Raw genomic sequence first — 57,671 nt, 5'->3', positions numbered from 1 at the left:
AACAATTGCTACTGATTTAGCCAGAATTTAATTTTCTCTCCTGTCTTGGGAGAGGAGAAAGAGGATTGATTTTTGACACTATCTCGTGGGGAAGTGTGTGAATAAATACTCTGCCCTTCTTTTTTTGTGGAAGGCTCGCCACCCGAAGTGTTTTTTTTTCTAAACAGTTTCTATGAGGGGATTTAATAAGATGATCTAACTGTACTAAAACGCATTTTAAGTAGCTTATTTAAAGGCTTTAAAAGAAAACAAGCAGCTATACCACTTTTGGAAAATAGACTTGTAGAGCAAACCTAAGAAGTTTTTTTTGTTTTTTTTGGTTCAAGACAACTTAACCCAGATTATTTATGATTATATTTCAATATTTGATATGAGGTGTTAATTTTAAAACCTGAGTTAGATTAATAATTTGTTTGGCAAAAATGCTTGTTAATTGCTCAAAAATGCGAAGAAGAAAATCCCTTTAACCTGGATTATTCACAGTCATATTAAAATAGATTAGACGTGATATTTTTTAATTAACTTTTTTGTCAATAGAAAAGAATCCTTCTTCTTTGTCGTTTTTTTGCACCATTTTTTAGCACGACAATGATCTTTTTTAGTGTTTTTTTAACGACAGAACGTAACTATCCCAAGGTTGTTCATTTCACAAATAAGCAACCGTTACTGAGTAATAATTTCCCGAAATAAACCCTTGTAAACAAAAGATTTAGATAGCTGGTAATAGATTCGTCTTTTGGTAATTTTTATCGTTGCTCCTACCTTGAGAAGATAGGTTCTAATCGAACTGATTAACCATTTTTTTGCTACTTCAAATCTTGTTTTCTTTATCTTCTGTTTCAGTAATAAAAACATTTCATAGGCAAGACTATTTATTATAAGTCGAAAAAAATTAGCAAAAAAAAAACTATGATTTGACAAACGATCAGAAAAACACATATTTTTAACTTTTTTAATTCTATTTTCACTTGAATCACCTCTTTTAACATAAAAGTCAAAGTAAATTTCTCCAGCATTCTTTTGAGGAATATTAATAGAAAAATGCCTTATGTTCATACCTAATCCAGTACTCTCAACTTTAGAATAGCACTGTTGAGGCTTATGCTAACTCTTAGCTTTGTACCTGAAACTGATAAAATGTTGGTGCTTCTCTCCCTGATCTAAATACATTTTTTTTTACAGCATTTTTTGACCGAGATACCTTTCTTTTTAAAACTTCATTGCTCGCTATGCCTGTCACATATAGTAAATCAAAATCATCTACTAATTGGTAAAAAGCAGCGCAACCAAAGCCGCTATCACTTCTAATAATTATTTCCATCTCTGGGTATCTCTCACGTATTTTCATAATTATTCGCTTTAAAATACTCACATACCATTTATTAGAATGACTGTTTCCTCGACGGAATACAGGAAGAATAATCTGTCTTGGTGTCTCCATCATGAAAAAATAGTTCATTGTACATGAATTTACCATAATAACCGTTAAACATTGACAATTGTTGACTGCCATGAGTTGGATCATCGGTTGAATCTACGTCAATAACTATTCTCTTGCGGCCAGATAAACTTAAAACATATTTGTATAACCACGCATAACAAAACTTAAAGACAGCCTGTTTATCCAAGCTATTCTCAAATCTTGATATAGTGGGTTGAGAGGCCAAATTACCTTGAAGAACATCTTTGAATAAAGGATCATTCTGTAAATGATTCACATCATTGGCGTCTTAATAGCCTAACATGATCATATAAACCCTTTGCTTTAACTGATGCCCTCTGCTATAAGTAATAAATCTAGAGTCTCGAGTATCAAGCAAAAACTTACTGTAATAATGAATCAATCTATGATCTGGTTCTAGTTTTTCAAGTATGATTAAAGATCCATCAGAACTAATTTCTGATGATGAAAAAGTTAACTCAACAGAAGTTTCCCCTCTATAAAATAATGTGTTTTTATTCCTCATTTTTGGGCTATATCTAAAGTGGTGAATTTTTTATTAAAACCTTTTAAAATTAACACTTTATGCCTAATATTAACAATATATCTATGAATAATCCAGGTTAAATCGTTTATTTTCGAGCAAATATATCTCGATCTGATTTTTTTTACTCAAACCGCTATTATTTACTACCATGTTAGTATAAGTGTAAAGTTTTAGTAATTTTGTTACCGTAAGTTAGTTATATGATAATATTTTTAGATCAGATGACAAAGAAGCTGGTGTTTTACTTTGGGTTTATATTTTTCTCATTTTTGAGTATAGATTCTGTTTCTAATAATTTTCCTGATAGGTTGAGTTATCAGTTAGTGATTAGGAAAGATGATAAATTATTAAAAGAATTTACAGTTAGTATTCGTATTTCTATATATTCTTTAAATGGAAAGATAGAAGATGTTGTATACTCTGAAGTTCATTGGAATGTTAAAACAGATAAGAATGGCTTAGCTACTCTAAAGATAGGAGAAGGTATTAGATCTCAAGGATTCTCAGGCTCAAAATTGTCTGATTTATCATGGTCTGAGTATTCATATTACATTAAATCAGAGATAGATCTGACTGGTAAAAATGATTATAGCAATGCTCTTATAAAAAAGAGTCAAATACTTAGTGTCCCTTATGCATTTTATTCTGCAAATAGCCCAAAAACAAATGTTATAGATAATTTGAGATCTAGAGTTGTATCAGCTGCTCTATCTGCTAGTCAAGGGAGGGTTTTAGAAGAGAAAAAATTAGACAAAATAAATATTGCTGATAATTTTCATGGAGGGATTGGTAAAGTTTTATCAGCTAATAAGGGGAAAGAACTTTATGAAAGGGTAAATAAATATGAGAAAGATTTTTCTGAAAGGTTAACTATTCATGATGAACAAATATCTCAACAAAAGGAAGATTTAATTAGTCAAAAGGGGAATATAGCCCAACAGAAGAAAGAGCTAGAAAGCAAAATGGCTGAGCAGGGTAAAGTTCTAGAAAGTCAGAAAAGGGAACAAGATAAAGCTATTTTTGAAATTGAAGAATTAAAAAAATCAAAATTAGAAGTCATAGATGACCTGAGTACTTCGAGTCATGATGCTAAAAAAGTTTTATCAGCGCATCAAGGGTATAAACTCAAGAAATTGATAGACGCAAAGGCAGAAAGAGGTCCTATAGGATTAACGGGTCTAGCAGGAAAACAAGGTGATCCAGGTCCAGCAGGTGAAGCAGGTCCTAAAGGAGACAAAGGAGACACAGGGGCAACAGGACCAAGAGGAGACACTGGTACTCAAGGTAATACAGGTCCTCAAGGGCTAAAAGGTGAAGATGGAGCACCAGGTAGAGATGGAGTAGCAGGGGAAACCGGCCCGGTAGGACCCCCAGGCGCTACAGGGGCAGTCGGTCCAGCTGGAGCAAGAGGCCCAGAAGGACCTGCAGGTAAAGATGGAGCAGATGGCAATCAAGGCCCAGAAGGACCAGCAGGAACACCTGGAGCTAAAGGAGAGCAAGGGGAAAAAGGAGACAGAGGAGAACAAGGACCAGCGGGTCCAACAGGAGAAAGAGGGCTTCAAGGTGAAACAGGTCCAGCAGGTCCAAGAGGAGACACTGGTGCTCAAGGTGTCAGAGGCGAAGATGGCAAACCAGGAGTCCAAGGCCCTGCTGGTAGAGATGGAGCAGATGGAGCAGCGGGTAAAGAAGGAAAACAAGGCCCTCCAGGGCCAACAGGGCTTCGGGGTGAAACAGGTCCAGCAGGAGAAAAAGGTGAAGCAGGGCCAGATGGCAAACAAGGTGACCCAGGACCAAAAGGAGACAGAGGAGAGCAAGGTCCAATAGGACCAGCAGGAACAGCAGGTCCTCAAGGTATTCAGGGTGATGTTGGCCCAATGGGACCAGCAGGTCCAGCAGGAGAAACAGGACCACAAGGTATAGCAGGTGACAGAGGTGAGCAAGGTATTCAAGGAGCAACAGGAAATCAAGGGCCAGCAGGAACGCCTGGAGTTAAAGGAGAGCAAGGGGAAAAAGGAGAAAGAGGAGAACAAGGACCAGCGGGTCCAACAGGAGAAAGAGGCGAGCGAGGCGAAACAGGTCCAAGAGGAGACACTGGTGCTCAAGGTGTCAGAGGCGAAGATGGCAAACCAGGAGTCCAAGGACCTGCTGGTAGAGATGGAGCAGATGGAGCAGCGGGTAAAGAAGGAAACAAGGCCCTCCAGGGCCAACAGGGCTTCGGGGTGAAACAGGTCCAGCAGGAGAAAAAGGTGAAGCAGGGCCAGATGGCAAACAAGGTGACCCAGGACCAAAAGGAGACAGAGGAGAGCAAGGTCCAATAGGACCAGCAGGACCAGCAGGTCCTCAAGGTATTCAGGGTGATGTTGGCCCAATGGGACCAGAAGGTCCTGCTGGTAGAGATGGAGCAGATGGAGCAGCAGGTAAAGATGGAGCAAGAGGCCCAGAAGGACCAGCAGGAACGCCTGGAGCTAAAGGAGAGCAAGGGAAAAAAGGTGACACAGGAGCCCCAGGGCCAGTAGGTCCTCAAGGTACCCCAGGTAAAGATGGTGTAGATGGCAAGCCAGGTCTAGCAGGTGATAAGGGAGATCCAGGACCAGCAGGTCCTACTGGTAAAGCTGGCATTAACGGGAAAGACGGCATCCAAGGTCTTCAAGGACCAACAGGACCCCCTGGAGCTAAAGGAGACCAAGGTGAAAGAGGAGCAGAAGGACCCGTCGGGCCTGCAGGTAAAGATGGTGTAAATGGGAAAAAAGGTGAAAGGGGGCCAGCAGGACCACAGGGTAAACGAGGCTTAACAGGGCCAGCAGGTGTAGCAGGGCCTAAAGGTGAAAAGGGAAAGCAAGGTCCTGCTGGTAAAAATGGCGCTCCAGGTCCTCCAGGGCCAGTGAAAATTATAGATGAGTTAACTTCTGCTGACAAGGCAAGTGCCTTATCAGCTAATCAAGGTAAGATTTTGGATCAAAAAATAAAAGAAGCACATACGCTTATAAAAACAGAGACTCACAGTAATATTATAACTAAGTGGTCTGGTGGAGGCAGTAATGGAACCACTGCAGGCAATGGAGATTATAATGTTTTTTTAGGTATAGGATCTGGTCACGCAATAACTAGAGGAGTAAGCAACACAGCTGTTGGTTATGAATCCCTAAAAAATATCACCTCTGGAAGCTATAACACTTCTGTTGGCTCATTGTCTCTTGAAAGTAATACTACTGGCACTAATAATACTTCTGTTGGTACTAATTCTCTCAAATGGAATACTACTGGAGAAAATAATATTTCAGTTGGCTATAATTCTCTCACAACAAATTCTACCGGAAAGAATAATACTTCTGTTGGTACTAATTCTCTCAAATGGAATACTACTGGAGAAAATAATATTTCAGTTGGCTATAATTCTCTATTTTTTAATACTTCTGGCGTTAATAATACCTCAGTTGGCACGTATTCTCTCACAACAAATTCTACTGGAAAGAATAATACTTCTGTTGGCACTAATTCTCTCAAATGGAATAATACTGGCGTTGATAATACTTCTGTTGGCTCAAATTCTCTAAGCAATAATAATACAGGTAATAAAAATATAGCTATAGGAAGTAATGCTGGCAGCGAATTTAATAATACTGGTTCAACAAGGACTCTCAATAAATCAAACAATTCTATTTTCATAGGGTATAATACCAAAGCGTTACTAGATAATAGTATTAACGAGATAGTTATAGGGACTAACGCGGTAGGGCGTGGAAATAATACTGTAACTATTGGAAATACAAGCACTACTAATATTTATTTAGAAGGCGATGTTCGTACAGAAGGATATTTTTATGCAAAAGGTACGCAAATCACTTCTGACAAACGTCTCAAGAACATAATAAGCATATCAGATAAAAAAGAAGATTTAAAGAAACTTTTAGATATAAAGATCACAGATTATACTATGAGAGATAGCATTAAAAATAGTGGCAGATTTTTTAAAAAAATAATAGCTCAACAAATAGAAACTATTATTCCAGATCTTGTACAAAAGAGTAATGGTGTAATTCCTAACGTCTACGAATCATCTAAATCAATAGATAATACAAATAATACTACATCAATTACTACAAAAAAAACACATGGTTTTTCTAAGGGAGACATGGTAAAATTAGTTTTGGATGATGACCGAGAGAGTTTTGTTAAAGTTAAAGAGATAAGAAATGCTAATACTTTTGTGGTAGAATTAGGAGATGAGGTGTCTCCAAATAAAATATTTGTATATGGTAAGGAGGTAGACGATTTACGATCAGTAGATTACGATGGTCTTACTACATTAAACATTTCAGCTACCCAAGCTATTTATGAAGAGCTTGTTTCTACTAAGAAAAAACTTTCTGCTACTGAGCAGAAGCTTTCTACTAATGAAAGAAAACTTTCTGTTGCTGAGCAAAAGCTTTCTACTAATGAAAAAGAACTTTCTGTTACTAAAGAAAAGCTTATACTGATGAAAAAGAATTTTCTCTTACTAAAGAGAAGCTATTCTAATACTGAAAATAAATTAGATATTTTAGTTAAGGTATTAAGTAAATCAGATGTCCTTAATAAGGAAGATATAAAAGTTTTGACAAAGTAAGTTCAAGATAAACTAAGATCCTAGGCTCGATGTATAGAACTACTACGTTAGCACATTAAAAAGAAAAAGTGTTATCTCTACTAGCTATGTATCTATAACAATTTGTATTAGTATAAAACTATGAGTAGAAGGATTTATTTTGGCTTTATATTTTTTTTCATTTTTAAGTATAGATTCTGTTTCTAATAATTTTCCTGGTAAGTTGAGTTATCATTTAGTGATTAGGAAGGATGATAAATTATTAAAGGAATTTACAATTAGTATTTGTATTTCTATATATTTTTTAAATAGAAAGATAGAAGATGTTGTATACTCTGAAGTTCATTTGAGTGTTAAACAGCTAAGAATGGCTTAGCTACTCTAAAGGTAGGAGAAGGTATTAGGTCTCAAGGATTTTCAGGTTCAAAATTGTCTGATTTATCATGGTCAAAAAACTCTTATTAACCTGAGTTCGAATAATAATCACTTAGGATAATTAAATAAAAACAATGGTTTTAGATTAATTTAACGCTCTAAAATTCAACGTTTTAATTCTAAAAAAAACAGGCATGATAACTTGCTCGAAAATCACAGAAATATTTTGTTTAGTTGATGAATTCTGTAAAAAATATTCTCAAGTTATTGATAAAGCACTTTTGGGGAATAAATCAAAACGCCCATTTTCAACACAGCAGCTGAGAAATTTCAAGCATTTTTATTTGAATTTTTCACAAAAACACATGATTAAAGAATTCCCTAAAACCTTATCATACAACAGATTTGTGGGATTAATGCAACAAAATTTATTACCTCTTACCTTGTTGTTAAAGACATTCTGTTTAGGAAAATGTACCAGAATTTCATTTGTATATTCCACTCCGATTCGTGTTTGTAACAATAAAAGAATAAGTAGAAATAAGGTATTTAAATACTCAGAAAGAGATCAATCATAGAAACCATCAATGATCAGCTTAAAAATATTTGTCAGATAGAACATTCTAGACATAGAAGTTTTGCTAATTTTCTAACCAATATTATTTCTGGACTTATCGCTCTTACAGCTTTTCGCCTAAAAAACCCTCTGTCAAATACCCAATCGTCGGTAATGCCTGTCTTAATTTGGTTTATTAATTAAATTCAGGTTTTAACTTAAAAAATATATATAGTCAGACTTATATTGTGAAAATATTTTTTAGTGTTTTAAAAATTAAAAATATATTTGTCCGTTTATGTTTTTCTGACTTTTTGCGGAAAAAAGTGTGTTTTTTCTCAAAAAAAAAATCAACTATCTTAATTTTGTTATGTCAAAAGTTTCCTACTACACAAAAAAGGGATTGGAAGAATTAAAAAAAGAGTTACACAGGTTAAAGAGTGTAGAGCGTCTTAAAATATCCAATCAAATATCAGAGGCGAGGGACAAGGGTGATCTCTCAGAAAACGCTGAATACGACGCGAGCAAAGAAGCACAAGGCTTGTTGGAGTTAAGAATATCTAAACTAGAACAGACTCTTTCGGAAGCTAGATTAATAGATGAATCCCAATTAGATAATTCTAAAGTATTGATACTTTCTAAAGTAAAAGTAAAAAATACAAATACCGATGCAGTGATGGACTACGTTTTAGTTACCGAAGGCGAAGCAGATATATCTTTAGGAAAGATATCTATAAGCTCTCCAATAGGCAAGAGCCTTCTTGGGAAACAAGTCGGAGATAAGGTAGATATAACAGTCCCAAATGGAATTATTACTCTTGAAATTATTCAAATAGATAGATAAATAAAATCAGTTTTCTTGTTTAGAAAAACCATCTGTAAGGGCACTATAGCGTAAAGTGTGTAAAGTTTACATTTAGGATATAAAAAAACCTAGATATTTTTTTTAAAAACCAATTAAAACTCTATACAGAAAAGGAAAAAAGAAGATTTTTTAAAAGATGAATTTTTAAAACATTTTAGACATATCTCTACCCTAAGCAATTATTAATTGAACTCAGGTTTTTTTTAATTTATTTTTGGAAATAGAGTCAAATTATGACTAACAAAAAACATGCAATTTTTTGTTTAGGCATTTTAAGGGGTAGCCCGTGTTGGATAGGATGATTAATATTGCTCAGTAAGATTCTTCTTCACTTGGAAAAACATCTTCTTTTACCTCTGTTACATAAGTTGATATTGTATTGCTCATCTCTTTCATACAGAGACAGGTATTTTTTTTAAAAATCTTGGATTGAATTTATTGTTTATTCCTAACATATCGTGGATTACCAAAATCCTGGCCATCTACGTGTTTGCCTGTTCCTATGCCTATTACAGGAATACTGATTTGCTCGGCTACTCTTTTTTGCCAGTTCCGATGGAATTTTTTCTAAAACTATTGCAAAACATCCAACTTTCTAGAGTTCTTTTGCATCTTCTATGAGCTGTTTGGCTTCCTCTAATTCTTTTTCCCTCACCTTTATATGTTCCTAATTTATATATAGATTGGGGAGTTAAACCTAGGTGTCCCATCACAGGAATCCCTGCGTTTACTATTCTATTGACAGATTCTAAAATGTCTTTGCTTCCTTCTAACTAATTTTATGGAATGTGCCCTGTCTCTTTCATAATTCTTATAGCTAAGGGCTTCTTGGGGATTTCCTTGATAAGATCCCAAAGGTAAATCCCCATCATTAAGGCTCTTTTACAGGCTCTCACCACAGAGCAAGCGTGATATATCATCTGATCTAGTGTAATAGGTAATGTAGTTTCGCCCAGCCATCACATTTTTTGAGAGGATAACCCTCTTTCCCTGAAGGAATTGTTATACATCTTGCCAGATATCAATATAGATAAGTACTGATCTGACGCTGTGATATTTAAAAACAGACAGGTCCCCGTCGTAGCAGCAAAAAGAGATGGAGTATTTTTAATTCTTCTTAAAATAGCATTAGTTATGGCATCCAATGCTCCTATGCTCTCCATCATTCCTCCAAATGATATAACCATTATTATTAACCATACTGCATTTAACACCCCCTTTCATTCCGCTAGTTGAAAGTAATCCGTTTAATAATTCATTATTAAATGCACTATCTAAAGCCTCTATAAAGTCTTCTGTATTTGCAGGCACGTAATAATCGCCATAACAATATCCGATTACCAAAAATAATACAATAGTAATTGCAATAGAGGGAACAGATGTATACATCATATATCTTATATGAGAAAATAGGTCTGTTTTAGTTACGACAGAAGCTAAATTTATAGTCTCTGGGAGGCGTCTTATCGCCAAAATAAGCTCCAGATATTACAGCTCCAGCGGTCATTTCTTCTGGGAAAATTAAGACTTTCCCTATTCCCAACATAGTCAACCCAATAGTGGAAATAGTAGTCCATGAGCTCCAACTCCCTACGAATACCGACACCAATGAACACATAATGACAGAGGTGACTAGAAACAATTGGGTGTTTATAATCCTTAGACTGTAATAAATCATAGTAGGAACTATTCCACTTATCATCCAAGTTGCAGAAAGAGAATCTATGATAAATAAAATTATGATGGTACTAGAGACAGAGGATATACTTTTTTCTATATCTGAAATTATCTTATCCAAACTTATCTCATGTCTGAATCCTATAGCTACCCTTACAGCTGTAGCCATGAGTAGTGAAAGTTGACTTGCCCCTCAAGAGATATCACCCTTGTAAGCTACGATATTGTAAAATAAAGAACCTATAAGTACTATTTAAAGGAATAAATGCTTCTAATTAAGTTGCATCTTTTATGATTATTCATCAGCTTTTACAATGAAATATAAGGATTTGAAACAGGGGAACTGAGGTATTAATATTTATACAACACTACAGAGCAGAGGAGAAACTCAAAAAATAATGTCAAATCACCTTGGAGATATATTTTTTTTACTTTTGTCGTTTTTCAGTATTTAAAGATTACTTCAACCTGTATTTTAATGGATTTAACAGCCCTTAATGCTATCTCCCCTATAGATGGTCGCTATGGATTAAAGACCCAAAAACTAAGAAAATATTTTTCCGAAGAAGCTCTAATAAAATATAGAGTGTATGTGGAAATAGAATATTTCATAGCTCTAACGGAGATACCTCTGCCTCAATTGAAGAGTTTTCCAAATGAAAAGACAGGCGATATAAGATCTATTTTGGATTCATTTTCTATTAAAGATTCAAAAAGGATAAAAGAGATAGAAGAGATTACTAATCACGATGTTAAAGCTGTAGAATATTTCTTAAAGGAAAAGTTCGATTTTTTAGGTCTGTCAGATTACAAGGAGTTTATACATTTTGGATTGACTTCTCAGGATATAAATAATACAGCTATTCCATTATCTATAAAGCGGGCTACAGAAGATGTGTACCTACCTCTTTTGAATGATTTGATAGAAACATTAAAAAAAATAAGTGTGGACTGGAAAAACGTTCCAATGTTAGCTCACACACATGGCCAACCAGCATCTCCTACTGTATTAGGTAAAGAGGTTTCGGTTTTTTACGTTCGTTTAGAAGAACAGTTAAAGTTATTAAGGCACATTCCCTATGCAGCTAAATTTGGTGGAGCTACTGGCAATATGAATGCTCATAGAGTAGCCTATCCAAATTACAACTGGGATAACTTTGCAGATGCCTTTATAAGCCAAACTCTAGGCTTGCACAGGTCTAAGCCGACTACTCAAATAGAACATTACGATCATCTAGCTGCCTTATTGGATAATTTAAAACGAATAAACAATATAATAATAGATTTAAACAGAGATATATGGACTTATATATCTATGGGTTATTTCGATCAAAAGGTCATTAAAAACGAAGTCGGTTCTTCTGCAATGCCTCATAAGATAAATCCTATTGACTTTGAAAATTCAGAAGGCAATTTAGGGATAGCAAATGCTATATTCGAACACTTATCAGCCAAATTGCCAATATCTAGATTGCAGAGAGATCTGACTGACTCTACTGTTCTTAGAAATGTGGGGGTCCCTTTTGCTCATACTATAATATCCATTTTATCTTCTATTAAAGGGTTAAACAAATTATTGTTAAACGAAAATAAAATACTTCTAGATTTAGAAAATAATTGGATGGTAATTACCGAAGCTATTCAAACTATTTTACGCAGAGAGAGATATCCTAATCCCTATGAAGAACTCAAAAAAATTAGTAGAGGACAAATTATAAGTAAAGAGAGTATAAATTCGTTCATAGAGAATTTAGATGTTTCAGATAAAGTAAAGGAGGAGCTAAAAAACATAAGTCCTATCAATTACACTGGCATCTATTAGAAATGATGTCTTTCAAAGACTAATAGTATAGAACTTGATTATTATTCTTTTGTTAAAGTTTTGATGTCTTTTTCGCTGAGAATATTTGTATTACTTAGTGCCTTTATTAGAATATCTAACTTCTTTTGAGAATTAGAAAGTTTTTCCTCAGTAGCGGAAAGTTTTTCCTCAGTAGCGGAAAGTTTTTCCTCAGTAGCGGAAAGTTTTTCCTTAGTAGAAAGAAACTCTTCATAAATAGCTTGAGTAGCTGAAATATTTAAAGTGGTAAGTCCATCGTAATCTACTGATCGCATGTCGTCTACTTCTTTACCATAAATAAAAACCTTATTTTCAGAATCTAAAACCTCTTCTGTTAAAAACGTATTAGAATCTATAACTCTCTTTACTTTTACAGATCTTTCTCCATCATTTTCTATAATGACCTTAACAAGATTTCCAACAGAAAAATTGTGAACCTTGTTTGTCGTGATAGTACTTCCTTCATTAGAAACGCTCATTGATTTAGCCAATTCATATACATTAGGGATAATACCTCTATTTATATTTATGACCTCTGGAACTATACTTTCTACCTGCTGAGCTATTACTTTTTTAAATGGTCTAACTCCATTTTCTATACTGTCTATCATAGTATAATCTGTGATCTCTATATCCAAGAGTTTCTTTAAATCTTCTCTTCTATCTGAGATACCCTTTATACTCTTGATACGTTTATCCGATACAGCTAAAAACTTTTGCTCTGTTGCAATACATTTCTTTGCATACAGAGAAACATCATAGTTTAAATTTTTATCGATATTATCATAGTTCAAATAATAACTAGCTATATTATAAAAATATACAGCTTTTAGAGCCTCTTGAAGAAATCCATCTAGATAAACTTGACCTTTTAAATAAGTTTTAGTAGTATTATTATTACCAATGGTTACAGTATTGTCTCCTTCTCCTTCCGCTTCAGTCCCTATAACTATCTCATTTATGCTGGGATTCTGTTTCGCTTTAGCACTATATCCTATGAAGATAGAATTATTTGATTCTATAGAATCTGAACTATTTTTAAATCCAGCATAAGATCCTATAGCTACATTTTTATTTCCTTTAAGTATATTATTTAAAGAATGTGACCCTACCGAAACATTATAGGAGCCAATAGTATTTTTTTCGAGAGAACCAGTGCCAACTGAAACATTAAAATTACCATCATTATTTTTAAGAGACGATGCGCCAACCGAAACATTATTGTAGCCAATAGTATTTTTTTCGAGAGAACTATCGCCAACTGAAACATTATGGGTGCCAGTAGTATTTTTTCCGAGAGAACTATCGCCAACTGAAACATTTTGTGTGCCAGTGGTATTCTCTCTGAGAGAATACTTGCCAACAGAAATATTATAGGAGCCAGTAGTATTTTTTTCGAGAGAACTATCGCCAACTGAAACATTTTGTTTGCCACTAGTATTATTTTTTAGAGAACTATTGCCAACTGAAGTATTATTATTGCCAGTAGTATTACTTTTAAGAGACAATGAGCCAACAGAAGTGTTATAGCTTCCAGAGGTGATATTTTTTAGGGATTCATAACCAACAGCTGTGTTGCTTGCTCCTCTAGTTATTGTGTTACCAGATCCTATGCTTAAAAAAACATTATTACTACCACTGCCTCCACTGGTTCCATTACCGTCTTTACCAGACCATTTAGTTATAATATTAGTTTCTCCCTCCGGTCTTATAAGCGTATGTGCTTTTTTTATTTTTTCATCTAGGATTTTCCCCTGATTAGCTGATAAGGCACTTGCATTTTCATTAGAATCTAAATTATCTATAATTTTGACTGGCCCTGGAATACCTTGTTTTCCTTGTGGCCCTGGAGGCCCTGGAGGCCCTGTTTCGCCAGGGTTACCTGGTTCACCTTTGTCACCTGGTTTGCCAGGAGGTCCTTGTTCTCCTTTTGGCCCTTCCGGGCCTATTTGACCAGGTATACCAGGTATACCTGCCTCACCTTGCTCTCCTCTAGGGCCTGTTAGACCTTGTGGACCTGGTAAACCTGGTTCGCCATTCTTGCCATCTACACCATCTTTACCTGGGGTACCTTTAGGACCTACTGGCCCTGTTGGTCCTGCTGCTCCTGCAGCACCATCTTTACCTGGAGGCCCGACGGGCCCTTCTGCTCCTCTTTCACCTTGAAGCCCTCTTTCTCCTACTGGGCCTTTTGGACCTGCTGGACCTGCCGCACCTGTCGCACCTTGTGGCCCTACTGGTCCTGGATCTCCTTTAGGACCTGCCGCACCTGTCACACCTGCTGGACCTTGTGGCCCTGCTGGTCCTGGATCTCCCTTATCACCTGCTAGACCAGGCTTGCCATCTACACCATCTTTACCAGCAGGACCTTCGGAACCCGCTGGACCTACTGGCCCTTGTGGTCCTACTTTCCCTTCTGGCCCTGGGGCTCCTGTTACCCCTTGAGGGCCTTGTGATCCTGTTGGACCTACTGGGCCTATTTGACCATTTTCTCCTTTTTCACCTGCAGGACCTTGAATACCTTGTTTTCCTGCTGGCCCTTTTTGACCTTGAAGCCCTATTGGTCCTATAGGACCTTCTTTCCCTGGAGCGCCATCAGCACCTTTTTCACCTGCTGGACCTTGTTGCCCAGGGACTCCTTGTGGGCCTGTATCACCTTTTGCACCTGGAGGGCCTTGGATACCTGTTGGACCTATTGGTCCTTGAGCGCCATCAGCACCTGGAGGGCCTGCTGGGCCTTGTTCTCCTTTAGGGCCTGTTAGACCTTGTAGACCTGGTTCACCATCCTTGCCATCTTTACCTGGGTTACCTTGAGCCCCTGCTGGCCCTGGAGGGCCTGTTGCTCCTTGGTCACCTTGACGCCCTGTAAGTCCTGGATCCCCCTTATCACCTTTTGGCCCTTGAGGGCCTTGTTTTCCTTCTGCCCCTGGGTTACCTGGAGGACCTTGTGGTCCCGCTGGACCTGTTGCTCCGTCTATCCCGTTTGTTCCTGCTTCGCCTTTTTCACCCCTAGGTCCTTCTGGTCCTGCTTTCCCTGTAGCGCCATCAGCACCTTTTGCGCCTGCTGGACCTTGAGGTCCTGTTAGACCAGTATCTCCCTTTAGCCCTTGTTCTCCTTGGTCACCTTTTTGACCATCTTTTCCTTTTAGCCCTACTGCTCCTGTTTCACCTCGTTCTCCTCTATCACCTGCTGGACCTCTGTCTCCTTTTTCCCCTCGAGGCCCTTGATCTCCTTGCGCTCCTGTTTCACCCTTTGCTCCTGCTGGTCCTATTGGACCTTGCTCTCCTTTAGCACCAGGAATGCCTTGGTTACCTTGAGGACCTGCTGCACCTGCTGCACCATCTTTACCAGCAGCACCTGCTGGCCCTACTGCCCCTGTGTTTCCTGTGTCTCCTTTTTCCCCTCGAGGACCTGCCGCACCTGTCGCACCTGCTGGACCTGTAGCGCCTGGGGGGCCCGCCGGGCCGGTTTCCCCTCCTACTCCATCTCTACCTGGTGCTCCATCTTCACCTTTTAGCCCTTGAGGACCTGTATTACCTTGAGCACCAGTGTCTCCTCTTGGTCCTGCTGGTCCCTTTTCTCCTGCAGGGCCTGGATTACCATCTTTACCAGGCTCGCCCTGTTTTCCTTCTGCCCCTGGGGCTCCTCTTTCACCTCTTTCACCTGTTTCACCTCTTTCACCTTGGGGACCTCTTTCTGCCTTTATGTCTATCATCTGCTTAAGCAGATATCCTTGATGCGCTGATAAAACTTTACCAACCCCTCCATCTAAATTATCAGCAATATCTATTTTGTCTAATTTTTTCTCTTCTAAAACCCTTCCTTGACTAGCAGATAGAGCAGCTGATACAACTCTAGATCTCAAATTATCTATAACATTTGTTTTTGGGCTATTTGCAGAATAAAATGCATAAGGGACACTAAGCATTTGACTCTTTTTTATAAGAGCATTGCTATAATCATTTTTACCAGTCAGATCTATCTCTGATTTAATATAATATGAATACTCAGACCATGACAAATCAGACAATTTTGAATCTGAAAATCCTTCAGATCTAATACCTTCTCCTATATTTAGAGTAGCTAAGCCATTCTTAGCTGTTTTAACATTCCAATGAACTTCAGAGTATACAACATCTTCTATCTTTCCATTTAAAAAATATATAGAAATACGAATACTAACTGTAGATTCTTTTAACAATTTATCATCTTTCCTAATCACTAACTGATAACTCAACTTATCAGGAAAATTTTTAGAAATAGAATCTATACTTAGAAATGAAAAAAGTATAAATCCAAAGTAAAACACCAGTCTTCTTTTCATATGATCTAAAAATATTGGCATATATATTAGCTAAAGCAACAAAATTAGATTTTTTTTTACATTTATACTAACGCGGCAGTAAATAATAGCGGTTTGAGTAAAAAAAAATCAGATCGAGATATATTTGCTCGAAAATAAACGATTTAACCTGGATTATTCATAGTTACCTTTCAACATTGGGTATAAAGTGTTAATTTTAAAAGGTTTTAATCAAAAAATCACCACTTTAGATATAGCCCAAAAATGAGGAATAAAAACACATTATTTTATAGAGGGAGAAAATCTGTTGAGTTAACTTTTTCATCATCAGAAATTAGCTCTGATGGATCCTTAATCATGCTTGAAAAACTAGAACGAGATCATAAGTTGATTGATTATTACAGTAAACTTTTGCCTGATGCCCGAGACTCTAGATTTGTTACTTATACCAGAAAGCAACAGTTAAAACAAAGGGTTTATATGATAATGTTAGGCTATCAAGACGCCAATGATGTTAATCATTTACAGAAAGATCCTTTATTAAAAGATGTTCTTCAAGGTGATTTGGCCTCTCAACCCACTATATCAAGATTTGAGAATAGCTTGGATAAACAGGCTGTTTTTAAGTTTTGTAATCCATGATTATACAAATATGTTTCAAATTTATCTGGTCGCAAGAGAATAGTTATTGATGTAGATTCAACCGATGATCCAACTCATGGCAGTCAACAATTGTCAATGTTTAACGGTTATTATGGTAAATTCATGTACAATGAACTATTTTTTTCATGATGGAGACACCAAGACAGATTATTCTTCCTGTATTCCGTCGAGGAAACAGTCATTCTAATAAATGGTATGTGAGTATTTTAAAGCGAATAATTATCAAAATACGTGAGAGATACCCAGAGATGGAAATAATTATTAGAAGTGATAGCGGCTTTAGTTGCGCTCCTTTTTACCAATTAGTAGATGATTTTGATTTACTATATATGACAGGCATAGTGAGTAATGAAGTTTTAAAAAGAAAGGTATTTCGGTCAAAAAATGTTGTAAAAAAAATGTATCTACATCATGGAGAAAAGCACCAACATTTTATGAATTTCATTTACAAAGCCAAGAGTTGGCACAAGCCTCAACAGTGCTATTCTAAAGTTGAGAGTACAGGATTAGGTATGAACATAAGGCATTTTTCTAGTGATCTTCCCCAAAAGGATGCTAGAGAAATTTACTTTGACTTTTATGTTAAAAGAGGTGATTCAAGTGAAAATAGAATAAAAGAAGTTAAAAATATGTGTTTTTCTGATCGTTTGTCAAATCATAGTTTTCTTGCTAATTTTTTTCGACTTATGATGAGTAGTCTTGCCTATGAAATGTTTTTATTACTGAAACAGAAGATAAAGAAAACAAGATTTGAAGTAGCAAAAAAATGGTTAATCAGTTCAATTAGAACTTATCTTTTGAAGGTAGGAGCAACGATTAAAATTACCAAAAGGCGAATCTATCACCAGTTATCTAAATCTTTTGTTTACAAGGTTTATTTCGGGAAATTATTACCCAGTAGCGGTTGTTTATTTGTGAAATGAATAACCTTGGGATAGTTGCGTTCTGTCGTTAAAAAACCACGTAAAAACACTAAAAAAGATCATTGTCGTGTTAAAAAATGGTGCAAAAAAAACTACAAAGAAGACGAGTTTTGTTTGATTAGTAAAAAAGTTAATGAAAAAAATATCAGGTTTAATCTATTTTAATATGACTGTGAATAATCCAGGTTAATTATTGGAACTTTTAAGTTTAAAAGAAAACATAAAAAGTTAGGTTCAAGACAACTTAAAGTAAATTTGCATACGTGTAAACCCTTATATTATCTATGAAAGATGAATGTATAATTCGTTTGAGAATTTCTGAGGCAAAATTTAGGTCTATTTTACAGTTATTTTGCCTGGATATCGAAACGAAAAAAAGTTAGTGAACTTACTAATGTAAGTTGTTATACTATCAACAAATTTTTTGACAAATTACGCTTGTCAATTGCTCAAAAATGCGAAGAAGAAAGTTTCTTTAATCAAGGGGAAATAGAATTAGATGAGAGTTACTTTGGAGCTAAACGAGCTAGAGGAAAAAAGATGACGCGAGGATCAGAATGAAAAGTTCCAGTGTTTGGTATGTTAAAGAAAGAGAGGGAAAAGTTTATACAAATTGTAAAAAACTGTTCATCATAAGTAATAATGCCTATTGTAGAGAGCAGAGCGAGTAAAGAAAGTACAATTTATACCGATGGGTTTAAGTCTTATGACGGCTTGGTAAACTTTGGTTATAAGGGGCATTATAGAGTAAAACATGGTGAAAATGAATTTGCAAAAGGACCAAATCACATTAATTAATTGATAATTTTTGGGAACTGTTTAAAGTCTGATTATTTAGGTTTATAGGAATTTATAAACACAAGTTTTTATTATCACCCAAAAAGAGTGTTAATAGAGATAATTACACTAACATAGTAGCGAAATGCTTTTTGTCAAACTAAAGCACCTCAAATCATTCTTTTAAAACTGATATTTATTACGTTCAAATTATGATAATATCACTTGAACAGGTTTAATCCAAAAAAATAAATGACAACTTAGATATATGTGGAAAATTCGAAAAAAAAGATATAGAAACCAAGACGTTTCTTTCTTGGATATCAGTAAGTGTTATGATATTTTTTAATAAGTCTTAACTAAAAAAACTAAATTTGCTCGCTTTGAGCAGCATTCTTAGGTTAAGAGTTAGTTTTGTTGTCCGAATTATTGATTGTATTTCGAATAAGGGGAGTTTTTTTTACAGCATAAAAAGGCTCTAATTTTTTGTGTCTAATCTTTTAGAAAATTCCTGAAGCTATACTTTGTTGAGCTCGATGTTTTTGTAAATGATTCTAATTTAATTTAGAAGGTGTCGGAACTAAGGTGCTCATGCAAAATATATGATGTTAAAATGAATTTGTTAACTGGGTTACGATAAGATTTAAAAGAAAACAATTACAATGAAGAAATATTTATTTATAGTTGCGTTTTGTTCTTGCTGCACTATTATCTGTTTAGGGCAACAGATACCTTTGTTTGGATCATACCAATACAATCAATTTGTATACAACCCTTCGCTATCGGGGATGACCTTCCCTACTATCAGTATAGCCCACAGGAATCAGTGGATAGGTATTACTGGAGCGCCCGAAACATCTTTAGTTTCATATGATGGAACCACTAATAGTAAGAGTATTGCCTATTCATTTTTTTTATATAGGGATCAGACAGGCGCTTTGTCTAGGTATTCTGGATATGCTAATTACGCCTTTAAGCTACAAGTATCTGAAGATGTTAAAGTGTCTTTGGGAGCGGCTGTTGGAATTATAAGTACAGATATAGATAGGTCGAGGTTGAGAATACTTGATGTTACTGATGTAAATAGAAGTGAAGATGTCCCAGATATAAGAGGTAAAACTAAGTTTGATTTTAACATAGGAATAAATATCGATGTGTATGGTCTTCAAATAGGGTTTTCAGTTCCGCAGTTGTTTAATACTAGTGTAGAGTACATTATCGATGGTAATACAGAACAAACAGCTGAATTAAATTTAACTAGGCATTACACTGCACATATGTATTACAGGGCAAAAATATCAGAGATAGAGAACTTTGGAAACATATACATAGAACCTTATGCATTTGTCAAGCACAATATATACGATCCTGTGCATTACGAAGGGTCACTTGTGTTAAATGTTGATAAATTGATGTGGTTAGGGGGAGGATACAGGGAACCTGGAAATCTTGCTATATTGTCTGGGATAAATATTTCTCAAGAAATTTCTATAGGGTATACCTTTGAAATGCCTATTGTCGGAAAAGCAGTGGATTCAGAATTAGGTAATTCACATCAGGTTACACTAGCTTATAAATTCTCAGATGCCCAACCTGAAATGTCTGAAGAAGAACAAATGGCTATACAAGAAGAAGAAGAGGAAAAACTCAAGGAGATAGATTCCATCATAATGAAAAGAGAATTAGAACTCTTAGCGAAGTTGGAAGCGAAAATAGGTTTAAATACTGATAGTATAGCCGAATTGAGAAATAGATTAGAAAATAGCAAATTACAGAATATAGCAGATTCAAATAATAACTCTGATAATACAAAATCAAAAAAGTCTAATGGTAAAGAAGCAAAAGGCAAACAGAAACGATCCACTGTTATATTGGAAGATAGAGAAAATGAATACGCTCCTAATGTAGATCCTAATGAACATGGTTATTACCTTATCGTAGGTGTTTTTAATATCAAGGAAAATGCTATTAGACTCAATGATATGTTAAAAGATAAGAATTTTAAAGTATCTTATTTCTACAGTAGAAGTTTAAAGCGGTATTACGTCTTCTTGAGGAAATATAAGGATAGAGAGAAAGCAGAAATGATGAGAAGCAATGGCCTTAATAATACATATCCAGGAGAATTATGGGTAAAAGAAATACTCGAATAAGGTTTCATAAAAATTGAAAATAAAGCATATAGCAGAAAAAATAGAACAAGAGTTAGCTCCCATAGATTATTCAGAGGATTTCGACAATGTGGGGCTATTGGTAGGAGATGAAAACAAAGAGATAGATAACGTACTAGTCACCTTAGATACCACCGAAGAAGTTATAGATGAAGCCATAGATAAGCGGTGTGGATTAATTATATCATTTCATCCTATAATATTTTCTGGAATTAAAAAATTAAACGGCTCTGATTATGTGCAAAGGATCGTAGTAAAGGCCATTAAGAATGACATAGCCATTTACAGTGTACATACTAATTTAGACAATTCTATTTTAGGAGTTAACCATAAAATATGTAAGGTTTTAGCAATAGAGAACACTCAAATATTACAGCCAAAAAATAGAGTGATAAAAAAGCTAGTAACTTATGTGCCTTTAGAGTATAAGCAGACTTTATTAGAGGGCTTATTCCAATCTGGAGCAGGCGGTATAGGCAATTACGAAAATTGCAGTTTTTCCCATGAGGGTAAGGGAACATTTAAAGGCAATAAAAATAGCAATCCTACTGTAGGGGAAAAAGGCCTTCAACACGTTGAAGCAGAAACTTGTGTGAGCGTTGTATTTCCCAAGCATATTGAAAATAAGATTTTAAAAACACTTTTTGAGCTTCATCCCTACGAAGAGGTGGCCTATGAAGTATTCACTCTTGATAATTACTATCAAAATATAGGAATGGGCATGATTGGAAACTTGAAATTTCCAATGCAAGAGAATCAGTTTTTAGATATGTTGAAAAAAAAATTAAATGTCCCATGTATAAGGCACAGCGACTTTTTGAATAGAAAAGTGCAGAAGATAGCCGTATTAGGCGGTTCTGGAAGTTTTGCAATATCAAGAGCTAAAAGCTTAAAAGCTGATGTTTTTATATCATCGGATATTAAGTATCACAATTTTTTTCAAGCAGAAAAGAACATTTTAATAGTGGATGTAGGTCACTATGAGAGTGAGCAATTTACCAAAGATTTAATAGTTGATTTTCTTAGACAGAATTTTTCTACCTTCGCGACCCATATTTCTATGGAGAGGACAAATCCTGTTAATTACTTTATTTAACCTATGACAAAGCAGATTACAGTAGAAGAAAAACTACGATTACTTTATGACTTGCAATTTATAGACAGTAAAATAGATTCTATAAAGAGTTTAAGAGGGGAGCTTCCCTTGGAGGTTAAAAACTTGGAAGATGATATAGCATGTTTTCAAACTAAAATAAAAAAATTACAGACTTCCATAGAAGAGATAGACTTAGATATTAGTCAAAAGAAGCAAGATATTGAAGCCCATAGATCTATGGTAAAAAAATATGAGCAACAACAAAAAGGCATACGAAATAATAGGGAATATGAGGCTCTCAACAAAGAGATAGAATTTGAATTTCTAGAGATAGAGCTGGCAGAAAAAAAAATAAAAAATAATATCTCAAATAAGGAAAAAGCCAAAGAAGATATCGATTTGATAACTGATCTTTTGGCTAAAAAAAATGAAGAGTTCGAGATAAGTAAAAAGGAGTTAAAAACCATTTTAAAAGAGACTGAAAAAGAGGAAAAAATCCTCAATGATAAATCAGAAGAGTTTAAAAAATTATTAGACGATCGTCTATTGACCTCTTATGAGAGAATACGCAGCAAGGTAAGAAATGGCTTAGCGGTTGTCTCTATTGAAAGAGATGCTATAGAAGGATCATTTTTCACTATTCCTCCACAGAGAAAAATAGAATTAGCCGCTAGAAAAAAGATGATAATAGATGAACACAGTGGCAGGATTTTAGTGGATCCAGAATTGGCTAGAGAAGAGACAGATAAGATGAATGAAATACTTTCATCTCTACAATAATTCTTAGAATATACAGTAATCTCAGTTGGCATCAGATTATCAGGTTGATATATAGAATTTTAGCGCCTTTATATCTTTGGTGGAAAATTCCTCTAATTTAGACAATTCTTCTACGTTTTGGAATTCTCTGTATTCCGCTCTAAATTGAATTATGGCTTTAGATTGTTCAAATCTTAGAATGGGCAATTTATTTAGTTGTTCCAAACTAGCTTTGTTTATGTTTATTTTTTCAATTTGTTCAAAATCAAAAGTGAATTTTTTCTCTATCAGTTCTATAACTGAATCTTTTAATCCATAAACTCTACTTAAAACATCTCTGTTGGCAAATCCTCCCAATTTGTCCCTAAATTTTATTATCCTCAACGAAAGGACATTTCCTATACCTTTTATCTCTTTAAGATCGTTTGCATTAGCCAGATTTATGTTCTTTTTTTTCTCCGTGTAAGGAGTTCTTTCTATTTTGATATAAGGCTTTAGTTTTTTGTATTTGTCTTTTGATATGACAAATATTTTTTTCAAGTCTTCTTTTGATTTGAATTCTTTTACTGTATTCTTGTATTTCAGGATTGCATCGGCTTGTCTATTGCTAAAACCGAGTTCTATCCATTCTTTTTTATTTATGGTATTTGGATTGAATTCTCTGTAACGTATCTCTCTTAGATTTTTCTTAGTTCTCCTCTTTGAAAACTTTGATTTTTTCTTTTTTACAAGTTCATCTTTTTTTTCTACATATATCATATCCTTTTCGTATTCCAATAACTGAGATAGATTTTTTTGAGTAAAAATAAAAGAATAGATATCATCTTCAAACAACAGGAAATACTGTATAGAAATTATGATAAGTATGAAAATGAATATTCCAGAACGCTGTCTTTTATTGAGATTGTTATTATATCTTCTCTTAAGATTATCATTCATTTTCCAAACATATGTTATCTATTTTATTTGGTTGTGTTTCTCAAAGGAGTTTTTTTAGCTAAAAATTAATTGAATTAGGAGCCTAATATTTTTTTTAACTGTAAAAATTTTTTTTTGTAAAATTGCGGCTTATTTAGAAGCTATCTAAATAGCAATATTTAGATTGTGATTTTTTATTTTTTTAAATATTATTAAGTTAATGAATTCGATTAATAAGTTATTACCTATTGTAATAGGTATTATATTTTTTCAAATTTCTCACGCACAGGAAATGAAAATTTCAGGAACTATAACATCTGATGATAATGGTGAAACCCTCTCTGCAGTATCTATTAAGATAAAGGGAAAGAATTTTGGAACTTCTTCGGACTTTGATGGAGAATATTCCATAGATGCTAATAGGGGTGATGTTCTAGAGTTTTCTTTTATAGGAATGAAAACCAAGTATGTAAAAGTTGAAGGTTCTAATAGAATAGATGTTATTATGAATAGTGATACTCAATTATTAGATGATGTAGTAGTCACGGCTTTGGGTATAAAAAAAGAGAAGAAATCTCTTGGTTATTCTGTACAGAAGGTTTCTGGAGATGATGTTAATGTTGTTAAATCAGGCAATATTACTAATTCTCTTTCTGGTAAAATAGCTGGAGTCAAGATAAATAGGACTAACAATATGGGAGGTAGTACAAATGTTATCATAAGGGGTAATTCCTCTTTATCAGGAGATAATCAAGCTCTTTTTGTTGTAGATGGTGTCCCGATTTCAAATTATTCTAAAAACGCGAATACTACCAAGCATACTGCAATAGATTATGGCAACATAGCTTCAGATATCAACCCAGAGGACATAAAATCTGTGGAAGTGCTAAAAGGTGCTGCGGCTAGTGTTTTATATGGATCTCAAGCTGCTAATGGAGTTATAATGATTACCACAAAAAAAGGTGGAGATATAGGCACGAAATCTGCCAATGTGATTTTTAAATCTTCTACATCTTTTGGTTTTTTAGATCAAAGTACTTTTCCTGAGTATCAAAAAGAGTACGGAGGGGGTAGTAATGGAGAAGATAGTTGGGTGGATTTCCCTATCGGATTAAATACTGTAGAGAAAAACGCTGGTGTGCCATTTAACACTCAAGCTTCTTTTGGTCCTAAATATTCAGATAAAAAGAAAGTCTATAATTGGTGGGCTGCATATTCAGAATCTGGAAAAGACAAGTATAGAAAAAAAGGAGTTTGGAAGTATGCTGAAAATGATCCTTTGACTTATTTCGAAACTCCAGTAACCCTTTCGAATACTATTAGTGTTTCTGGTTCAAATGAAAGTGCTTCATACAGATTGTCTTATACTAATCACAACGAAAAAGGTTCAGAGCCTAATGGCTCTATAAATAAAGATAATTTTTCTCTTTCTTCTAGTTATAAGTTTTCAAATAAGTTGTCTTCTAATGTTTCGGTTAGTAATATACTTCAGAAGGCTATAGGTAGGAGTCGTATGGGGCGTGACGACAATAATATGACTATGTTTCGTCAATTGTGGGCTACCAATGTAGACTTAAAACAACAGAGGGAGGCTTATGAAAAAAACAAAAAGAATATTTCTTGGAATTTTATTTTAAATGGTGATAAGCCTCATCCTAGTTATTGGAACAACATATATTTTGAGAGGTATGAAAACTATCCTACAGATTACAGAAATAGATGGTTGGGGAATGCTTCTTTGGATTACAAGTTTATAGATTTAAAAGGTCTAAAAGTTTCTGGATTAGTTAGAGCCTCCATAGATACTTACTATATGTATTACGATATGAGGATTCAAAAAGGGAGTAGAAGTATGCAGTTGGCTGTTATTAACGATTTAGTTACATCTGGATATTATAGAGCAGATAGTCACTTTAAATTATTTAATCACGATGCTATTTTAAATATAGATGCTGATATAAATCCTGATCTCTCTTTTGTCGGTTTGATTGGAACAACTGTAAAGAGAGAACACACTTCTTTTACTAGAGCTCACACAAATGGTGGACTTGGTATAGCTGGACACTATTTTTTACGTAACTCTATGAAGTCTATCCTTCCTCCAAAGGAATACGATACTATATTGGGAACTAATTCTTTGTATTCTAGTGCTTCTTTAGACTACAAGAAGTACGCTTATGTAGATTTATCAGTTAGGGCAGATCAATCCTCTACTCTTCCCCAAGGCAGTAATTTATATGTATATCCTTCTATGTCTACCAGTGTTATATTAACGGAATTAATAGATATTCCTCATGTTTCATTTGGAAAACTTAGAGTTAATGTAGCTCAAGTGGGAGCTTCCGCTGAGTTTGATAAAATTGTAGACACCTATATGTTTGAAGCCGAAAATGGGGGGGCAGTATCTGGTGTTCATCACACTAAAAAGAATCCAGAATTAAAACCAGAGAGTACTACTTCTTATGAGGTGGGATTAGATCTTAAATTATTAGATAATAAGATAGGCTTAGATATGGCTTTCTATTATAATTTGACAAAGGATCAGATTAGTAATGTCACTACAACTTCGTCTACTGGTTATACCAGTAAAATGGTTAATGGTGGAAAACTCTCAAATAAAGGTTTAGAAATCGCTTTGAGTTCTAAGGACATTTCTTTAGGTCTTGTTTCATGGAACTCTTCTGTGAATTGGTCTATGAATAGAAGTGAAGTTCTGTCATTGGCAAAAGGAGTTAAGAAAGAGAAATTACACAAGAGAAAAATAGGAACCAATGTCTCTATACATTCTACTAAGGGATCTCCATATGGTCTTATATATGGTACTGACTTTGAGTATCACAAAAGCGGAGCTAAGATAGTAGACAAAACAACTGGTAAATACAAGGTTAGTGAGAGTTCTAGTAAAGTTATAGGTAACCAAAACCCAGATTGGTTATTAGGTTTTTCTAATAGTTTCTCTTACGAAGGTTTCGTTTTTTCTTTCTTGATTGATTGTCAAAAGGGTGGAGATATCTTTTCTGTAGATATGTTATATGGTTTAGGAAATGGTTTATACAAGGAGACATCATTTACAAATGAAAATGGAAAGAATATTAGAGATAAGGTAGCAGATGGTGGAGGTATTCTAAATCCCGGAGTTTATGAAGATGGAACTAAGAATACTACTAGGATGGAAGTTACACAGGGAAGTCTCGGAGGCTCACTGCCTGATAAAGCATTTGTGTATGACGCTTCTTATATAAAATTGAGAGAGATGTCTATATCTTATGATTTGCCTTTAGGTACTGAATATTTCAAAAAGATAACATTGGGGCTAGTGGGGTCTAACTTGTGGATATTATACAAGAACCTTCCTTATGCTGATCCAGAAGCTTCTATGGGAGCTGGTAATGCTCAAGGGTTTAGTGTGGGGTCATTGCCTACATTTAGAGAATTAGCTGTTAATATTAAACTTAATTTTTAAAAAAAATAGATAATGAGTAGAATAATACTTTTTTCAACATTCGTCTTTATCATTGGGTGTACTAAGATAACAGACTTGAATAATAATTATAGAGCTCTCTCTAAGACTACATCTAATTCTCTGTATTTAAGGGCTCAAAAATCTATTGTAGATAATTTGGTTAGCACAGATGTGGGTCTGAATGTATTTAGATTATGGGTTCAGCATTGGCAGCAGGTGGAATCTACAGATGAGTCTAATTATAACATATCTAAAAAGGACATAGCTGGAGAGATATTTATAGATACTTATAGAAAGGTATTAAAGAATTTAGATCAAGCCAAAGAGTTTTTAAAAACTGAAGATGTTAGCGCTGAGGCAAAAAAAGTTAGAACGGCTATTTTGGATATAAATAGTGTTTTTGCTTATAGCAGGTTGGTAGAGACATTCGGTGATATTCCATATTCTGAGGCCTTAGATGTTAAAAATTTAACTCCTAAATACGACGACGCTAAAACGGTTTATAAAGACCTTATATCTAAGTTAGATATGGCTATTAAGGGCATAGGCAGTAGCACATCAGGAGCTTATGAACACGACAATATGTACACTACTGTTTCTGGATGGAAAAAATTTGCTGCATCGCTGATGCTTAGGATGGGTATGGTTTTGGCAGATGTAGATCAAACTTATGCTAAGAGTATAGTTGTAAAAGCACATGGGTATGGATTATTCACATCTAATACTGATAATGCTTATTACAAATACAGATCTACTTCTCCTCATCAGAATTTAGTATATGTAGGTTTGGTAGCTAGCAAGAAGAATGAGTATGTAATGGCTAAAACTCTTGTAGATATTTTAAAAGATTTCCCCAATAGTAGTAGTAATACCACCAGTGATCAGGATCCTAGACTTTCCAGGTTGTGCACAGCAGTTGAAGGTAGCAGTGAGTATTCTGGAGCAGAAATAGGAGCGAAGAGCCAGTACAACAGATATTCTCATATAACAGATCAGTTTAAAGTATCTGATAGAGCAGCTCGTGTCCTAGATTATAGCGAGGTGGAGTTGTTATTAGCTGAGGCATGTGAGAGAAATTTTTTATCTGGATCGGCAAAGGACCATTATGATAAAGGAGTTACCGCTTCAATAGTATTTTTTGGAGGGAGTGAACAAGAAGCCACAACCTATTTAGGAAAAGCAGATGCACAATATACTACTAGCGGCAATACTTCTTCTGATTGGAAACAAAAGATAGGCACTCAGCTTTGGATAGCAATGTACAATAGAGGCGCTTCTGCTTGGTTGCATTGGAGGAGATTAGATTTTCCTCAATTAGTAGCTCCAGCAGGAAATCCTCATGGTATGACAGCGCCTCCTTATAGGCTTACTTATCCAGTCTCAGAGCAATCTCTTAATGGAGATTCCTACAAAAAGGCAAGTGATGCCATAGGCGGAGACAAATTAAGTGTAAAGTTATTTTGGGATAAACATTAATCTTATAAACCCTAAATTAAAAATAAACTTTATAAGTTAGGTTATTTGTAAAGCGTAGAATGAAGAAGCCGTCTCATTAATGAAATGAGGCGTTTTTTTTGTTTGAAAGTGTAGTTTTTCCTGTTAACCTGTTCTACGTGGTGCGTTCTGTCGTGAAATATTTTCACATCGATCAAATATTTTTTTCCTTTTAAAAAAAGTTTAAAAAAATTAACATTAATTTCGCCACCTACTCATATAGTAAATGAGTAGTTTATTAATTGTTGAATTTTAAACCTAAAAAAAATCAAAAAAATGTTTAAAAACCTTTTTTCACTACTAACACTTGGTCTGGTAGTTTTCTCATGTAGTAAACCAAATGATACAGCTAAAAAAGCTTTAGAGCTACAGATTTCTTCTGTGAAGTTTGAGAAGAGTAAGAATCTAACTGCTGATAATATCTCTGAGTTTTACGATAAATTATTTATCACAAAGACTCCTCCTAGAAATATGAATAAAAATGCCACTGCTGATGGTTATCCAAATGAATTTACAATTGCAGCTACAGATATAGTAGGAGATAGTATCATAAATGTAAACCTTCCGTTTAATTCGCAGTTTACAAACTTAACAAGTAATGCTAGTGTTAAGGCTACTATTACTTTTAAATCTGCTGTTGAAGGCGTTACCTTAGGTGGGACTGCTATTACAGGTAAGACTGCGGAGATCCCTTTTGAAATACTTGCAACAGAACTTACTAAAGAGAAATTAGAAGCTGGCCCTTTCAGAAAAGACTTCGAATTCTCTAAAGCTGGAGGCACTTCCGCAGTAAAAAAATATACTGTAGTTGTTAAATTCTCTAATGATAAATCTGACAAATGTGATATAAAACAAGGTGAGTTTGGATTTATAGTTGCTGAGACTGGTGCTAATGCTAAGGCTTCATTTAATCAACATGGCACTGCGCCTGCAGCTGGGACTAAGGTGTTTGCTCATTATCCTACTGGTAATAGTGGCAAGGATGGCTTAACTGCTGCTAATGCTATTGAGTTTGAGCTTAGAAAAGGTAAATCTGACACTGCATATCCTACTGGTGGTGAGCTTGCAGTGACTAATGGGGCTCCAGCTAGTAGTTATTTCAAAGCAGATGCTCTAATCCTGCCTGAGGGGGCTTTTATCGAAGCTGATTCTGCTCCTGGCTCTACAGCTAATACTACTGCTAATGTTTGTCCAATTACTGGAAATAGCAGCTCAAGTAATGATGGGCAGCAGCTTAAAGTAGGTAGTACTGCAACTACAGCTCAGATTTATACATTCAGAGTGGTAGCTCAAGATGGTGTTACTAAAAAACACTATAAGTTAAAAATTAATGCGGATGCGCCTCAGTAGTTAGAGAGTTAGGAAGATTAATTACTTTAGTTAAAGTTTAGAAGCCGTCTCATTAATGAAATGGGGCGGTTTTTTAATTTTTGGTATTAGAGCTATTTTAGTTTCCTTTTTAAGACATTATCATTTTTTATCTACTCAGTTATTTTTTACTTTGGGACAAGGAGTTTTAAAACTATTCACATTTAATTTCTTAGTGGAAGATAGGCTTATATAAAAGTCCATATAACTTTCAATTTTTATATAACTTAGCGGCTCTGTTTTAATGTTAAAAACATCTCAATGATATTACAAACAAAAAAACTCACTAAAAAATACGGAAAATCTACCGTAGTAGACTCTTTATCTATATCTGTTCCTAAAGGGGCCATATATGGTGTTTTGGGGCCCAATGGAAGTGGAAAAACTACTACTTTAGGCATGATCTTAAATGTTATTAACCCGACTTCAGGAACTATAAGTTTATTTAGTGAAAAAGCTAATGATTCTAATTCTCGCAAGAAAATTGGGGCTATTTTAGAAACTCCTAATTTTTATCCTTATATGAATGCCATACAAAATTTGTCTTTGGTAGCGAAGATAAAAGATATCATTCCAGAGGAAATACCTAGGAAAATAGAGGATAAGTTAAAATTGGTAACGCTGTACGAAGAAAGATACAAACCCTTTGGAAAGTTCTCCCTTGGAATGAAGCAACGTTTGTCCATTGCTTCTTCTCTACTAAACGATCCTGAGTTACTCATCTTAGATGAGCCTACCAACGGATTAGATCCTGTTGGAATCTCTGATATCAGGAATATTATAAATACGGTGTCAAAAAATGGCACAACAGTGGTTATTGCAAGTCATCTTTTAGATGAAATACAAAAAGTGTGTACTCATCTTATGATTATTAAAAAAGGTGTGGAAAAATTTCAAGGGGAAATGAAGGAATTTTCTGAAGGAGGAAATTTAGAACAAAAGTTCTTGGAAATAATAAGTTAGAAAAGATCAAATTTAAATATACTGTTATGATTATAGCTAAGTTGTTGTCTTTAGAATGGGCTAAGATAAAATATAGAAAGTTTAACCTAGTATTTTTTTGTTTTTATTTCCTTTCCATGTTGTTGGTATTTGTGATACATGATAAACTTGAACAAGGAGCACCTGGAAATGAAATACCATTGAGCTTTTCTGGAATATATTCTACTGAAAATGTAATACAAAATTCTTTTTATGTGGGAGACTTTTTTAGTGTGTTTATGGCTATGTTGTTTATCATTTCTATAACTAGTGAATTCTCTTTTAGAACTTTCAGGCAAAATATTATAGATGGTCTTAGTATAAGAGAATTTATAGCATCAAAATTATTATTTATTCTAGTACTATCTATAGTATCTATGATTATTATTTCATTTATAGGTCTTTATTTGGGATATACTTACAATGAGAATTTTTTCAGAGATTTAGCCTATAGCGATATACAATTTCCTCTAGCATATATCTTGCAAATTATGTCCTATATGTCTGTGGCCATGTTTATATCAATACTAGTTAAAAAAACGGGCTTTGCCATTATTTGCATGGTTGTCGCTAGCATATTAGAGTTTTCTATGAAGAAATTATTTTATATGTATTTCGATGTAAAAGAAATATGTATTCTTCCTTTAGAAGTATTCAACTCTCTTATACAGGGCCCCCTTCTTAAGCCAGAGCTTAGAAGCGGGTTTCTAATGTCAAATCTAGATTATGTGCCGTTTACAGGGGTGATGTTAAGTGTTTTTTATTTCATATTATTTGTGTATTCCTCCTACTTAATACTGGAAGAAAGAGATTTTCAATAAAATCCCTAGTGTTTGAGTATAGATTTTGTGTATTCTGAGATACGATTTTCGCATATGCTTATATACTCTTGTTTGGTGTCGTACCCTATGTAGTTTCTGTTTAATTTCAGAGCTGCCAGAGCTGAAGTGCCACTGCCTATAAACGGATCTAAAACTACGTCGTTAGCAAACGAATACAATTCTATAAGTCTTTTTGGGAGCTCTAGTGGAAAGGGAGCGGGATGACCTACTCTCTTTGCGCTCTCTGACTTCATATTCCAAATGGATTTGGTAAAGTCCATAAAGTCTTCTCTTTTGATGGTGGAGTATTTGTGATTTTTATCATTCACAACTCTTTTATACGAGCCTTTGGAAAATATCAATATATATTCGTGTGTGTCTCTCAAAGTGGGATTAGAAGCTGACATCCAACTGCCCCAAGCAGAAGAAGGCCCAGTGCTAAGAGATTTATTCCATATAATTTCACCTCTCATATTAAAGCCTATATCTATCATTATTTTAGATATATAATCTGATATGGGGATATATGGCTTTCTCCCCAGATTGGCAACATTAATACAGGCTCTGCCTCCATTTACTAAAACTCTGTAAGTCTCATTAAAGACATTTTTCAAAAAAATCAGGTATTCTTCTAGAGAGAGATTATTGTCGTATTCTTTCCCCACGTTATAAGGAGGCGAAGTAATTACAATGTGAATGGAAGAATCAGGTATTTCATCCATTTTTTCAGAAGATTTGCAAAACAGTCTGTTTAGCACATCATCGGGAATGGCATTTTCTATTTCATGGCATTTATCACAGAGAGTATCGGTATTTATCCCTTCATAAATTCTGTATTCATATAGACTAGATTTACTGTGTTTATTGGATTTATTGTTTTTCTTCACTCGCCTAATATTTAAGACACTTACAAGGTAAAAGTATGGTATTTTAAGTTATTATATTCACCTCTGTTTCTAGATTGATATTAAACTTGGTTTGGACACTTTGTCTTATATCATTAGCTAGGGATAGGATTTCACCGCCAGAGGCATTCCCGTAGTTGACCAAGATAAGTGCTTGATTACAAGAGACACCTGCATCTCCAATTCTGTGACCTTTAAACCCACATTGTTCTATTAGCCAAGCTGAAGATATCTTTACTAGATTATTATTATCGTCGGGGTAATTAGGGATTTTGGGATAAGATTCCTTTAGATGGTTAAAATGTGATTTGGGTATAGTAGCATTTTTAAAAAAGCTGCCTCCATTACCTATTTTTAAAGGGTCAGGAAGTTTTCTTTTCCTAATGGCTGTGACTATCTCACTGATGTCTTTTATAGATGGATTTTCAATTTTTTTATTTTGTAATTCACATTTTATATCTCCATAAGAGGATTTTATAGTATGTGATTTTTTTGTCAACTTGAAGGTTACCGATATTATGACGTAATTGTTTTTAGCTCTTTGTTTGAAGATAGAATCTCTATAGCCGAACTCACATTCTGTGTTGGAGAAAACCTTTTTTTTGCCAGTAGCGATCTCTATAGCTTCTAAATTCTCTATATAATTTTTTACTTCTACACCGTAAGCTCCTATGTTCTGTATAGGTGCAGAACCTACATTCCCTGGAATCGATGACAAATTTTCCAAACCTCCAAGGTCGTTATTGATACACCAAACGACAAAGTCACTCCATATTTCTCCAGATTCTACTTTTACTAAAATGCTATCTCTATCTTCTTTTAAAATTTTTTTACCCTTATTAGAAATACGTAATACTAGCCTATCTAGATTTTTTGTGAATAAAATATTACTTCCTCCTCCTAAAACGAATTTTGGTTTGTCATTTTGTAATAATACTTCTCTCAATTGCTCTTCACATTTTATTTCTAAGAAGCATTTGGCTGTGATATCTACGCCGAATGTATTATATTTTTTTAGAGAGATGTTTTCTAATATCATACTTTTAACCGTAATAGTTATAGTTTGGACAAAAGTATCTTCTAAATAGATATTTAAGATAAATATTTGTTCTCTTTTACAGAAAGAATAAAATAGTATTTTTGTGAGAAATTTTAAGAAATTATTATAGCATATTAATGGATAAAATAACGAAAGAGACCTATTTAAAATGGTATGAGAATATGCTTTTATGGCGTAAGTTCGAAGATAAGTGTTCTGCGCTGTACATTCAGCAGAAAATAAGAGGTTTTTTACATCTATACAATGGGCAAGAAGCTGTGTTAGCAGGTTCGCTACACGCTATAGATCTGACCAAAGATAAGATGATTAGTGCATATAGGAATCATGTTCATCCTATTGGGATGGGAGTAGATCCTCGTATGGTTATGGCAGAGCTCTTCGGTAAGGAGACTGGAACTTCCAAGGGACAAGGTGGCTCTATGCATATTTTTTCTAAAGAGTACAGATTTTATGGAGGTCATGGAATAGTAGGAGGGCAAATACCTCTAGGGGCTGGTTTAGCTTTTGCCGATAAATATTTTAATAGAGAGGCTGTGACTCTGACTTATATGGGAGATGGAGCTGTAAGGCAAGGGACTTTTCACGAAACTTTGAACATGGCTATGAATTGGAAATTGCCAGTTGTTTTTATAATAGAAAACAATCAATACGCCATGGGGACTTCGGTTTCTAGAACTGCTAATCATGTAGATTTATATAAATTAGGATTGGGTTATGAGATGCCTTCCCAACAGGCAGATGGGATGAATCCTGTTAAAGTAGCTGAAGTTATTTTTAAAGCTGTAGATAGGGCTAGAAAAGGACAGGGGCCTAGTCTGATAGAGGCTAAAACTTATCGTTATAAGGGTCACTCTATGTCAGATGCTCAACATTATAGGACAAAGGAAGAATTGATTGAGTATCAAAAGATAGATCCTATTAATCAGGTCTTGGAAGTTATAAAGACAAAAAAATACGCGTCTGATAAGGATATAGAAAGCATACAAGAAAAAGTAAAAGGTATTGTATCGGAATGTGTGGACTTTGCTGAAAAGTCTAATTTTCCAGATTCGTCTAAGCTCTACGATTACGTATACGAACAAAAGGATTATCCCTTTTTAACTTAAAAAAACACAGTAATAAAATGACAGAAATAGTAACTATGCCTCGTTTAAGCGACACTATGACTGAGGGTGTTGTGTCTAGGTGGTATAAAAAAATAGGGGATAAAGTATCTGAAGGAGATATACTAGCCGATATAGAGACAGACAAGGCTACTATGGAGTTCGAATCTTTCCAAGAGGGAACCCTTCTATATATAGGTATTAAAGAAGGTGAATCTGCGAAAGTAGATAGTCTATTGGCTATTCTTGGAGAAGAAGGAACCGATATTTCTTCTATAGTAGAGAAATATAAAACTGAGTCTACCGACAGTAATAAGACTGATAAATCTGATTCAGATTCAGTCAAAACAGAATCTACAGATGAGAAGAAAAGTGCAGAAAAAAATGAAGAAAAAAGTGCTGTAGATGTCAGAGGTATTAATACTAGAGATGATGGTAGATTAAGAATATCTCCTATAGCTAAAAAGATGGCTATGGACAAGGGGATGGATATAACTAAGATAACTGGAACAGGAGATTTTGGCAGAATTATCAAAAGAGATATCGATAATTTCAAGGGAGAAAGTGCTATTGATACAGGTTCAGCCTCTCATAATCAAGAGGCTTTTACTGAGACAGATATTTCTCCAATGCGTAAAGTCATAGCTAATAGGTTATCAGAATCTAAATTTACAGCTCCTCATTATTATCTCACAGTAGAGATAGATATGGGTAATGCTATTACAGCTAGAAAATCTATAAACGAGTCAGTTGAAACTAAGGTTTCCTTTAACGATATAATTGTCAAGGCAGCATCTATGGCCTTGGCCAAACATCCAGAGGTTAATACCAATATGGTAGGGACAGACAAAATACGATATAATAAACATATCAATATAGGTGTAGCAATAGCAATAGATGGAGGGCTGTTAGTTCCAGTTGTTAGATACGCCAATACTAAATCTATATCTCAGATATCTCATGAGATAAAAGATCTCTCTAAGAGGGCTAGGGATAAAAAATTATTGCCTGCTGATTGGGAAGGTAGCACTTTCACCATATCTAATTTAGGAATGTTGGGAATAGAGAGTTTTACTTCTATTATAAATCAGCCTGATTCAGCAATTATGTCTGTGGGGGCCATAATACAAAAGCCAGTAGTGAAAAATGGACAGGTAACTGTAGGAAATACAATGAAAATAACTTTAGCTTGTGACCATAGGACTATTGACGGAATGGTTGGAGCTCTGTTTTTACAGACATTTAAAAAGATGTTAGAAAACCCTATAAACATGTTAGCTTAGTTACTCGTAGCTTTTTGTCGATTAATTATATCGTAATTAATAATCTGTTCTCGTGTTTTTTTGTTGATAGATAAGCTTTGATTCGGTGAAAAAATGCTTTCTTTGGGATCAGCTTTTAAAAAAGTTTAAATTTGTTTTCCTTGTAAACAGCTTTTATTTCATTTAAAAAATTATGAAGAATAGAATTATAATAACTACGTTACTTTGGGGAGTTATCTCATTTTTAGTATACATCAATTATGTCAGTATAATGTCCCCTATAGATTTTAGTAGGGAGAAGTCTTTGAGATATGAAAAGGTCATAGATAATCTAAAGATGATTAGAGATTCTCAGGAAGCTTTTAAAGAGATAAATGGTCGTTACTCTTCAGATTTTGATGAGTTAACATCATTTGTAGACACCGCTCAATTTGTACTTATAGAGAAAAAAGATACCAGTTATATGAAATACGATAAACTATATCGTATGGATAAGTTAGTAGAAGAGGTTATTGTAGATACAATAGGTTATGAGCTTGTCAAGGATCGTCTTTTTGAGGGGACTGATATTTACAAGAAGATGAAATACGTTCCAGGAACTGACGAATTACATGTATTCGAAATGGAGGCTTCCAAAATAAGGAAGAATATGATTACAGTTCCTGTCTTTGAGGTTAAAGTACAAAAGAGATTAGTTTTAGAAGGCCTAGATATGAATCTTATAAGGTCGGAAGAAGAAGCTGTAGATGTAAAAGGTAAATACTTACAAGTAGGGAGTTTACAGAAGGCTACTACCGCTGGTAATTGGCCAAAAACTTATGAGTCTGACTTTAAAAACAAAAAACAGGGATAAGTCTTTAGATACTTTAAGAGGTAACTTAGGCTTATCTATACAGTTAAAATCTGGAGGGCTTTGTTTTTGCATATATAATCATTTGATACACAGGATGTTAGCTGTATATGAGTACACGAGTACTGGCACTTTACAAGTCAGTGATGTGAATGAAATATTTGAGCAAAATGATTTGTTTAAAAACACTTTTGTTAAAGTAACGGCTGGTTTTAGCAATTTGAATTTCACTTTGGTTCCCTCTGAGTTGTATAATGAAAAACAAATCCATGAATACGCTAGTATAAATTTTGGTTTTTCCGATACAGAAGTTTTAGTTTCCCAAACTTTGAAGAATTTAAATGCTGTTGCTATTTACACTATCCCTCAAAAAATAAAAACTCTTTTAGGTAAAAGGTGGAGTGATATTAGTTGGACGCATCCATCCTCCTCTTTTATTGAAACTCTATTTAGAGATAATAGAATCGATGGAGTCTTCGTGTATTTGGAAGAAGATAGTATGTGTATTTCTGTAATTGGAGATGGAAAATTAAAGCTGTATAATTCATTTGAATATAAAAGTGCAGAGGAGTTTATTTATTATGTATTGTTAGTATATGAACAAGCTGGCATTAATCTTGATATAGTTGTTCTAACACTGTATGGAAATATTTCTAAAACCAATGAGAATTATGAATACTTATATAAATACGTGCGGAATATTTCTTTTGGACAGAAGAATACTAATTTCACTTATAGTTTTGAGTTAGATAGTATTCCAGAGCACTATTTTTCAATTTTATTCAATCAGCACTTGTGCTTATAAGAACGTTTTTTGAGTAAACATTTTTTTGTATGAAAGCCATTATTTGCTTTTTTCAAAAGCATACCTCTGTGGCATTTTTAGAGTTAAATTATAAAAACGTAAAATGAAGTTTAAGCGCATTCTTATCAAGCTCAGCGGAGAGTCATTAATGGGCAAGCAAAAGTATGGTATATCTAGTGAGGTGTTAGAAAAATACTCTTTAGATATCAAAAGCGTTTTGGATAAAAATGTCAGCGTTGCAGTAGTTATGGGAGGGGGGAATATATTCAGAGGTGTGATGGGAGATGACGCTAAAATAGATAGAGTGCAGGCAGATTATATGGGCATGTTAGCTACAGTCATAAATAGTTTAGCCTTGCAGAGTTCTTTGGAGAATCTAGGTGTAAAAACGCGAGTTCAGACAGCTATTGAAATGAATAGAATAGCAGAGTCTTTTATAAAGCGTAGAGCTGTGAGGCATTTGGAAAAGGGAAGAGTAGTAATATTTGCAGCTGGCACAGGGAATCCTTATTTCACAACGGATACGGCAGCCATATTAAGAGCTATAGAGATAAATGCAGATGTTATATTAAAGGGGACTAGGGTAGATGGAATATATACTTCAGATCCAGAGAAAAATGCAGATGCCACTAAGATAGAGTCTATATCATTTGAGGAGGCTATAACGAAAAATTTTAGGATAATGGATATGACAGCTTTTACTTTGAGCAAGGAGAATAAATTACCAATTATAATTTTCGACATGAATAAAAAGGGTAATCTCTTAAAAGTTGTGGAGGGGGGTAATATAGGTACAATAGTAAGATAATAGATCAGTTATGATTGAAGAAGTACAGTTAATATTAGATTCGACTGAGGAGCAGATGATGAGTTCCATATCTCATCTAGACAAAGAATTGTTAAAAATACGTGCGGGGAAGGCTAGTCCTGCTATGTTAAATGGAGTAGAGGTCGATTATTACGGCACTATGACACCCATATCACAGGTTTCTAATATAAACACTCCTGATGGGAAGACTATAAGTGTGCAGCCGTGGGAAAAAAATATGTTGGAACATATAGAACGAGCTATTATAAATTCAAATTTAGGTTTTAGTCCTATGAATAATGGTGAGTTGATAATTATAAATATACCACCGTTAACAGAAGAGAGACGTTTAAATTTGGTAAAACAGACTAAATCTGAGGGAGAGGAATCTAAAATAAGTATTAGAAATGCGAGAAAGGAAGCTAATAATCAGATAAAACAAATGCAAGTGGATGGTTTATCAGAGGATATTGCAAAAGATTATGAAGCTAAAGTACAGATCTTGACAGATAAGTATACAGAAATTTCTAATGATAGGTTGGAGAAAAAGAGGGAAGAAATCATGACCATATAGGCATATATTTTTAGATGAAAAAACACACAAAGGGTTTTTCAAAATTATCTAAGTCTGAAAAGATAGACTTCTTATATACCGAGTGTTTAAATTCTTCTGAGAAAGACTTGGAAGTATTGAATAGTCACATGTACGGTGATGTAAATATTCAGAAATTGTACGATGAGTTCTCTGAGAATACAGTTTCTAATTTCTATATGCCCTTTGGCATCGCCCCCAATTTTTTAATAAACGACAAGCTGTATACCATCCCTATGGTAATAGAAGAGAGTTCTGTGGTCGCTTCAGCATCTAAAACCGCTAATTTCTGGTTGGACAAAGGAGGTTTTAAGGCAGAGGTTCTCTCTACTGAAAAGATAGGCCATGTTCATTTTATCTATAGAGGAGATGGTGATAAGCTCAGAAAATTTTTTCGTTTAGAATTAAAAGAGAAATTGTTAGATAGTGTTTCACATCTGACAGAAGCCATGAGGTCTAGAGGTGGCGGAATTATGGATATCAATCTGATAGACAAGAGTTTAGAAGAAGAAAATTATTTTCAGATAGAAGCTACTTTTCAAACAGTTGATTCTATGGGAGCTAACTTTATAAATTCTTGTTTAGAACTATTTGCTGAGAAGTTAAAAAATATCATCTCCCAAGCAGATCATTTTTCCTCTGAAGAAAAAGACTTAGAGGTAATAATGTCAATATTGTCTAATTATACACCAAAATGTATTGTTAGGGCTCATGTAGAATGCAGAGTAGAAGAGTTGACAGATAGTATAGGATCATCTGATTTTGCAGATAAATTTGTAAAAGCAGTCAGAATAGCTAAAGCAGAGCCTTATAGAGCTACTACTCATAACAAGGGAATCTTCAACGGTATAGATGCTGTGGTAATAGCTACGGGAAATGACTTTAGGGCTGTAGAGGCTTGTGGGCATTCCTATGCCTCTAGAAATGGAAAATATACTAGTCTCAGTGATGTAAGTATAGAAAATGGCATTTTTCGTTTTTGGTTGGATTTGCCCATATCTGTCGGCACAGTAGGAGGCTTAACCGATTTACATCCCATGGCAAAATTATCACATAAGATTTTAGGTAATCCAAATGCCAAAGAATTGATGTGTATTATAGCAGTTGCGGGTTTAGCGCAAAATTTTGCCGCTTTGAGAGCTCTGGTAACTACTGGAATTCAAAAAGGGCATATGAAGGTTCACCTTTTAAACATATTGAATAGGCTAGGAGCTACAGATAAAGAAAAAGTTTATTTTGTAGACTATTTTAAGGATAAGACCGTATCCCATTATGAGGTTGTGAAACTTTTTAACAGTGTAAAGGCGGTATAAAAGAGTTATATACTCTATAAAAGAATTTAAGAAAATATAAAATAAAATCATTAAAAATGAAGTCATTAAAAACACTTTCAATTATCTTATTTCTCATAGGTTGTGGTTCTCAAGTATCTTTACAGGGGGTAATAGATTCTGAAAAAGATCTTAAATCTCCCTCGGGCAAGGATTCAGCTGAGTTGAAATTATCTAAGGCTAAGGAGAAAATAGATGCCTATCTAGTTAAGTTGAGAAGTCCAGAAGGGGTGAAAGAGTCAGAGAAGATAGAAGATGAATCTATGCAGAGGTATTATTACAACAGAGCCAAGCTAGAATCTTTAAATAAGAATTGGAGAGAGGCATTAAATAACTATAAGAGTTTGCTAGAATACGAAAAAGGGAATAATTATTCAGCTAAAAAAAGCATTTCTGGAGAAATGTTCTTTTTCGAGAATAAAGAGGCTTTAGACAGAGCTATAGAGTCAGGTAATTACACTACTCCAAAAGTTTTGGAAGTGAAAGATTTACTTTCAGAAAAAGTAAATTCAGCAGATGCTATGGACATGTATTTAGAGATAAGACAAGAAGCTGTAAAGACTTATGATGAGAAAAAATTCAAAATATCTAGGGATAATTTTATAGTGGCCTATGAGACTTCTGCAATGGTCAATAAAGCCGATACTTCTATGTATTACAACGCTGCGATATCCGCATTGAGTGGAGAGTTATCAGATTTAGCCATAAAAGATTATGAACACTTGTATAATATAGGATATAGGGGAGATAAAATGTTATATGAGGCCATTGTAAATGGAGAGAAAGTAGTTTTTGAATCTAAAATAGATAGGGATGTTCAGGTTAGGTTAAAGGCTGCTGAAGATCCTAGGGACTATAGAGCTCCAGACCTTAGGAAAGGTATAATACTTCAGTTGGCTGTATTGTACGAAAAACAAGAATCTTATGATAAGGCTTTAAAACTTTTGGACAAAGGCAGAGAGGAATATGCTGAGGATCAGGAATTATTGCTAGCTAAAGGAAATATATACCTAAAAAAAGGTGATGAATCAGCTTTTTTAGAGAGTATGAAAGATGCTGTAAAAAATGATCCTAAAAATGCCGTTTTACATTTCAATATGGGAGTTATATATGCTAACCTGCTTAGAAATAAAGAATCTGAAAGAGAAAAAGTAGAGACCAGTATATCTGCAAAGAAGAATGAAATAACAAAGTATCGCAAATCTCAAAGGGCTAAGAGAGAAAAAGCAGAAAAGGAGTTATTAGGGCTCCGTGGTGATTTGCTTGCAATTTCAGAAAGTACAGGGGGTTTTTGGAATAGTGCTATTGATTCATATAAAGAGTCTATAACTTTAGATGATAAATTTTTAGATGCTTATATAAATTTATCTGCTTTAATTTTGTCCTCTGAAAGAAGTATAAATGATCAAATAAGTAATTTGGGATTTTCTGCAAAAGATAAAGCGAGGTATGAAGACTTGAAGAAAAGAAAAAATGAGATATATAAACAAGCCATGGGGTATTTAGAAAAAGCTTTATCTATAGATGGAAAAAATAAAAGCGTAATAAATACTTTGAAAAACATCTATTATGCTTTAGAAAAGCATGAAAAGGTTAAAGAGATGGAAAAATTATCTAAGTGATTTTTTTTTAAAGGTAAGGTTAAGTAAAATTAAGCAGAAAAAAATGAGAACAGTTCAATTTAGAGAGGCAATCGTTGAAGCCATGAGCGAAGAGATGCGAAGAGATAAGAGCATCTATTTGATGGGAGAGGAGGTTGCACAATACAATGGAGCTTATAAAGCTTCTAAGGGAATGTTAGATGAATTTGGTCCAGAGAGGGTTATAGACACTCCTATTTCTGAGGCAGGGTTTTCTGGTATAGGTGTTGGTTCTTCAATGAATGGCAACAGGCCTATTATAGAGTTTATGACTTTTAATTTTTCTCTAGTAGCTATAGATCAAATTATTAATAATGCTGCCAAGATGAAACACATGAGTGGAGGGCAGTTTAATATACCTATAGTTTTTAGAGGTCCTACAGCATCAGCTGGTCAGTTAGCAGCTACTCATTCTCAGGCTTTTGAAAGTTGGTATGCTAATTGTCCTGGGTTAAAGGTTGTTGTTCCTTCTAATCCTTATGATGCTAAGGGATTATTAAAATCAGCGATAAGAGATGACGATCCTGTCATTTTCATGGAATCCGAGCAGATGTATGGAGATAAGGGAGAAATACCCGATGGAGAGTATATCATCCCAATAGGATCTGCCGAAGTAAAAAAGGTTGGTAAAGATGTCACAGTAGTTTCTTTTGGAAAAATAATAAAGGAAGCTTATATAGCGGCAGAAGAGCTGAGTAAAGAGGGCATAGATATAGAGATTATAGATTTAAGGACTGTAAGGCCTTTGGATTATCAGTGTATAATAAATTCTATAAAAAAGACTAATCGTTTGGTAGTTCTAGAGGAAGCGTGGCCATTGGCTTGTTTAGCATCTGAAATAACTTATAAAATTCAAGATGAGGCCTTTGACTATTTGGATTCACCTGTAAAAAGAGTGACTACAGCCGATACTCCAGCTCCCTATTCTAGTGCTTTATTTAAAGCTTGGATTCCAAATGCAAGCGATCTTATAAGAGCTGTTAAAGAAGTCTTATACGTAAGGGGTTCTTAGTAAGGCCTTTGTTTATAGAACAATTAGTTTTTTTTTAATATTAATAATTCACTTGGAATCTGTTTTCATTTGAGTTAAGGTATTTCATAAATATCATATCAAAACATTGAGGATTTTAGTCTAAGAATCTCATTTTTAATATTATGAGACTTAGCTAAGGTCCTCGTTTATATTTTGTTATATTAGCGCACGAAAAAACTGGTTAAATTAACTGTAATAAAATTAAAATGGCTAAAATAGATTTTGGAGGAGTCCAAGAGAATGTAATAACAAGAGATGAGTTTAATCTAGAAAGAGCAAAGTCAGTATTGAAAGATGAGACTATAGCTATTATAGGTTATGGGGTTCAGGGATCAGCACAGTCACTAAATTTAAGAGATAATGGTATTGATGTCATAATAGGTCAGAGGAAAAACTCTAAGAGTTGGGATAAGGCTGTAAGAGATGGATGGGTTCCAGGGGAGACTTTATTTGAGATTGAACAAGCTTGTAGTAAAGGGACTATAATAAAATATTTGATATCCGATGCGGCGCAGATAGCTATGTGGTCGATTATAAAACCTTATTTAACTGAGGGCAAGGCCCTTTATTTCTCTCATGGTTTTGGCATTTCTTACAATGAAAAGACAGGCATTGTACCTCCCGATAATATAGATGTGCTTTTGGTTGCTCCAAAGGGTTCTGGAACTAGTCTTCGTAGGATGTTTACAGAGGGCAAAGCATTGAATTCAAGTTTTGCTGTACATCAAGACGCTAGTGGAAAAGCTAGAGATAGGGTCTTATCCCTAGCAATAGGGATTGGATCTGGGTATTTATTTGAGACTACATTTGATAAGGAGGTCACTTGTGATTTAACTGGAGAAAGGGGCACTTTAATGGGTGCTGTACAGGGTTTATTTACAGCTCAATATGAAGTGTTGAGAGAAAATGGACACACTCCTTCAGAGGCTTTCAACGAAACGGTGGAAGAGCTGACACAGAGTCTGATGCCTTTAATAGCAGAGAATGGCATGGATTGGATGTATGCAAATTGTTCTGCCACTGCTCAGAGAGGGGCTTTAGATTGGTGGAAGAGATTTAGAGAAGTGAATAAACCTCTATTTGCTGAGTTGTACAAATCTGTGACCTCTGGCAAAGAAGCACAAAGATCTATAGATTGTAACAGCATGGCGGATTATAGGGAGAAATTAGAGGTAGAGCTCAAAGAGATAGAAGATTCTGAAATATGGAGAACCAGCAGGGAAATCAGAAAGTTAAGATTTTAAACTCTGTAATTTATTTAGTCTGGACTAAAATGATAATCTGAAATATTAACAATAGAATAGTTATCAACTATTTTTATAAACTAGAGAGATACGTCAAAAGTGAGCGAACCTATTTTCTACGATGATAAAGTTGTATTTGGAATAATAATGGGGGTTCTGGGAGTAATATTTTATACTTCCAGTAGTAAGAACAAGTATTTGAGAAAGTTTTACAGAGTAGTCCCTGCTCTTTTGATGTGTTATTTGATTCCCTCTATATTGAATTCCCTTGGAGTAATATCCAAAGATCACTCTAATTTATATACAATATCTAAGAATTATTTTTTGCCTGCGGCTTTGTTCTTGATGACTTTGAGTATAGATATTAAGTCTCTTATCAAATTGGGTTTTAAGCCTATAATTATGTTTTTAACAGGGACATTGGGCATATTGATTGGAGGTCCTTTATCTATTCTTATAATTTCTTTTTTTTCTCCTGAAACTGTAGGAGGAGTAGGTCATGATGCTGTATGGAGAGGTATGTCTACTATAGCTGGAAGTTGGATAGGCGGAGGGGCTAATCAAGCTAGTATGTTAGAGATATTCAAATACAACCCTGACAAGTATGGGGTTATGGTTTTGGTAGACATAGTAATATCAGGTATATGGATGGCTCTGTTATTAGTAGGAATAGGCAAGAGAGAAAAGATAGATAGATGGCTTAAGGCTGATGTGTCATCTATAGAGGATTTAAAAGAAAGAACAGAATCGTATACTAAGAGTATAGAGAAGATACCTAATTTAGGTGATTACATTAAGATATTGGGATTGGCATTTTTTGTGATAAGTTTTTCTCACTATATGTCTAAGTCCATTACAGATTGGATTCTTGAGAGCTTTAGTGGTATGAAAAACAACACTCTTGCATCAGAGTTTTTTTGGTTGGTTTTAATATCTACTTCTATTGGATTGCTGTTGTCTTTTACTAGGGCTAAAAAAATGCAGGGATATGGAGCTTCCAAAATAGGTAATGTTTTTATTTACATATTGGTGGCTGTAATTGGAATGAAAATGGATATTACAGAGATGTTTAGCCAACCAGGATTATTGTTAGTAGGTATGGTTTGGATATCTATACATGCGTCCTTATTGATATTGATGGCTAGACTTTTAAAAGCGCCTTATTTTTATCTAGCCGTAGGAAGTCAGGCTAATATAGGAGGGGCTGGTTCAGCTCCTATATTAGCAGCAGCGTTTCATCCGTCTTTGGCTCCTGTAGGGGTCTTGTTAGCTGTTTTAGGTTATTTCATAGGGACCTATGCTGCTGTTATATGTGCTTATCTAATGGAGTTAGCGTCTTAAATTTTTAAATTATGGAAGGAGTATTGTTCCTTATAGCTGGAATGGCTATAGGTGTATTTATGGGAAAATTATTTTTTTCTAAAAATATAGAAAAAGAGAGATTAGATATTTCTTTGCAAGAGATAGAAGATATCAAACTGGCTTTAAAATCTAAAGATGTAGAAATAATAGATTTGAACAAGACTATAGCATCTCAAGAGACGGCTTTGGAATACAAAGAGAATTATATAAAGAAACAAAAAGAAGATTTAGAAGAAATTCAAAAAAAGATAAAGCTAGAATTTGAAAACCTAGCCAATAAGGTTTTGGAAGACAGAACTAAGAAATTTAAAGAAGAAAACACATCTCAAATAAATAGTATATTGAACCCTTTAAAAGAGAATTTCAAGGATTTTGAAAAGAGATTAAAGGATTATTACGACAGTGAAAATAAGGATAGAGCATCTGTAAAGAGTGAGATAAATCAGTTGTGTAGGCTCAATAACCAGTTGAGTAATGATGCTAAAAATTTAGCTAATGCTCTCAAGGGAGATAGTAAGGTTCAGGGCGATTGGGGGGAATTGAAATTAGAGAGTATTTTAGAGAAATCTGGTTTGGAGAAAAATGTCAATTTTTCTGTACAGCCCACTATAAAAAATGAAGAAGGCAAAATGCTGAGGCCCGATGTAATAGTTGATTTGCCAGAGGGAAAAAACCTAATTATAGATTCAAAAGTATCACTGTCTAATTATTCTAGATTTTGTGAGACAGATGACCAAGAAACTAAAAGAAAAGAATTAGCTCTCCACATATTGAGCATTAAAAATCACATCAGAGATCTCTCGAGTAAGAATTACCAAGGTTTGTATGGAATAAATTCCCCTGATTATGTCTTGATGTTCATACCTATAGAGCCAGCATTTTCATTAGCTTTACAGGATCAACAAAATATTTTTAACGAGGCTATAAATAAAAATATAGTATTGGTGACAACCTCTACACTTATAGCTACATTAAGAACGGTAGCTTTTATATGGAAGCAAGAAGATCAAAAGAATAATGTAGAAAAGATTGTGAATGCTGGCAGTAAGTTATACGATAAGTTCGTCTCATTTCAGAAGTATTTATCAGATATAGGAAATCATATGAATAAGGCACAGAATGCATATGATAGTGCTATGAGTTCTTTTTCTGAGGGAAGGGGGAATTTAATAAGAAAGGCAGAGGATCTCAAAAAGTTAGGTGTTAAAAATACCAAAGAGATAGATCAAAAGTTATTAAATAAGGCATTAGAGTAATTGTTTTTTTAACAAAAAAAACTTAACTTCGCGAGTCAGTCTAATTTTTTTAGACTACACGCCCCGTTGGTAGTTCTTATTGGCTTATAAACTATAATATAAGTAGATGAAGTTTAATAATCGTATTTTTTTTATTTCCTTATTAGTTGCCTTTACAGTTTCCTTCTCTTATGCACAGAGGGGGCGTGCCTATAATTGGCATTTTGGTCAAAAAGCGGATATAACGTTTGGTGATGCTTATGAAACACCCTCTATAGAAACTAAGGGTAATAGTAATTTAATCTCTCCTGAGGCTTGTGCCTCTATTTCCAGCGTATTGGGGGAATTACTTTTTTATACAGATGGTAACAAGGTATGGAAGGCTGATAATACTGAAATGGCGGGATCACTTTTAAGTGGCGCCAACAATAACACTCAGACTATAATAGTTCCTATTCCCAAGGCTGCAGGTTCAACTGATGATAAATATTATGTGTTTTATATAGATTCAAATTCTAAGTGTAAATATGCTATTGTAGATATGACCACTGGCGGTGGCAATATCGAATCTAAGGATACAGATTTGTTTACTGGTGATTATAACGGTGTAAGTCTTACACATAAAATGGCTGTTATAGAGCACTATGATCAGAGTAGTTTTTGGTTAGTTTTACATGAGCGTAATTCTAGGAGGTTTTTTTCCTATAAAATATCTAGTACGGGAATAGATCCAGAGCCTGTTGTGACTTCTATAGGGAAGAAGCATATTAACCCTGAAGGCTATATGAAGGCATCTAGAGATGGGAAATTACTTGGTCTTGTTGTTCCCAATGTCTTAGGAAGAGACGGAAAAGTTATTGTAGAATCAGATTACACTATTTCTGCTAAAAACCGTGGGTTTATAGAAGTCTTTGGTTTTAACAATAGAATTGGCAAGTTAACTTCTAGGTCATCTTTAAATAAATTTAGTTCCCATGAGTACAATGGGGAAGTAAAAGAGAATGAAAATTATGGTTATTATGGTCTAGAGTTTTCTCCAAATTCAAAATTTTTATATGTAACAGAGAGATACAGCGGGAATCTTTTTCAAGTAGACCTTGATAAGGTAAACAATATTATATCTATACCATCTGCTTCTGTTGATAATCCTGGAGATTCATCCTATGCCAATGCATTGCAGTTAGGTCCAGATAATAAAATATATGCAGCTATGTTTAATCCTACAACACCAGCTATTCCCCCCGTTGTTGATGAAAAAATAGGTGTTATAGAATCACCAGATTCAGAATATACACCAGCATTTAATTATAATGATCAGGCGCAAAATTTGGCAGTAAATAAAAAATCTCGTGAAGGATTACCTTCTTTTGTATCCACTTTTTTTTATGATTTTTCTTCTAGAGACTATTGTGTAGGTGGCAAAACCAAGTTTAAGACCTCTATAGCTCCAGAGTATAAAGCATATTATGGATGGGATTTTGGAGATGGGTCTCCTTCTGTTTCTGGATTTGCAGATTCTTCTACTAGAGATGTAATTGTTGAGCATCAGTATGCAAATGAGGGAACTTATAAAGTCACTTTAACTTTAGTTGAGGCAGTTAGTAGTGAATCAGTAACTTTCTCACAAGATATTATTGTAAAAAGTCCTATTAATATTCCAGCAAAAGAAATTATCGCTTGTGCTGGCAGTTCTGGAAATGAGATATTGACAAGTGAGTATTCAGCTTATGGTTCTTACCTGTGGAGTACTGGAGAGAAAACTAGAAGCATAGTAGTAGATAAATCTGGAACGTATACAGTTGAGATAATAGACGAAAATGAGTGTGTTAATACTGAAGTGTTTAATGTGACTGTTGGTCCTCCTAATTCTGTATCTGAAAAAGAGATCAGGATGTGTTCTCCTAATATGGCTGTACTAACTAGTAGCTTAGATTCGGTTACTTATCTATGGAGTACAAGAGCAAAAGAAAATACAAAGAGCATAAAAGTATATAAGCCTGGGAATTACAGTGTGACAACTTATTCCAAAAAGACTAATTGTACTATTGTTGAAACATTTAAAGTATTACCGTTTAAGGGTAGGTTAAAATTTGTAAAGAGACTTTTAGGTAGAAATCTTTTCATAGACAAAGAGTTAAATGCAGAATCTCCTTATAGCTATTATTTGGATGATACTAAATTGAAGTTAGAAGATATAAGAAAGGGATTGTATCTAAATCCTGGGACTTATGTCTTAACCTTAGAGGATAATCGCGGATGTACTTATTCAGAAAAAATAGAAATTCCAAAAATCTATGCGCCAAAAGTATTTACTCCCAACGGAGATGGGAAAAATGATTTTTGGGAAATTTCTGGCATTGAAGATTATCCAGATGCAGAAATCGTCGTTGCTGATAGGACAGGTAAGATATTGAGAAGATATAATGGTAGAGATGAGCACTGGAATGGCTTGTATAATGGAATATTACTTCCCGTAGCTACATATTGGTATGTGATTAAATTAGACGAAAAAGAATATAGAGGGTCAGTGAGTATAATTAAATAAACAAGAAGTTTTTATAAAAACTATATATTTGCCAACCTAGCTGCGTTAGGATTGTTTAAGCTCTATAAGAGTTAAAAAAAAAAATAATAATATCATCATGAAAATAAAAATAATTAAATCATTAGGTGTTGTAGTGTTTGTATCTCTATTTATATGTTGTGGTGGCTCTAAACCAGTTATCATACCTAATGACGAAATAGATGTAGTCATCCCTTGTTCTGGAAAGGAATTTTTCACCGATGGGAATCATTTTAGATCAAATTCTGTGGGTGAGAGTTTAGATCAGATGGTAGCTAAAAAGAAAGCATTGGCTAATGCCAGACAGCAATTAGCTTCAGATATTAGTACTGTGATTAAGTCTGTCACTGATAACTATGTAAAATCTTCGGAATTTAATAATAAAGAAGAGGCATTAGAGAGATTTGAACAAAATGGAAGAAGCGTGGTTTCTCAGCAGTTGAGAGGGGTTAGACAGATATGTGAAAAGCCTACTAGGGTTAAATCTACAGGAAAATACAAATATTATGTCGCTATAGAATTATCAGCTAGTGATTTGGTTAGCGCTTATAATGAAGTCCTCTCTAATGATGAGAATTTGAAAGTTGATTACAATTACGAAAAGTTCAAAGAAACTTTCGAAGAGGAAATGAAAAAGATAGGTCAGTAATTGATTTTCCATATCGCTTGTAATATTCAAAAGGTCTAATTAGGCCTTTTGTTGTTTATAATAAACAATAATTTGGGATAATTTAAACAATAGTCATTTGAGATGATGTTCAATACTAATTGGTTTAACTAAAATATTGAGATTTGGATTAAAAAAATAAATTTGTGCTCGGTAGTATAGTTCTCAATTATTACACAATAATAAAAATGAAAGTATCTCAGCATATAGAAGAATCTGAAAAAACACTTTTTTCCATAGAAATACTTCCACCTCTAAGGGGAGAGAACATAAACTATATATATGAAAATATAGATCCACTAATAAAGTTCGACCCCTCGTTTATAGATGTCACCTTCCATAAAGAAGAATATTTGTACGAAAAAAAAGATGATGGAAGTACTAGAAAAAAAATAATTAGAAAGCGTCCAGGAACTGTGGGAATAGCTGCAGCTATTATGAATAAATATCAAATAGATACCGTGCCACATATTTTGTGTAATGGATCTACTAAAGAAGAGGTTGAAAACATGTTGATAGATTTAAATTTCCTAGGAATAGAAAATGTACTAGCTCTAAGAGGTGATTTTTCCCAAGGGGAATCTTCACTTGTACATGAAAATGGAGATAATAAATATGCATCTGATCTAGTAAAACAAATCAATGAGATGAACAATGGGAGATATCTCAACGATTTAAAACAAGATGACACTAATTTTTGTGTGGGTGTAGCCGGTTATCCAGAGAAACATTCTGAAGCAACTGATTTAAATACAGATATCAAACATCTAAAAAATAAGGTAGACCAAGGAGCTGATTATATAGTTACTCAAATGTTTTTCGACAATTCAAAATATATGGATTTCGTCGATAAGTGTGAGGAAAATGATATTTCAGTACCTATTATTCCAGGATTAAAACCCATATCTACAAAAAAGCAACTAAAGGTATTACCAGAAGTATTTGACATTGAAATACCAGAGGACCTTCAAAAAGAAGTTATAAAGTGTAAGGACAATAAACAGGTGAGACAAGTAGGTATAGAATGGGCTGTTTATCAGTCTAAGGAATTGGTAGCCAACAATGCTCCAGTATTACACTATTACACTATGGGAAGATCTTCTAATATAGAAGAGATAGCTTCAAAGGTGTTTTGATGAGCCCAATAAAGAAGTTAACAAAACAAGTTACAATATATGGGCTTAGTTCCGTGTTGGCGCGTGTGTTAAATTTTTTATTAACTCCTCTTTACACAGGAGTCTTTTTAGCTAAAGACTATGTGGTAATAATAGATGTATATTCTCAAATTAGCATCTTTATAATACTTCTCACCTATGGTATGGAAACGGCTTACTTTCGTTTTTCTAACGAGAGTAAATACTCTTCCAAAACATTTTCTACAGCTTTTCTGAGCATAGTTTTTACTACCGTTTTATTTGTATTTATAACTCTTTGTTTTTTAGATGGAATATCTCAGGCATTAGGATACGAAAATCAGCAAAAATTAGTGATTTACTTAATAGTAATACTGACTATAGACTCTGTAACTGCCATACCATTTGCTAAATTAAGACATGAAAACAAGGCTTTTAAATACGCTTTGATAAAAATAACTAATATTGTAATTTACATATTTGTCAATGTGTTATTTCTATGGGCTATCCCTGATTTTTTATCAAAAGGAGGAGAGTTGCCATATTTTATATCTCGAATATATAATCCGCAATGGGCTTTAGAATACGTATTTATCTCGAATATTCTATCTTCGGCTATTAGCCTTTTTCTATTGTCAAAAGATATTGGACAATACAGTATTAAGATGTTTGATTTTAAGCTCCTAAAAAAGATGATCACCTACGGAGCTCCTATACTGGTAATGGGATTAGCAGGTGTTATAAATGAAGCCATGGACAAGCAGTTTTTAAAATATCTGCTTCCAGAGGATCAATGGAGACATAGTTTGGGTGTATATGGAGCTTGTTATAAATTATCCATTTTTATGGTATTGTTTATTCAGGCTTATCGATTGGGAGCAGAACCTATATTTTTCTCTCAATCTAAGAATAAAGATTCTAAAAAGTTATACGCCACTACTATGAATTATTTCGTGCTTACCATGCTCATAATATTTTTATTATTGGTGACCCACATAGAATTGATAAAATATTTTATACGATCTGAGGAATATTGGCAAGCTCTAGATATAGTTCCTATTTTATTGTTGGCCCAAGTATTTTTTGGAATCTATACTCATTTATCTGTTTGGTATAAGTTGTCAGACAAAACTGTATATGGGGCTTATATGTCCATTGTTGGAGCTATAATAACTATAGTGGGAAATATAAGTCTAATACCTATTATAGGTTATGCCGCCTCTGCTTGGACAACATTATTTTCATACGGAGCTATGATGATATTATCTCTGTATTTAGGCAATAAGTACTATCCTATTAAATACGATTTTAAAAAAATATCGATGTATTTCATTTTAACCGTATTGCCATCGATGTATTCTTGGTTTTTTTTGAAGGACAATATTTTTAGCAACACCTTGTTGTTTTTAGTATTTCTAAGCGTACTTGTGGTGATACACAGAAAGGAAGTACGCCTTATCATCTCTGGATTTAAGAGTCCAAAATCTCTTGAGTGATTTTTTTTTTGTAAATTCTCAGTGGGTAAATAAAAAACTATAACTCATATTTAGTCATTAGTAAATTCAGTATATATCTGGCTGATTTTTTCAGAGTTTTTAGGTCGTAGTCGTTTACTATTATATAGTCTGCTATTGGAAATTTCTTTTGGTCAGACCATTGATTATTCATCCTTTTTAATATATCTCCTGTAGATATTTTATCTCTTTCTATCACCCTTTTTATACGTGTGTTTTTATCGGATAATACTAAAATTGTACTGTCGCACATTTTATAAGAGTCTGTCTCAAACAGTATGGCAGCTTCTTTTATTATTAGTTTTTTCTTGATGTTTTTAACCCAGTCTTTAAATACTTTTTCTAATTCGCAATGAACCAAAGAGTTTAACAGTTTTAATTTCTCTGGATCAGAAAAGACCACTTCAGATAAGAAACTAGTATTTAAGGCATTTTCTAAGTAAGATTTTTCACCAAAATGGGCGATGATATTTTTTTTTACCTCTCGATCTTGATTCATCATTAATTTGGCTTCTACATCGGAGTTAAATACGGGGATGCCATAAGAGGCAAAGATTTTTGATACAGTAGTTTTTCCAGAACCGATTCCTCCTGTGAGACCTATTATTTTAGTCATTTTTTTATTATGTACTGCACAGAATTTGGTGTTAGTCTAGGATTTATGATATACTCTGGTGACTTTGTCAATTCTGGTATAAGCTTTTCTGTTCTGTTAGAATGATGTGCAAAATTCACTGTCACTTCAAAATCAGACACATTTGTCTTTTTGTATTTAGATATGGGGACATTTCCATACACGGTTACTTTATCGGGGAAAAGACTGATGTAAATACTGCTATCGGGCACGTTTATCACCCTCACGGGAACTTCCATTTTTATCTGTGTGACCTTATCTATTTCGCCTTTTACAAGCACTTTATTATGAGAGTATTCTACATAGTCATCTAAATATGGAATTATATTTAGGGTCTCTTTGAAATTAGAATTTATATCGTATTTTATGAGTTTTTCAACTGCTATCTCATTTATTTTATCTACGTCTTCTTGAGATCCTGAAACGGTTATTTCTTTGGGAGTCACACTCATGGGTTTTATAAATTGATATCCTTCTAAAAAGCTAATATCTTTATCTATTTGTACAGGTATTTTCTTGTGTGTTTTTTTATACAGATCTAGCCATATGGTATCTGTCTCTGTTTGAAGTTGAATCAACTGCTCGTTATAACCTAATTGTTTCTCTATAAATCTAAAATTATCTGAGAGTAGTATATAATTTTTTTTGTTTTTTTCTTTTAAATCTTTCAGGGATAACACTATAGGTGAAGAGCTAAAATGATGAGAGTAAAATGAAAATCCCGAAGCGTAAATTTTTAGTGTTACATTCTCTATAGAGCCACTTTTTAAGATTTTATCTTTTGGTAAATCTGTGTAGGTAACATTAAAAGTTATGTCGTTGGTGTAATTCTTTGGAAATTTTGTAAACACCCAAAAGAAAATAGATACAGATATACATATCGCTATCACTTTGCGTTGTTTTACAATGTCATTTTTGTCTTTTTTTAAAAAGATCATATGTGTTTATTCTATTTTTTTGTGATTTAAGAGCTCTTCGAAAATAGAGTTTAAAAGTAGAGTTTTTTCCATACTTACAGAGCGAGTATATGTACTTTTTAAGTTGAGGTATACTTTTTAAATTATATTTGCGGCTATGCCGTTATAATATTATTTCATCACTCGCAAAAAAAAATACCTATTTAAGTTATGAATCGTACATATATATTATCCATTATAATTTTTTGTTGCACTATGTCTTTCGGGCAAGAAAAAGGACATTACGACAACAATAAGTTCAAGCAGTTAGATCAAGAGTTTGCAACTCCTAACGCGTACAGAACAGCTTCGGGAGCTCCAGGACACAAATACTATCAACAAAAAGCCGATTACAAAATAGATGTGGTTTTAAATGAAGATAAGAACACAATTTCTGGACAAGAGACCATAACCTATCACAACAATTCTCCTGATGTATTAGATTATTTGTGGCTGCAATTAGATCAGAATATGAACTCTAAAGATTCACAGAGTAAAAAGATTAATCCCTCTAGCGTACCAGATTATTTTCCCGCTCATAGTTTTAGTAAAAGTAAGGAAGCTCAAGCTTTCGACGGTGGGTTTAAAATAGAGTCAGTCTCTCACAATGGTAAGGATTTGGCTCATACTATTAATCATACCATGATGAGAATAGATTTGCCTACTCCTTTAAGACCAGGTGAGAAATTTGAATTTAATATTAAATGGTGGTATAATATAACTAACTCTTCTACCATATGGGGTCGTTCTGGTTACGAGCCTTTTAAAGAGGGGAATTTGTATTTCATAGCGCAATTTTTTCCTAGGATGGCCGTATATAACGATGTGGAAGGTTGGCAGAACCTACAATTTTTTGGTGGCTCTGAGTTTGCATTGGTCTTTGGAGACTACAAGGTTAGCATAACAGCTCCGTCTGATTTGATAGTTGCTTCTACTGGTAAATTGCAAAATCCCAATGATGTTTTAAGTCCGAATCAGATAAAGAGATTAGAGGTAGCTAAGAAGACTTATGATAAACCTGTTATCATAGCCACTGAATCAGAAGCTATAGCGAGAGAAAAAACTAGAGAAAAAGGGACTAAGACTTGGGTTTTTCACGCTGAAAATGTTAGAGACTTTGCTTTTTCTGCTAGTAGGAAGTTTATATGGGATGCCCAAGCTGTTAAAATTGGGGACAATACAATTATGGCAATGTCGTATTATCCTAAGGAAGGTAATCCTCTTTGGGAACAGTATTCTACCAGAGTGGTAGCCCATACTTTAAAGGTATATTCTAGAATGACTTTTGATTATCCGTATCACAAGGCTATTTCGGTGAGTTACACATCTGGAGGAGGTATGGAATATCCTATGATATGTTGGAATGGGGGCAGGCCTGAAAAAGATGGGACTTACTCTAAAAGGATAAAGTATTATCTCATATCGGTTATAATTCACGAGATAGGACACAATTATTTTCCTATGATAGTAAATTCAGATGAGAGGAAATTCGGATGGATGGATGAGGGGCTAAACAGTTTTGTAGAGTCTATAGCAGAGAGTGAGTGGAGTGAGAACTATCCTAAAGGTAGAGGGACGCCTATGAATATAACTCAATATATGAAAGGAGTTCAAGATAATATATCTCCTATTATGACACATTCAGATAATGTAATACAGTATGGTCCTAATTGTTATTCAAAGCCTACAGCGGCTCTTACAATATTGAGAGAGACTATAATGGGTAGAGAGTTGTTTGATCATGCTTTTAAAACATATGCTAACAGATGGAAATTTAAACATCCTACACCCGAAGATTTTTTCAGAACTATGGAAGATGCCTCTGGAGTAGACTTAGATTGGTTTTGGAGAGGTTGGTTTTACACTACTGATTACTGCGACATAGGAATAGAAAATGTCCGAGAGATGACCATAGACACGGAAAATCCTGAAATAGAAAAGCCTATAGCTGAAAAAGCATACAAGGATTTACCAGATAAAACTAGGGATAATAATAGAGGTCAAGGAATAATTCCATATGTTGAGAGAGATAAAAAAGCAATTGATTTCTACGACAAAAATGATGAATATACAATTAGCAGTTTCGATAAAAAAGAGTATAAAGATTTTTTAAACGGTTTGAGCAAAGAGGATAAAGAATTGCTAAATGACAATAGATATTTTTATGAAGTAGAATTTTCTAAGCCTGGCGGATTGGTAATGCCAGTGATTTTAGAATTCACCTTTGAAGATGGTTCAAAGGTTGACAAAACTCTACACGCTAAGATATGGAGGTTTAACGATGAAGGATTTACCAAAGTATTCGCTTTTGATAAGAAGGTCAAATCAATAACGGTAGATCCAAAGTTAGAGACGGCAGATGTAGATACTAGCAATAATCATTGGCCTAGAAAAATTGAGCCTTCTAGATTTAAACTCTTCAAGAAAAGGGTTTCATCTAAAAACCTAATGCAGAAGGATAAGAACTGAGGCTTTGATTTTATCTCGACACTGTTGTGCAAAGTTTGTAAATAAAGATTCTGTTTGATTAGCAAAAAAGTTAAGGGAAAAATATCACGTCTAATCTATTTTAATACAACTATGAATAATCCAGGTTAAGCAAACGAGAATATGAATTTTCATTACGATAATAAAATCTCTAGGTTTTTAATCTTAAAAACAGACTTTACACATTACAGGATAGTGTCTTTGATTGGGATATTTACCTATAACCTCTAGATATCAAAATGTATATCTTTTATGTGAAAATCAATAGAGATCATATTCATCCAGTTGTTTTCTTTTAAGCTAAAAGCGATTGAGTATTCCCCACGGCTTTCTATTTCAGGTAGAAAATAAGCCTTTTTAAAAGCTATGGCGTTATAGCGTTTTTCGCTGTTAGGGGATGATATATTTAATTTCAGATGAGATTTATCTTCTCCTACTAGCCTTGCTGAGTCATCGTATTTTATATTCTTATATGCTAATACGGGATGTCTGTTATCTGGGCCACAGGGTTCAAAGCGTTTTAAGATTCTCCAAAACTTAGGCGTGATATCTTCTAACTGTATTTCAGAATCTATAATTGTTGTTTGGATAAAATCTTTTTCAGAGGTCATATTTTCTATTACTCGTTCAAATTTTGATTTGAATCCCTCTAAGTTATTCTCTTTTATAGAGAGCCCCGCTGCTTGTTTATGCCCTCCAAATTGTTCTATATGTTCTTGACATTGACATAGAGCTTCATAAATATCTATTCCTTCTATCGAGCGTGCCGAAGCCACTAAAAGATCATCTTTTTTGGTGAACACTATCGTAGGCCTATAATGATGTTCTATTATACGAGAGGCTACTATTCCTATAACGCCTTT

The 57,671-nt window shown here is 34.2% G+C and carries 43 protein-coding genes and 6 pseudogenes (1 of these 49 running past the window's edge); 35 read left to right on the top strand and 14 right to left on the bottom strand.

Annotation, left to right across the window (positions count from 1 at the left end; all coding sequences use genetic code 11):
- Window positions 1-663: 663 nt before the first annotated feature.
- The 3 genes and pseudogenes from JBKA6_RS01755 to JBKA6_RS07765 form a co-directional block, all read right to left on the bottom strand.
- A pseudogene (locus tag JBKA6_RS01755) lies at window positions 664-1,086 on the bottom strand (transposase); the annotation flags it as partial.
- A gap of 25 nt (window positions 1,087-1,111) precedes the next feature.
- On the bottom strand, window positions 1,112-1,459 hold the full coding sequence (locus JBKA6_RS07900) for a transposase (protein ID WP_157776871.1): 348 nt from the start codon (window positions 1,457-1,459) through the stop codon (window positions 1,112-1,114).
- A pseudogene (locus tag JBKA6_RS07765) lies at window positions 1,383-1,967 on the bottom strand (transposase). Before JBKA6_RS07765 ends, JBKA6_RS07900 begins: the two are co-directional and overlap by 77 nt.
- Window positions 1,968-2,188: 221 nt before the next feature.
- Between JBKA6_RS07765 and JBKA6_RS01735 the strand changes: the two are divergent.
- The 6 genes and pseudogenes from JBKA6_RS01735 to greA all read left to right on the top strand — a co-directional run bounded on the left by JBKA6_RS01735 (window position 2,189) and on the right by greA (window position 8,348).
- Window positions 2,189-4,306, top strand: a complete 2,118-nt coding sequence (locus JBKA6_RS01735; protein WP_096685266.1) for a hypothetical protein — start codon at window positions 2,189-2,191, stop codon at window positions 4,304-4,306.
- A gap of 50 nt (window positions 4,307-4,356) precedes the next feature.
- Window positions 4,357-6,594: a tail fiber domain-containing protein gene (locus tag JBKA6_RS01730; RefSeq protein WP_096685265.1), complete on the top strand. Its 2,238-nt coding sequence runs from the start codon at window positions 4,357-4,359 to the stop codon at window positions 6,592-6,594.
- A gap of 139 nt (window positions 6,595-6,733) precedes the next feature.
- Window positions 6,734-6,949 (top strand): hypothetical protein, encoded by a 216-nt coding sequence (locus JBKA6_RS01725; RefSeq protein ID WP_096685263.1) that lies wholly within the window; start codon window positions 6,734-6,736, stop codon window positions 6,947-6,949.
- A gap of 193 nt (window positions 6,950-7,142) precedes the next feature.
- Window positions 7,143-7,526 carry a transposase gene (locus JBKA6_RS01720; protein ID WP_449404345.1) on the top strand — a complete coding sequence of 128 codons (384 nt, stop codon included), beginning with the start codon at window positions 7,143-7,145 and terminating at the stop codon, window positions 7,524-7,526.
- Window positions 7,502-7,704: pseudogene (locus tag JBKA6_RS08140) on the top strand (transposase); the annotation flags it as partial. The gene JBKA6_RS01720 and the pseudogene JBKA6_RS08140, both read left to right, overlap by 25 nt.
- 170 nt (window positions 7,705-7,874) lie before the next feature.
- Window positions 7,875-8,348 (top strand): transcription elongation factor GreA, encoded by a 474-nt coding sequence (gene greA / locus JBKA6_RS01715; protein ID WP_096685261.1) that lies wholly within the window; start codon window positions 7,875-7,877, stop codon window positions 8,346-8,348.
- Between the two features lie 333 nt (window positions 8,349-8,681).
- On the opposite strand, the pseudogene panB reads toward greA, so the two are convergent.
- The 4 genes and pseudogenes from panB to JBKA6_RS01700 all read right to left on the bottom strand — a co-directional run.
- Window positions 8,682-9,341: pseudogene (gene panB / locus JBKA6_RS01710) on the bottom strand (3-methyl-2-oxobutanoate hydroxymethyltransferase); the annotation flags it as partial.
- Entirely contained in the window at window positions 9,329-9,532 is a 204-nt protein-coding gene (locus JBKA6_RS01705; protein WP_394340189.1) for a Na+/H+ antiporter NhaC family protein, read from the bottom strand. The pseudogene panB and the gene JBKA6_RS01705, both read right to left, overlap by 13 nt.
- Entirely contained in the window at window positions 9,498-9,758 is a 261-nt protein-coding gene (locus JBKA6_RS08050) for a hypothetical protein (RefSeq protein WP_394340188.1), read from the bottom strand. Before JBKA6_RS08050 ends, JBKA6_RS01705 begins: the two co-directional genes overlap by 35 nt.
- Window positions 9,759-9,789: 31 nt before the next feature.
- Complete coding sequence (locus JBKA6_RS01700; protein WP_096685257.1) at window positions 9,790-10,215, bottom strand: Na+/H+ antiporter NhaC family protein; 426 nt, start codon at window positions 10,213-10,215, stop codon at window positions 9,790-9,792.
- A 309-nt stretch (window positions 10,216-10,524) separates the two neighbouring features.
- Between JBKA6_RS01700 and purB the strand changes: the two genes are divergently transcribed.
- A complete protein-coding gene (gene purB, locus JBKA6_RS01695; RefSeq protein ID WP_096685255.1) occupies window positions 10,525-11,868 on the top strand; it encodes an adenylosuccinate lyase in 1,344 nt (447 codons plus the stop codon).
- Window positions 11,869-11,909: 41 nt separating this feature from the next.
- Here purB and JBKA6_RS01690 read toward each other — a convergent pair whose 3' ends face one another.
- Window positions 11,910-16,211: a hypothetical protein gene (locus tag JBKA6_RS01690; protein ID WP_157776869.1), complete on the bottom strand. Its 4,302-nt coding sequence runs from the start codon at window positions 16,209-16,211 to the stop codon at window positions 11,910-11,912.
- A gap of 243 nt (window positions 16,212-16,454) precedes the next feature.
- Between JBKA6_RS01690 and JBKA6_RS07895 the strand changes: the two are divergent.
- The 6 genes and pseudogenes from JBKA6_RS07895 to JBKA6_RS01665 all read left to right on the top strand — a co-directional run bounded on the left by JBKA6_RS07895 (window position 16,455) and on the right by JBKA6_RS01665 (window position 22,600).
- Window positions 16,455-16,982 (top strand): annotated as a pseudogene (locus JBKA6_RS07895) (transposase).
- Window positions 16,982-17,776, top strand: a complete 795-nt coding sequence (locus JBKA6_RS07890; RefSeq protein WP_157776868.1) for a transposase — start codon at window positions 16,982-16,984, stop codon at window positions 17,774-17,776. The pseudogene JBKA6_RS07895 and the gene JBKA6_RS07890 overlap by 1 nt, the downstream one beginning before the upstream one ends.
- A gap of 275 nt (window positions 17,777-18,051) precedes the next feature.
- Window positions 18,052-18,717 (top strand): annotated as a pseudogene (locus tag JBKA6_RS07435) (IS1595 family transposase).
- A gap of 498 nt (window positions 18,718-19,215) precedes the next feature.
- On the top strand, window positions 19,216-20,706 hold the full coding sequence (locus JBKA6_RS01675) for a PorP/SprF family type IX secretion system membrane protein (protein ID WP_096685246.1): 1,491 nt from the start codon (window positions 19,216-19,218) through the stop codon (window positions 20,704-20,706).
- A 13-nt stretch (window positions 20,707-20,719) separates the two neighbouring features.
- Entirely contained in the window at window positions 20,720-21,820 is a 1,101-nt protein-coding gene (locus JBKA6_RS01670; RefSeq protein ID WP_096685244.1) for a Nif3-like dinuclear metal center hexameric protein, read from the top strand.
- A 3-nt stretch (window positions 21,821-21,823) separates the two neighbouring features.
- Window positions 21,824-22,600 (top strand): zinc ribbon domain-containing protein, encoded by a 777-nt coding sequence (locus JBKA6_RS01665; protein ID WP_096685242.1) that lies wholly within the window; start codon window positions 21,824-21,826, stop codon window positions 22,598-22,600.
- 39 nt (window positions 22,601-22,639) lie between these two features.
- On the opposite strand, the gene JBKA6_RS01660 is transcribed toward JBKA6_RS01665, so the two are convergent.
- Entirely contained in the window at window positions 22,640-23,518 is an 879-nt protein-coding gene (locus JBKA6_RS01660) for a ComEA family DNA-binding protein (protein ID WP_096685240.1), read from the bottom strand.
- Window positions 23,519-23,717: 199 nt separating this feature from the next.
- On the opposite strand from JBKA6_RS01660, the gene JBKA6_RS01655 reads away from it, so the two are divergent.
- The 5 genes from JBKA6_RS01655 (at window position 23,718) to JBKA6_RS01635 (ending at window position 31,624) form a co-directional block, all read left to right on the top strand.
- A complete protein-coding gene (locus JBKA6_RS01655) occupies window positions 23,718-26,960 on the top strand; it encodes a SusC/RagA family TonB-linked outer membrane protein (protein WP_096685237.1) in 3,243 nt (1,080 codons plus the stop codon).
- A 12-nt stretch (window positions 26,961-26,972) separates the two neighbouring features.
- Entirely contained in the window at window positions 26,973-28,436 is a 1,464-nt protein-coding gene (locus JBKA6_RS01650; protein ID WP_096685234.1) for a SusD/RagB family nutrient-binding outer membrane lipoprotein, read from the top strand.
- Between the two features lie 294 nt (window positions 28,437-28,730).
- Window positions 28,731-29,804, top strand: a complete 1,074-nt coding sequence (locus JBKA6_RS01645; protein WP_096685232.1) for a hypothetical protein — start codon at window positions 28,731-28,733, stop codon at window positions 29,802-29,804.
- Between the two features lie 279 nt (window positions 29,805-30,083).
- Window positions 30,084-30,785, top strand: coding sequence for an ABC transporter ATP-binding protein (locus tag JBKA6_RS01640; RefSeq protein WP_096685230.1), 702 nt, complete (start codon window positions 30,084-30,086; stop codon window positions 30,783-30,785).
- Window positions 30,786-30,811: 26 nt separating this feature from the next.
- Complete coding sequence (locus tag JBKA6_RS01635) at window positions 30,812-31,624, top strand: hypothetical protein (protein WP_096685228.1); 813 nt, start codon at window positions 30,812-30,814, stop codon at window positions 31,622-31,624.
- A gap of 5 nt (window positions 31,625-31,629) precedes the next feature.
- Here JBKA6_RS01635 and JBKA6_RS01630 read toward each other — a convergent pair whose 3' ends face one another.
- Entirely contained in the window at window positions 31,630-32,511 is an 882-nt protein-coding gene (locus tag JBKA6_RS01630; RefSeq protein WP_197703106.1) for a DNA-methyltransferase, read from the bottom strand.
- 43 nt (window positions 32,512-32,554) lie between these two features.
- Window positions 32,555-33,583: a UDP-N-acetylmuramate dehydrogenase gene (gene murB, locus JBKA6_RS01625; protein ID WP_262490694.1), complete on the bottom strand. Its 1,029-nt coding sequence runs from the start codon at window positions 33,581-33,583 to the stop codon at window positions 32,555-32,557.
- Window positions 33,584-33,705: 122 nt separating this feature from the next.
- Between murB and pdhA the strand changes: the two genes are divergently transcribed.
- The 16 genes from pdhA (at window position 33,706) to JBKA6_RS01545 (ending at window position 52,713) form a co-directional block, all read left to right on the top strand.
- On the top strand, window positions 33,706-34,695 hold the full coding sequence (gene pdhA, locus JBKA6_RS01620) for a pyruvate dehydrogenase (acetyl-transferring) E1 component subunit alpha (RefSeq protein WP_096685224.1): 990 nt from the start codon (window positions 33,706-33,708) through the stop codon (window positions 34,693-34,695).
- Window positions 34,696-34,712: 17 nt separating this feature from the next.
- Complete coding sequence (locus JBKA6_RS01615; RefSeq protein WP_096685222.1) at window positions 34,713-35,975, top strand: dihydrolipoamide acetyltransferase family protein; 1,263 nt, start codon at window positions 34,713-34,715, stop codon at window positions 35,973-35,975.
- A gap of 172 nt (window positions 35,976-36,147) precedes the next feature.
- Window positions 36,148-36,807, top strand: coding sequence for a hypothetical protein (locus JBKA6_RS01610; protein ID WP_096685220.1), 660 nt, complete (start codon window positions 36,148-36,150; stop codon window positions 36,805-36,807).
- Window positions 36,773-37,609: a DUF3822 family protein gene (locus tag JBKA6_RS01605; RefSeq protein ID WP_096685218.1), complete on the top strand. Its 837-nt coding sequence runs from the start codon at window positions 36,773-36,775 to the stop codon at window positions 37,607-37,609. The genes JBKA6_RS01610 and JBKA6_RS01605 overlap by 35 nt, the downstream gene beginning before the upstream one ends.
- 103 nt (window positions 37,610-37,712) lie before the next feature.
- The gene (pyrH, locus tag JBKA6_RS01600) at window positions 37,713-38,417 is read left to right on the top strand and encodes a UMP kinase (RefSeq protein ID WP_096685216.1); all 705 of its coding nucleotides are present in this window, start codon (window positions 37,713-37,715) and stop codon (window positions 38,415-38,417) included.
- Between the two features lie 10 nt (window positions 38,418-38,427).
- Complete coding sequence (gene frr, locus JBKA6_RS01595; protein WP_096685214.1) at window positions 38,428-38,991, top strand: ribosome recycling factor; 564 nt, start codon at window positions 38,428-38,430, stop codon at window positions 38,989-38,991.
- 14 nt (window positions 38,992-39,005) lie between these two features.
- Entirely contained in the window at window positions 39,006-40,322 is a 1,317-nt protein-coding gene (locus tag JBKA6_RS01590; RefSeq protein WP_096685212.1) for a hydroxymethylglutaryl-CoA reductase, degradative, read from the top strand.
- A 56-nt stretch (window positions 40,323-40,378) separates the two neighbouring features.
- Complete coding sequence (locus JBKA6_RS01585) at window positions 40,379-41,962, top strand: tetratricopeptide repeat protein (RefSeq protein WP_096685210.1); 1,584 nt, start codon at window positions 40,379-40,381, stop codon at window positions 41,960-41,962.
- A gap of 43 nt (window positions 41,963-42,005) precedes the next feature.
- A complete protein-coding gene (locus tag JBKA6_RS01580) occupies window positions 42,006-42,992 on the top strand; it encodes a pyruvate dehydrogenase complex E1 component subunit beta (protein ID WP_096687324.1) in 987 nt (328 codons plus the stop codon).
- A 227-nt stretch (window positions 42,993-43,219) separates the two neighbouring features.
- Entirely contained in the window at window positions 43,220-44,257 is a 1,038-nt protein-coding gene (ilvC, locus tag JBKA6_RS01575) for a ketol-acid reductoisomerase (protein WP_096685208.1), read from the top strand.
- A 147-nt stretch (window positions 44,258-44,404) separates the two neighbouring features.
- A complete protein-coding gene (locus JBKA6_RS01570) occupies window positions 44,405-45,598 on the top strand; it encodes a DUF819 family protein (RefSeq protein ID WP_096687323.1) in 1,194 nt (397 codons plus the stop codon).
- A gap of 11 nt (window positions 45,599-45,609) precedes the next feature.
- A complete protein-coding gene (gene rmuC / locus JBKA6_RS01565) occupies window positions 45,610-46,875 on the top strand; it encodes a DNA recombination protein RmuC (protein ID WP_096685206.1) in 1,266 nt (421 codons plus the stop codon).
- A gap of 106 nt (window positions 46,876-46,981) precedes the next feature.
- Window positions 46,982-49,399 (top strand): T9SS type B sorting domain-containing protein, encoded by a 2,418-nt coding sequence (locus tag JBKA6_RS01560; RefSeq protein ID WP_096685204.1) that lies wholly within the window; start codon window positions 46,982-46,984, stop codon window positions 49,397-49,399.
- Between the two features lie 97 nt (window positions 49,400-49,496).
- Complete coding sequence (locus JBKA6_RS01555) at window positions 49,497-50,066, top strand: LPP20 family lipoprotein (protein WP_096685202.1); 570 nt, start codon at window positions 49,497-49,499, stop codon at window positions 50,064-50,066.
- Between the two features lie 206 nt (window positions 50,067-50,272).
- Window positions 50,273-51,220, top strand: coding sequence for a methylenetetrahydrofolate reductase [NAD(P)H] (metF, locus tag JBKA6_RS01550; RefSeq protein ID WP_096685200.1), 948 nt, complete (start codon window positions 50,273-50,275; stop codon window positions 51,218-51,220).
- A complete protein-coding gene (locus JBKA6_RS01545; protein ID WP_096685198.1) occupies window positions 51,220-52,713 on the top strand; it encodes a lipopolysaccharide biosynthesis protein in 1,494 nt (497 codons plus the stop codon). The genes metF and JBKA6_RS01545 overlap by 1 nt, the downstream gene beginning before the upstream one ends.
- Window positions 52,714-52,750: 37 nt before the next feature.
- Here the strand turns inward: JBKA6_RS01545 and coaE are convergent, their stop codons facing one another.
- Both coaE and JBKA6_RS01535 read right to left on the bottom strand, forming a co-directional pair.
- The gene (gene coaE, locus JBKA6_RS01540; protein WP_096685196.1) at window positions 52,751-53,347 is read right to left on the bottom strand and encodes a dephospho-CoA kinase; all 597 of its coding nucleotides are present in this window, start codon (window positions 53,345-53,347) and stop codon (window positions 52,751-52,753) included.
- Complete coding sequence (locus JBKA6_RS01535; protein WP_096685194.1) at window positions 53,344-54,303, bottom strand: YbbR-like domain-containing protein; 960 nt, start codon at window positions 54,301-54,303, stop codon at window positions 53,344-53,346. Before JBKA6_RS01535 ends, coaE begins: the two co-directional genes overlap by 4 nt.
- A gap of 234 nt (window positions 54,304-54,537) precedes the next feature.
- On the opposite strand from JBKA6_RS01535, the gene JBKA6_RS01530 reads away from it, so the two are divergent.
- Window positions 54,538-56,790, top strand: a complete 2,253-nt coding sequence (locus JBKA6_RS01530) for a M1 family metallopeptidase (protein WP_231952070.1) — start codon at window positions 54,538-54,540, stop codon at window positions 56,788-56,790.
- Window positions 56,791-57,035: 245 nt separating this feature from the next.
- Here the strand turns inward: JBKA6_RS01530 and recJ are convergent, their stop codons facing one another.
- Window positions 57,036-57,671, bottom strand: partial view of a single-stranded-DNA-specific exonuclease RecJ gene (gene recJ / locus JBKA6_RS01525; protein WP_096685190.1) — the 3' end only. The gene runs 1,065 nt beyond the window's last position; only the last 636 of its 1,701 coding nucleotides appear in the window; its start codon lies off the right edge, out of view; it ends in the stop codon at window positions 57,036-57,038.

It is taken from the genome of Ichthyobacterium seriolicida (assembly GCF_002369955.1).
GTDB classification, from domain to species: Bacteria; Bacteroidota; Bacteroidia; order Flavobacteriales; family Ichthyobacteriaceae; genus Ichthyobacterium; species Ichthyobacterium seriolicida.
This window is presented reverse-complemented; position numbering and strand designations above follow the sequence as displayed.

Coding starts and splice junctions, on each gene's coding strand:
- JBKA6_RS07900 (WP_157776871.1), bottom strand. CDS start 1,459: ATGAACTATTTTTTCATGATGGAGACACCAAGACAGATTATTCTTCCT.
- JBKA6_RS01735 (WP_096685266.1), top strand. CDS start 2,189: ATGATAATATTTTTAGATCAGATGACAAAGAAGCTGGTGTTTTACTTT.
- JBKA6_RS01730 (WP_096685265.1), top strand. CDS start 4,357: ATGGGACCAGAAGGTCCTGCTGGTAGAGATGGAGCAGATGGAGCAGCA.
- JBKA6_RS01720 (WP_449404345.1), top strand. CDS start 7,143: ATGATAACTTGCTCGAAAATCACAGAAATATTTTGTTTAGTTGATGAA.
- greA (WP_096685261.1), top strand. CDS start 7,875: ATGTCAAAAGTTTCCTACTACACAAAAAAGGGATTGGAAGAATTAAAA.
- JBKA6_RS01705 (WP_394340189.1), bottom strand. CDS start 9,532: ATGGAGAGCATAGGAGCATTGGATGCCATAACTAATGCTATTTTAAGA.
- JBKA6_RS08050 (WP_394340188.1), bottom strand. CDS start 9,758: ATGTATACATCTGTTCCCTCTATTGCAATTACTATTGTATTATTTTTG.
- JBKA6_RS01700 (WP_096685257.1), bottom strand. CDS start 10,215: ATGGCTACAGCTGTAAGGGTAGCTATAGGATTCAGACATGAGATAAGT.
- purB (WP_096685255.1), top strand. CDS start 10,525: ATGGATTTAACAGCCCTTAATGCTATCTCCCCTATAGATGGTCGCTAT.
- JBKA6_RS01690 (WP_157776869.1), bottom strand. CDS start 16,211: ATGAAAAGAAGACTGGTGTTTTACTTTGGATTTATACTTTTTTCATTT.
- JBKA6_RS07890 (WP_157776868.1), top strand. CDS start 16,982: ATGGAGACACCAAGACAGATTATTCTTCCTGTATTCCGTCGAGGAAAC.
- JBKA6_RS01675 (WP_096685246.1), top strand. CDS start 19,216: ATGAAGAAATATTTATTTATAGTTGCGTTTTGTTCTTGCTGCACTATT.
- JBKA6_RS01665 (WP_096685242.1), top strand. CDS start 21,824: ATGACAAAGCAGATTACAGTAGAAGAAAAACTACGATTACTTTATGAC.
- JBKA6_RS01660 (WP_096685240.1), bottom strand. CDS start 23,518: ATGAATGATAATCTTAAGAGAAGATATAATAACAATCTCAATAAAAGA.
- JBKA6_RS01655 (WP_096685237.1), top strand. CDS start 23,718: ATGAATTCGATTAATAAGTTATTACCTATTGTAATAGGTATTATATTT.
- JBKA6_RS01650 (WP_096685234.1), top strand. CDS start 26,973: ATGAGTAGAATAATACTTTTTTCAACATTCGTCTTTATCATTGGGTGT.
- JBKA6_RS01645 (WP_096685232.1), top strand. CDS start 28,731: ATGTTTAAAAACCTTTTTTCACTACTAACACTTGGTCTGGTAGTTTTC.
- JBKA6_RS01640 (WP_096685230.1), top strand. CDS start 30,084: ATGATATTACAAACAAAAAAACTCACTAAAAAATACGGAAAATCTACC.
- JBKA6_RS01635 (WP_096685228.1), top strand. CDS start 30,812: ATGATTATAGCTAAGTTGTTGTCTTTAGAATGGGCTAAGATAAAATAT.
- pdhA (WP_096685224.1), top strand. CDS start 33,706: ATGGATAAAATAACGAAAGAGACCTATTTAAAATGGTATGAGAATATG.
- JBKA6_RS01615 (WP_096685222.1), top strand. CDS start 34,713: ATGACAGAAATAGTAACTATGCCTCGTTTAAGCGACACTATGACTGAG.
- JBKA6_RS01610 (WP_096685220.1), top strand. CDS start 36,148: ATGAAGAATAGAATTATAATAACTACGTTACTTTGGGGAGTTATCTCA.
- JBKA6_RS01605 (WP_096685218.1), top strand. CDS start 36,773: ATGAGTCTGACTTTAAAAACAAAAAACAGGGATAAGTCTTTAGATACT.
- pyrH (WP_096685216.1), top strand. CDS start 37,713: ATGAAGTTTAAGCGCATTCTTATCAAGCTCAGCGGAGAGTCATTAATG.
- frr (WP_096685214.1), top strand. CDS start 38,428: ATGATTGAAGAAGTACAGTTAATATTAGATTCGACTGAGGAGCAGATG.
- JBKA6_RS01590 (WP_096685212.1), top strand. CDS start 39,006: ATGAAAAAACACACAAAGGGTTTTTCAAAATTATCTAAGTCTGAAAAG.
- JBKA6_RS01585 (WP_096685210.1), top strand. CDS start 40,379: ATGAAGTCATTAAAAACACTTTCAATTATCTTATTTCTCATAGGTTGT.
- JBKA6_RS01580 (WP_096687324.1), top strand. CDS start 42,006: ATGAGAACAGTTCAATTTAGAGAGGCAATCGTTGAAGCCATGAGCGAA.
- ilvC (WP_096685208.1), top strand. CDS start 43,220: ATGGCTAAAATAGATTTTGGAGGAGTCCAAGAGAATGTAATAACAAGA.
- JBKA6_RS01570 (WP_096687323.1), top strand. CDS start 44,405: ATGGGGGTTCTGGGAGTAATATTTTATACTTCCAGTAGTAAGAACAAG.
- rmuC (WP_096685206.1), top strand. CDS start 45,610: ATGGAAGGAGTATTGTTCCTTATAGCTGGAATGGCTATAGGTGTATTT.
- JBKA6_RS01560 (WP_096685204.1), top strand. CDS start 46,982: ATGAAGTTTAATAATCGTATTTTTTTTATTTCCTTATTAGTTGCCTTT.
- JBKA6_RS01555 (WP_096685202.1), top strand. CDS start 49,497: ATGAAAATAAAAATAATTAAATCATTAGGTGTTGTAGTGTTTGTATCT.
- metF (WP_096685200.1), top strand. CDS start 50,273: ATGAAAGTATCTCAGCATATAGAAGAATCTGAAAAAACACTTTTTTCC.
- JBKA6_RS01545 (WP_096685198.1), top strand. CDS start 51,220: ATGAGCCCAATAAAGAAGTTAACAAAACAAGTTACAATATATGGGCTT.
- coaE (WP_096685196.1), bottom strand. CDS start 53,347: ATGACTAAAATAATAGGTCTCACAGGAGGAATCGGTTCTGGAAAAACT.
- JBKA6_RS01535 (WP_096685194.1), bottom strand. CDS start 54,303: ATGATCTTTTTAAAAAAAGACAAAAATGACATTGTAAAACAACGCAAA.
- JBKA6_RS01530 (WP_231952070.1), top strand. CDS start 54,538: ATGTCTTTCGGGCAAGAAAAAGGACATTACGACAACAATAAGTTCAAG.